This is a genomic window from Mangrovibacterium sp. (genome assembly GCF_041596335.1).
Classification (GTDB): Bacteria; Bacteroidota; Bacteroidia; order Bacteroidales; family Prolixibacteraceae; genus Mangrovibacterium.
This window is the reverse complement of sequence record NZ_JBFHIT010000044.1, coordinates 1-40,744: the sequence shown is the minus strand read 5'-3', so window position 1 is coordinate 40,744 and position 40,744 is coordinate 1. Positions and strand designations below refer to the sequence as shown.

The following is a 40,744-nucleotide window of genomic DNA, read 5'->3' as shown; positions in this document are numbered from 1 at the left end:
CAACTTACATCAACACCAATTTGTAGATATAGAACAATGGTAAAATTTCAAGGGTACAAAGGTATAAAATCAAATAAAATAAAGGAATATCTTTCCGGACTAAAATTTTTAACCCTCGAAATACCAGCAAAACATAACAAACAAGCACCATTCCAAGCCCCAGAGCGACCACAATTTGTGGATCTCTAATTCTTGAAAAAGCCAAAATAAGCGTCACCGGGATCAAACCAAGTCCTAAGATCCGGTTATAGAGATTCATATTAAAGAGAATTTCCCGGGTCTCAATATTAGACTCATTGAGCCTTCCTTGCACCGAATAAATGAATTGTTTTCCAAGAATAAACAGAACTGTCCCCCCAAACACCATTAAATACTTCAGGAAACTGCTGTCAACCTTAAAATCGATTCCTGTTCCAAATCCCTGAAATAAAAAAAGACTAAATGTGAGGACGAATATCACATCCAAACGGAAAGAAGCATGTGTTAAACTAACAGAGCGCTCCCGAAACAACCTTGAAGCAGTTGTGTAATTAACAGCTGAATGAAACAATTGCACCAGATATTTTCCAAAGAAAAGCCGTACCGTAGCGAATAGTGCAAGAACAATAATCAAGATTCCCAATGTCCAATCGGTCTGGCGGGTTTCCAGTTTTCGCTCTGGCAAAATAAGACCTTGTGCTGTTGTTGTCGTTCGCAAACTCACTTGTATTGAATTGACCGGCTGAACCGGTTCCAATAGCTGCAAGTTTTTTTCGGGGAGTTGGTACTTTTTGGTCGCTGGGGCAATCGCGGCTGACTGCCGAACAATAGTCTTTCCCTTATCTCGGGTTGTGTTCGAAATAACTGCTGGGGCTGAAAGTTGAACTTTCAAACTATCTTCCGGGATTGCTTTTATGACCATTATTCCTCGCGCAGTATAAAATTCTCTGCAAAAATAGTGATTTCCTTACTCAAAACAGATAAGTAACTACCTTTGTCGGCAAATAAATTATGAAAACGAAATGGCATCACCCGAACAGTTCTTTTTAGCTCCCCTCCAAGGATTCACCGACTTTGCTTACCGCAAAAGCTACCACAGTGTTTTTGGTGGTTTTGATGCCTATTTTATACCCTACCTGAGCCTCGGGCCGGGCAACAAGATTCGGAATAGTCAATACCGCGAGGTACTTCCGCAAAATAACCAAGGAATCCCGGTTGTTCCGCAAATTTTGTGTTCCAATGTAGCTGAACTCACGATGCTGGCCACAATTATTCGCGATTTTGGATACGAACAGCTAAACCTGAATTTGGGTTGCCCATACCCAATGGCTACGAACCGGGGGCGCGGCTCCGCTTTGCTTGAAAAACCGGATGAGTTGAAACGAATTTTAGATGCTTTATTTTCTGACTTCAATTTTAAGGTCTCGCTGAAATTTCGCGCCGGCATGACTGATGAGCGGAGCATATTTCAACTGATTGATTTATTGAAAAGCTACCCCACTGAGCAACTCATCTTTCATCCGCGAACCGCCAATCAATTATATAAGGGAACCGCCAACCGGGAGTTGTTTGCCGAATTCTCGAAAGAGTTGAATTGCCCTCTGACCTACAATGGAGATATCCAATCTCCTGACGATTTGGATTCGATTAAACAACTGCTTCCCGAACAAAACAGCTGGATGATTGGCCGGGGACTACTTTCCAATCCATTTTTATTGAACCAGCTAAACAACACGCTACCTTCAAAAACCGAACAAACCCGGTTGAAAACCGAGTTTCATGACTTGATACTGGAAGAATATCAACGTACGTTCCCGGACGAAGGACAAGTGCTGATGAAAATGAAAGCCTTTTGGTCGTATTTCTCTCAATCGTTCTCCAATCCGCAAAAAGCATTCAAACCAATCAAAAAAGCATCGTCGTTCACGAAATTTAAAGCAGCCTACCCTACCGTGTTCCAGCAATATGCCGACTAATATTTTACTTGGCCCTAAATTTATTTGAGTTTTTGTTCACAATCCCCCTTCTGATAACACTTCGTTATTACCTCAAATATTGTAACTTACACTCTAAATAGAGAAAATCTATTTACCGATCAACAAAAACGATCACATATACGTATCTAGATTCCTGTATATTTAGATATCTTTGCCTTATCGAAATTGAAAACAAAAAATCAGATATGCGAAAAAATTATCACCTCTGCTTGTTTTTAGTTAGTTTGGCGATTCCATTTATTGCGTCCAGCCAACCAACAATGCAGTTGAGCTTACAAGAAGCCTTAAAGCTCGCTGAAGAAAACAACCTTACTACCAAAAGTGCCGAAGCGCGTCAACTGGCAGCCCGCGGAAACTATCGAATGACTAATTCGGTGTTTTTGCCGGGACTAACTGTTAGTACAACCGGTGTTACCACCAACGACCCGCTCTCTTCGTTCGGTTTCAAATTGAAACAAGAAATTGTTACTCAAGCGGATTTTGATCCGGCAAGCCTGAATGATCCGGAACGGATTGACAATTTCAACGCCAAAATTGAGATTCAACAGCCGATCCTCAACATCGATGGAATTTACGCACGTAAAGCCGCGAAAAACCAATACGAAGCCATGAGCCTTCAAACCCAACGGGTGAAAGAGAACATCCGCTACGAGGTTAAGAAAGCCTATTACATGCTGGAGCTGGCCACCAATGCGGTGGCTGTTTTTCAGAAATCGGTTGATGTAGCGGAGGACGCCCTGAAACTAACCCGCGATTTTGAAGCCCAGGGGATGGTAAAACATTCCGACTTACTGGAAGCGATGGTGCGGGTGGACGAACGTCAAAATCAACTCAACGACGCCAAAAACAACCTGCAAACGGCGAACGAATTTTTGGCACATCTACTGGGGTTAGATCTAAACACCGCCATTGCGACCACCGACTCAATGTTACTTTCACCGGCCCAGGCGGCCTACAACGCTTCAAACCAGACTTTGGAAAACCGATCCGATATGCAAGCCATTCAAAAACAAATTCAGGGAGCTGAGAATCTATTGAAGTCGGAAAAAATGAAGTTCGTGCCGCGTTTAAATGCCTTCGGTAGTTACGAATGGAACGACAGCAAATTACTAGGCACTTCAGCAAACAACTACATGGTTGGCGCGAGCTTGAGTTGGAACCTTTTCGGTGGTTATAAGAACCTCGGAAGTGCTCAACATGCTAAAGCACAACTACAAGAAGCACAATACAACTACGAAGACTATCTCTCGCAAAGTCAAATTCAGGTAAACCGGGCCAAACGAAACCTGGAGCTGAAATACCAACAAGTACAATCCGGTCAACTGGCCAAGGAGCAAGCCGCCGAGTCGTTCCGTATTCGTACCGACCGCTTTAAACAAGGGCTGGAAAAAACAACCGATCTGCTGATGTCGGAAGCATTGACCTCGCAAAAAAACCTGGAATTCATTCAGGCCATCTACAACTATCAGCAAGCCATTTTCGAAATGGAACTATTACTCGAAAACGATATTAACGAATAAAAAGCCTCGATAAAAATGAAAACTCGCTTAAATAAAACAAAACTCCTGATGGTTGCCCTCACTGCAACCTCGATTGTACTGAGTTCTTGCGGCAGCAAAAACGACGATAAACAACAAACAAATCCGGTTATAAAAGCAACTGTTGCCACGGCACAGAAAACCGAACACCCGACTCAGTTCAGTTTTTCGGGGAAGCTACAGGCCGACAAACAAGCCAACCTGAGCACCCGAATGATGGGCCAAATTCAGAAAGTATATGTGAAGCCCGGCCAAAAAGTGCAGGCTGGCGCCTTGCTAATTCAGATTCGGAACCAGGATGTTCTGGCTAAGAAAGCACAGGTTGAAGCCAGTAAGGTTGAAGCCACCGAAGCCTACAACAGCGCCGAAAAAGACCTGAACCGCTTTGAAGCACTTTACAAAAGCAAAAGCGCCTCGGACAAAGAAGTTGAAGATATGCGAACCCGCTACCAAATGGCTAAAGCCCGCCTGGACGCCGTTAATCAAATGGGCAAAGAAGTGGAGGAATCTCTCCGCTACACAAGCATTAGTGCACCCTATAGCGGCGTTATTACCGGCAAATTTGTACAGGAAGGCGACATGGCCAACCCTGGAATGCCATTACTTAGTATTGAGAGTCCGAGCCAATGGAAAGTGTACGCCCGCATTCCCGAAGGAGATATCGCCCGTTTGAAATTGAACGATCCTGTTAAAGTTCAGCTTACAGCCCTGCCGGGAAGCGAAGTTGAAGGAACGATCGCTGAAATTAATCCATCGGCAACCAATACAGGAAGCCAGTTCGAAGCAAAAATTCTGTTGTCAGCGAATGCCGCTCTTGCAGACCAACTATACAGCGGCATGTATGCGACTGTCATATACGAGAAAGGAACACAGCCAATGATACTCGTTCCAAAAGATGCTCTGGTACACCGAGGCCAGCTGGTTGGTCTATATACCATCAGCCAGGCCGGCACCTCTCTGCTGCGGTGGGTTCGGACGGGTAAAACCTATGGCGATTCCATCGAGATTCTTTCAGGATTAAATGATGGCGAGAAATACATTCTTTCGAGCGAAGGTAAATTGTTCGACGGAGCACTGGTTGAAAACTTATAAGCGTACTGAATTATGAAAACAGGATTTGCAGGCGGAATCGCCAAACTATTCATAAACTCGAAGCTGACTCCCCTACTGATGATTGCCTTTCTGGCAATTGGGATGTATAGCTCGTATCTGACTCCGAGAGAGGAAGAACCGCAGATTGATGTACCAATTGCCGATATCTTTTTCCGCTATCCGGGTGCAAGCCCAAAGGAAATTGAATCGCGGGTGATGCAACCACTTGAAAAAGTAGTCGCTAATATTCCGGGGGTTGAATATGTGTATTCAACATCGATGCCCGGTCAGGCCATGCTGATTGTTCAGTTTTATGTGGGTGAAGATGTGGAACGCTCGTTGGTTAAAATGTACAACGAGATCATGAAACACATGGATCAAATGCCTAAAGGAACGTCGCTTCCGTTAGTAAAAACCCGCTCGATCGACGATGTACCCGTACTTGGCCTCACCCTCTGGAGCGAAAACTACGACGACTACCAACTAAAACGGATGGCTCAGGAGCTGAACAACGAAATTGAACAGGTAACTGATGTTTCAGAAACCAAAGTAATTGGAGGTCGCTCGCGCGAAATCCGTGTTGTTCTGAATAACGAACAGATGGCAGCGGCACATGTCGATGCGTTAATGATCGCACAACAGATCCAGCTGGCCAACAGCCAGTTTCAATCCGGAGCCTACAATAAAAATGATGTGGAATATCTGGTTGAAACCGGCGATTTTCTTAAGACAACTGAAGATGTTGAAAACTTGGTTGTTGGCGTATACAACGGTTCGCCGGTATACCTAAAACAGGTAGCTCAAATTCTTGATGGCCCTGAAGAACCGGCTCAATATGTCGAGTTTGGCTTTGCTAAAGTGGACAAATCGAAAGCTGATTTTCCGGGCGAATATCCTGCCGTGACAATCTCTGTTGCCAAACGTCGTGGCGCCGACGCCATGCGTGTATCCGACGAAATTCTAAAGAAATTAGACCTCCTAAAAAAAGATCTCATCCCTGAGGATGTGCAAGTTACAGTTACCCGCAACTATGGCGAAACGGCTTCACACAAGGTATCGGAATTGCTCATGCACTTAGCCGGGGCAATCATATCGGTTACCTTTGTCGTGATGTTGGCCATGGGGTGGCGTGGCGGGCTGGTAGTGTTCCTGTCGGTTCCGGTCACCTTTGCCTTAACCATGTTTAGCTATTATTTTCTCGATTACACCCTGAACCGGATTACCCTGTTTGCCCTGGTGTTTGTTACCGGTATTGTGGTCGACGACTCCATTATTATAGCCGAAAACATGCACCGTCACTTCAAAATGAAGAAACTGCCGTTCATTCAAGCCGCCTTACGATCGATCGACGAGGTTGGGAACCCGACTATTCTGGCCACATTCACCGTAATTGCAGCGGTGTTGCCAATGGTTTTCGTGAGCGGCTTAATGGGCCCCTATATGAGCCCAATGCCAATCGGAGCTTCTATCGCAATGATTTTTTCGCTGCTGGTCGCTTTAACCATCACTCCTTACCTGGCCTACCGACTACTGAAACACGACAAAAGTGGTGGCGAGAAAGAGTTCCGCATGGAAGATTCCATGATCTACAAAATGTACTCTAAAACCATCAGTCCCATGCTCGAATCGAGCTGGAAACGCTGGACATTCATCGGAAGTGTAACCGTTCTTTTGGTGGCCTCGATGACACTGGTTTATTTCAAACTGGTCGCAGTTAAAATGCTTCCGTTCGATAATAAAAATGAATTTCAGGTGATTGTCGACATGCCCGAAGGAACAACTCTTGAACGAACGGCAGCCGTTACAAAGGAGCTGGCAGCCTACATTGCCAATCAGGAAAATGTATTGAACTATCAAAGCTATGTTGGCACAGCATCACCAATGAACTTTAACGGACTGGTGCGCCATTACGACCTTCGTCAGGGTTCGAATGTCGCCGATATTCAGGTAAACCTGACAGACAAGGGCGACCGCAAACTGCAAAGTCATGACATTGCAAAGGCATTGCGCCCCGGATTACAAGCCATCGCAGTCAACTACAATGCGAATGTAAAAGTAGTTGAAGTGCCTCCCGGCCCTCCGGTTCTGTCGACCTTGGTGGCCGAAGTGTATGGCCCCGACTACAACACCCAGATGGATATTGCCGAACAAGTGAAAGGTGTATTTGCTGAAACAGCCGATGTGGTTGACATTGATTGGCATATGGAAGATGACCAGGTAGAATATAAATTCAATGTTCTGAAAGAAAAAGCCGCGTTGATGGGCATTTCAACCCAACAAATTACGCAAAGCTTGCAAATGGCGCTGGGCGGTAGCGAAGTAGCGCAACTTTACCAGGAAAAAGAATACCAGCAAATTGGCATTAAACTACGCATGGACGAAAAAGATCGCTCTGGATTGAATGAGCTGAAAAAGATTAACATCATGAGCCAAACCGGACAAATAGTTGCCCTGGGCGATGTGGTTGAAATTGATCAAACCTTTCAGGACAAGAGCATCTACCGGAAAAACCAGCGACAAGTAGTTTACGTAACCGCCGATGTGGCAGGCAAACTGGAAAGCCCGGTGTATGCCATCCTCAACATGTCGGAAAAACTGGGAGACATTAAATTACCCGAAGGTTATACCCTCACAGAAGAATACAACAAACAACCATTCTCGCAAGATAATTATAGTTTGAAATGGGATGGTGAATGGCAAATTACTTACGAAGTTTTCCGCGATTTGGGAACTGCTTTTGCCGTGGTTTTAATTGTCATCTACCTTTTGATTATCGGCTGGTTCCAAAACTTCAAAGTACCTTTTGTCATGATGATCTCGATCCCGCTGTCGTTGGTCGGTATCCTCATCGGACACTGGATGATGGGCGCCTTCTTTACGGCTACCTCAATGATTGGATTAATTGCACTGGCGGGAATTATGGTCCGAAATGCGATCCTGCTCATCGACTTTATCAACCTTCGGCTGGCCGATGGTATTCCGCTCAAGGAAGCAGTGATTGAAGCCGGAGCTGTGCGGACCACTCCAATCCTGCTGACTGCCGGAACAGTGGTCATCGGAGCCGTAGTTATTCTGTTCGACCCGATCTTTCAGGGACTGGCCATTTCACTCATGGGCGGAAGTATCGCGTCAACCTTCCTGACTCTGGTTATCGTACCACTCATCTACTACATGACAGAAAAGAAAAAGTATCCGACTAACGAAAATAAAACCGAAGAGCTATGATGAAGTTTGTAATTATTCAATGCGTAAAAGCCTATCGCGACGAGCTTGAACAGATCTTCAAGACAATTAAAGTTGATGCCTACAGCGAAATGGAGGTTGAAGGGTTCATGAAAAATGCCGACGGAACATCAGACTATTCTAATTGGTTTGGATCGTCGAAGAATCCGTATGACTATATGGTTTCCTTCAGCTTCTTAGCTGCCGACAAGGCAGAAGAATTGCTAAAACGAGTTGACGATTTTAACAAAGGCATTGAAGGAATGAGCCCCATAAATGCCTATATCGTCGGCGTAGAAAAATCAGTCTAATAACATCAAAAATAATACACTATGGTTGAAAGAATTATCCGTGCTGTTGCTGGAACACTTGTCCTGATCAGCCTCTTGCTGGCAATTTATGTGAACATCAACTGGTTGTTTTTTACCGCCTTTGTAGGCTTAAATTTACTCCAGTCGTCAATCACAAAATTTTGCCCTTTGGAATGGATTTTAAGAAAATCAGGGGTGAAGTAAATCACCGGTTTTTGTTTTAATTTCGAAAAGCAGAACTCAATATTGGGTTCTGCTTTTTTGTTGGGTCACGCTGTTTCAAACCTAGTTCCGGAAAACTTCGGGAAAATATCAGTGTATAAAACCCACGAGTGTTCGGAAATTGCTGCAACCGAACCAAACACCTACATACTCTAATCATAAATTAATTGATACTTAACGCCGCTGTATAAACAAATCACTTCTTTTCGGCACGCTTTAAATATCTACAAGATGTCGCTTAAGAGTCAACTACTCGGATTGTTTTTGGGATTCTGTTTGATTACCACGGTAACATTTATTCCTATGAATATTTATTACTTCAAAAAAAAAGAGGAAATCACTAGTACCGTTCACGGAATAAGCGCCTTCCGGGCCGACCTGCAGCACACCCTTTTATTGCAGTCCGACTTTTTGAACTACGACACCAGAAGTACTCATTTCTTCCAAACAAATAAAAGCGCCTACCTTGACAGTCTAAACGTCCACCAAAAACGTCTGCACGACGAGATTAACATTTTAACGGTCGCCTGCAAGGAAAACAAACTTACCGCCTTCGGTGTGTTCCAGCAGATCAATGACGAGCTGTACGCCAATAATGTGATTTTTGATAAAATGGTCACTGCCATTTACCGTCGGGGATTCAAAGACTGGGGAACCGAAGGGCAAATGCGTGATCAGGTCCATTTGCTGGAAAATTTCACAGAACTTGACCAACGAGACGTACTCAGTTTGCGACGCCACGAGAAAGACTACATTATCCGAAACGACTCAGCTTATGTTGATAAATTAAACACACTGGCTTCAACCATGCGGCTGAATGTCGTTAAAAATGGGAGTATTAAGCCATCGACTCAAGAGGCGATATTGCGAATTTTATCTAATTACATCAGGCTTTTCAATAAAATGGTTGCACTTGACAATGAGATTGGACTGCGTTCGAAAACAGGACTTAACCTGCAGTTACTTGAACGAAACCAAAATATTGAACAATTACTTAGCCAGATTCAACTGGAAATTGCAACTAAAAAAGAACATCTAATCCGCGAAATCGAAGTCGCATACATAGTCAGTTCAATCTTTTTATTACTCATCAGCATCACCCTCGGGTGGCTTATCTCGCTAAAATTCACCCGCCCGATAAACGCGTTAACCAGTGCCATTAAACAATTGGTCAAGGATGATTTCAGTCACAAAATTCGGTTAAAAATAAAAACCAACCAACGCGAAATTATCATCCTTAAAAACGAGTTCAACAGAATGATTGAGGAATTGCACCTGCATGAAGAGCAACGGAGAAAAGCGCAGATTGAACTTTCAATCAGCGAGAAGAAATACCGCGATTTAACGGATTGGCTGCCACAAGGAGTTTTTGAAGTTAGCTCTGAAAACCAATTAACCTACGCCAACCACGCCTTGAAAGATCAATTTGGATTGAACGACCAGGATTTAAACTCCGGTATTCGTCTTGCAGAGATTATCGCCAAGCAAGACACCGTACATGGCGATAACCAACCAGCCAGCAAACACCACATACTTGCCTCCCGCAAAAATGGATCGACCTTCCACGCCCTGCTCTATATGAATCCAATTAACGACAAAAAGAATTCGGGACAACGAGGACTGATTATCGATATTTCGGAACGCCAGACCTATCTGGAGGAATTAAAGAAGGAGAAGGCAAAAGCTGAAGAGTCAGACAAACTAAAATCGGCATTTCTTGCCAATATGTTGCACGAAATCAGGACTCCCATGAATGCGATTATCGGTTTTTCAGAAATCTTAAAAGACCCAAATTTAAGCCGGGAAGAGCGAGATGAATTCATCTCTCATATCAATACCAATGGCGAATCACTTCTCAATCTGATTGAAGATATTATCGATATCGCCAAAATTGAATCAGGTCATGTGCGGATTGAACGCGCCACAACGAACCTCCATGAGATGTTTCACGAATTGGAATTATCAATGAATGAAGTTCGAAAAATTCATGCCAGTGATCAGGTTCAACTGATCAATGATGTCAAAACCAACAGAAAAAATGAATGCATCCTGACCGATCCGCTGCGCCTTCGCCAGATCTTAATTAACCTTCTTACAAATGCGTTAAAATTTACAGATAAAGGAACTGTTCGCTTTGGCTACCAGGTAAAACACGAACAAAAAACCATTTTGTTTTATGTTGAAGATACTGGCATCGGCATTCCGGAGGATAAGACAGAAATTATTTTTGAGCGCTTTCGAAAAATACATAGCAACGATACCAAGCACTATCGGGGTACCGGTCTGGGACTTTACATCTCCAAAACCATCATCAACCATTTAGACGGAACTATTTGGGTCGATTCAACGATAGGAGAAGGATCAACGTTCTACTTCGAGATCCCATATGATCCACACGAAAATTTGCCGTTCAACAAAAAGTCACCACCTCAAACCGTATAATAACTCAATCGAAAATGTCAATATCTTAGTCGCAGAAGATCAAGAATTTAATCTCCTGCTGTTGAAAACCATCCTGGAAAAAGCCAAGGCCAAAGTTTCTTCGGCAAAAAACGGTGTTGAAGTTCTGGATTTCTTTTTTGATAAAAAGGAGGTTGACATTGTACTGATGGACCTAAATATGCCCAAAATGGATGGATACGAAACCATTCAACAATTGAAAAAACTCGCCCCTGAAATGCCAATTATTGTACAAACAGCGAACGCCATGACCGGAGAAATGGAAAAGTGTCTGGATTTGGGGGCCGACGATTACATTGCCAAACCTATCGATCAAACAGAATTAATTCTTAAAATCGCAAAGTTGGTTAATAAAGAAGTTCTCATCAATTGAACCTGATTTTAACTCCCGTAGTTGCAAATTTTTGACATAGAAAAACAGTTCGCAATCCGTAACCAAACACCTCGGTTTACGCGGTCGGAAACCGCGTCGAAAAGCCAACGAACCACCAGCTAAAACCATTATTAGATCCAATATCTGCAAAAATCAGCGTCAACAAACCGCTGCACCGCAAAATTATTAGTGAGCTTCCAGCCAGTTTTGGGCGGCGTTCATTTCAACCAACAACGGAAGACCAATTTCCACCGCTGCTTCCATTTGTTCTTTCACTATTTTCTGCACCTGTTCCAATTCATTTTTAGGCACATCGAAGTTCAATTCATCATGCACCTGAAGCAGCATTTTCGCCTTCAGCTTGTGCTTGCTCAGTTCCCTCCAGATATTAATCATGGCTAACTTTATGACATCGGCTGCCGAGCCCTGAATGGGCGCGTTGATGGCATTTCGTTCGGCCACACCACGCACAACCGCATTGGCCGAGTTTATGTCGTTCAGATACCGGCGACGGCCGCGAATGGTTTCCACATACCCTTTGTCGCGAGCCACAGCAATACATTCGTCCATGTATTCTTTCACCCGCGAGAAATTCTCGAAATAGCCGTCGATCAACTGCTTTGCTTCGGAGCGGGAGATGTTCAACCGTTCGGATAAGCCGAAGGCTGAAATGCCGTAGATGATGCCAAAGTTGGCTGTTTTCGCTTTTCGCCGCATATCTGAAGTAACCTCGTCCAGTGGCACTTTATAGATTTTCGACGCGGTTATAGCGTGAATGTCCTGATTGTTTCGGAAAGCTTCAATCATGTGTTCATCCTTACTTAGGGCAGCCATAATGCGCAGTTCAATTTGCGAGTAGTCGGCCGAAAGAAACAGGTGATTGTCATCTGAAGCAGTGAATGCCCGGCGAATTTCACGGCCATTCTCATCACGAATCGGGATATTCTGCAGGTTCGGATTGGTTGAGCTCAAACGTCCGGTTGCAGCAATGGTTTGGTTGTAAGTTGTGTGAATTTTTCCGGTTTTAGCGTCCACCAATTGTGGTAAGGCTTCAACATAAGTTGAAAGCAATTTTTTCAACCCTCTAAATTCCAAAATCTTACTTACTATCGGATGCTTATCTACCAGCTTAATCAGTGTTTCCTCGGCAGTTGAATATTGCTTCGTTTTTGTCTTTTTAGCTTTCGAGTCAATCTGCAGTTTTTCAAACAAAATTGGCCCCAACTGCTTGGGCGACGACAGGTTGAAATCTTCTCCGGCCAGTTCCTTGACTTCAGCCTCTAACGCGATCAGCTGTTCGCGAAGCACTTCGGCATACTCATCAAGCGCTTTGGTATTCAGTGTTACTCCGGTCGCTTCCATATCGGCGAGCACCGGAATCAGCGGCATTTCAATTTCCTCGAAAACCGGCCGAACCCCTGTTTTATCCAAATCGGCATCAATAGCCAGCTTCAGCTGAAGCGTCAGATCGGCATCCTCGCAGGCATAGTCGCGCAGCTGCTCAACCGGAACATCGCGCATGGTCTTCTGGTTCTTTCCTTTTTTGCCGATCAACTCTTCCGTTTCAACCTTTTTGTAGCCGAGGTAAGTTTCACACAAATAATCGAGGTTGTGCCTTAATTCGGGTTGAATGAGGTAATGAGCAATCATGGTGTCGTACAGCGAGCCTTTCACTTTCAGGCCATACTGTTTCAGCATGAGGATATCGTATTTTATATTTTGACCGATTTTTCGAATGTTTTCATCCTCAAAAATCAGGCGGAATTCTTCCAGCACTTTCAACGCTTCCTCCCGCTTTTCGGGCAAAGTTACACAATAGGCCTCCCCTTTTCGGAACGCAAACGACAGGCAAACAAGCTCGGCCGTGTTGGTGTCTAATCCGGTGGTCTCGGTATCGAAACAAAACTCGGCCTGAACCGACAGCTCCGCCTTTAGGCTAGCTCGCTGCATGGCGTTCTCAACCAGATAGTAATCGTGTGGCGTATTTTCAATATTTGCCAGATTCGACGGCACTTCCGGACTTGCAGCCCCAACCTGCTCCGGCCCGCCAAACAAGGTACCCTGTGCAAAACCAGCCTCTGCCTGAGCTTTAGAAGTGACCTGATCGGGCGCCATCTTTTTCACCATCGACCGGAATTCGAGCTCGGTAAATATCTCATTCAATTTCCCCCAATCCGGGTCGTCCATGGTCAGTTTTACTTCGTCAAACTCCACCGGAACATCCTGGATAATTACCACCAATTGCCGCGACAACCGAACCTGCTCTTCGTGCGTTTGCAGATTTTCCTTTTGCTTGCCTTTCAACTCACCGATATGCGCGTAAAGGTTGTCAATAGAGCCATACTGTCCGATCAGCTTCATGGCTGTTTTGGGGCCAACTCCCGGGCATCCGGGTATGTTGTCGGCTGTGTCGCCCATCAAGCCAAGAATATCGATGACCTGTTCGGGTGTTTCAACCTCAAAATTTTCTTTTACTTCTTTCGGGCCCCAAATTTCCACCTCGTTGCCACCTCGCCCCGGTTTGTACATAAAAATATTGTCGGAAACCAACTGCGCATAGTCCTTGTCGGGCGTCATCATATAGGTTGTGTAGCCCTCGCGCTCCGCTTTTTTGGCTAAAGTACCAATCACATCGTCGGCTTCGAAACCTTCTTTTTCCAAAATCGGAATGTTGTAGGCTTCAATAATTTTCCGAACCCAGGGAATTGCCTTTCGTAAGTCTTCGGGCATTTCGTCACGGGTTGCCTTGTATGGTTCATACATTTCGTGCCGGAATGTAGGCGCGTGAACATCGAAAACGACTGCCAGGTGCGTTGGCTTTTCTTTACTCAACAGCTGTTCGAGTGTGTTGGTGAAACCCAGCATCGCTGACGTATTCAAGCCTTTCGAATTAAACCGCGGGTTTTTAATGAACGCGAAATACGAGCGGTAGATCAGGGCGTAGGCATCGAGAAGGAATAAACGTTTATCTTGTGGTACAGTGTCTGACATGATTGATTATTTTAAGTTTACCAGGGGTTGCTATTTCGAACAGCAAACAAGCTCTCTTGTTTGATAGAAACAGCCACTTGTTGGTTCGCGCACCGAAATTAGAAACTTCCATCCAGAAACAAAAAAAGCCGTCGAAATTGACGGCTCTTATATCGTATAAAATTTTAAGTTCTCACTATTCACCGCAAGTACAACGGTGCAGACAATCAACAATCTGGCTCAGAATATCGTGTTTCAGGTAGTAGAATGTATTTTTCCCTTCGCGGCGTGAGCACAGCACACCTTTGTCCTTCAAAATCCCCAAGTGATGTGACGTGGTCGATTGCTCGATTCCCAACAACTCATGAATTTCGGTGACGGTTAACTTCTTTCCCCCTTCCAAATGCTTTAAAATAGCAATTCGCATTGGGTGAGCAATCGCCTTCAACATATTGGCTGCCATATCTAAACGGTCTGCATCTAATTCCTGGATTTTCATTTTTAACATCGGTTCTGATACAAATGCAAATATATAAATATATTATTTCTTCTAAAAGAAACAGTTAGCCTAAAAATTTGATTTTAGGAAAATTTAAAATGCCACACCCAAATCTTACTGTGAAGAGTCGGTCGTGCCAACTTATATTCATTTCGCCAGTTTGAAGACTAGCAGCAAGGAGTGGGCAACGATTAAAAAGATGCATTGCATTTATCCTTATCTTTGGATGTGGGCCAAACTTCTATAGGCTCTTGATGTCATATTAAAAACAAAAATGATGATGAATTTTCTATTTAAGAGGGTTTTAGTCCTGGGATGTCTTTTGATTTCAATTTTCGGATTCTCGCAAGACCTGAAACTGGATCAATACCGATGGACAACCATTAACACGTCGGGAGAGGTGACCGGAAGGCATGAAAATGCTTTTGTTGAGTACAAAGGACAATTATATTTATTGGGCGGCAGGGGAATTAACCCGGTAAATGTGTTCGACCCCGAGACAAATTCATGGACAACGAAATCAAAATCGCCCATGGAAATACACCATTTTCAGGCTGTTGTGTACGGCGATGCCATTTTTTTGGTGGGAGCCATGACGGGCAAATACCCGAAAGAAACACCGCTGGAAAACATTTGGATGTATTATCCGGAAACCAATCGGTGGGTGAAAGGACCGGAGATTCCGGCCGACCGGCGAAGGGGTGGCGCGGGTGCAGTTGTTTACAACGATAAAATTTACCTGGTGGGCGGTATTGATTATGGGCACACCAGCGGAACAAACAACTACTTTGATAGCTACGACCTGAAAACGGGCGAATGGAACGTATTGACGAAATCCCCGCATATCCGCGATCATTTCCCGGCTATTGTGGTCGACAACAAGCTGTATTGTGTGGGAGGAAGAAACACAAGTGTGCACTACCCGGATAATTTTGGCGCTTTCTTTAATGCAACCATCCCTTATGTTGACGTGTACGATTTTGCCAAAAACGAATGGCGTACACTCGAAAACGAGCTTCCTGTTCCAACTGCGGCAGGCAGCCTTGTACAGGCTGACAACAAACTGATTTACATAGGAGGAGAAGGCAGGCAGGCTCAAGCATACAACCAGGCTCAATGTTTGGATCTGGCAACGGGCGAATGGTTGCAGTTGGCTCCGCTAAATACCGGACGACACGGAACTGGTGCTGTAATTTACAAAGGAAACGTTTTTATAGCGGCGGGTAGCCCCGTAAAAGGCGGCGGGGCGCTTACGTCAATCGAAGTATTTGCTCCCGCTGCCGAAGGTCACTAAACGCACCCCGCTTCAACAATGCTCTGATGGTTGCTGGCGCCAATCTGAAATCGGCGCCAGTGCCCACTAGAACATCGTTTGTACAAAAAAGACCAATGCTCCGGCCAGATAACCGGCCACTCCGATCAGGCTGACCTTCTTTAGGTACCACATAAAGTCAATCTTTTCCAATCCCATAGCTGCCACTCCTGCCGCCGATCCAATAATCAGGATACTACCTCCGGTTCCTGCGCAATATGCTAGAAACGACCAAAAATTACCATCCTGAACAAAATTTGCCATGTAGCCTGTGGCCTTTGCTCCGGCAATACTATACATCCCCATTGAAGCAGCGACCAGCGGAACGTTATCCACAACCGATGAAATGGTTCCGATAAGAAGATTGATGATGTAGATGTTTTTTACATGTTTGTCAAGGTAGGTAGCCATAATATCGAGATGTCCTGCAGACTGTAACGCTGCAACTGCACTCAGTATCCCAAGAAAAAACAAGACGGTTGGCATATCAATTTCTTCCAGAACAGCATTGACCGTCAATTTTCGCTTGTCTTCCACTGATCTGTTTTTCAGGTATCGATCCGTCATGATCCACAGCACAGCCAAACCCAATAACATCCCCAGAAAAGGAGGCAGATGGGTGACGGTTTTAAAAACGGGAACCGAAATCAACGCAAATACACCCACCACCAACATAAAAACCCTTTCGCGATAGGTCGTAAACTCACGGGTTTCATCATCATGAAGAATAGGCCGAACAACCTGCCCCTTAAGCATTAAGGAAAATAAAAATGTTGAGACAATCATATTAACCAAGGAAGGGAGAAAAACGGAAGAAATAATACTTCCTGCTGTGATCTGATTTCCGATCCACAACATGATGGTGGTTACATCACCAATAGGCGACCAGGCTCCCCCGGCATTAGCCGAAACCACGACCATACTGGCAAAAATCCATCGGTTACTTTTATCGGTTAACAGTTTTCGTAAAACGGTGATGATTACAATGGTGGTCGTCAGGTTATCGAGTACGGCCGACATAAAGAAGGTCAACGTACTCAAAACCCATAGTAATCGTATAATATTCGTACTTTTTATTTTGCTGGTGACAATCCGAAATCCTTGGTATTTATCAACCAGTTCAACAATGGTCATCGCACCGATTAAAAAGAAAAGGATGGACGAAATCTCCGACAAGTGGTGATACAATTGATGATGTCCAATAAACTGGTGGATATCTTCCACACCATGTCCAAGATCCTTAAATGACTGCCAGGCTGAACTGTATCCCAAACCTAATATACCCTCTCCTCCTATGGCGTAAACCGCCCAAATTAACGACCCCATAAAAAGAGCCATTCCTGCTTTGTTAATATGATTAATGTGCTCGAAAACAATAAACCCATAGCCCAGCACAAAGATGATTAGCATTAATAAAAACATCGTCGGTAAAATTTAGATAATATAAACCCATTAGAGCTGCATGCTCTCTTTAATTTGGTGTCTGATTTTTAGATGAAATAGTGAAGGCAATAGTTGGGAAGTATTCCCAAACGACAATTTACAAAGCGCCCCATGGCGACTCAAATTAACACTCCTATTTCCTCTTATTGAATTAGAATTTAGAGATCTCGACTAAGAAGAAGATCGCTAAATAACGGATACGGCTATAACTTTACCACCGCTTTCCATCGGTTCTTCCAACAAAAAACGGAGGCGACTTATCAGTTTCGAAACTGTTACGGCAGCTGACAAATTGGGGGCAAAAGCGAGGTTTTTCGTGAGATTGACTACAGTGCTTTAAATAAATACTACTCCTGTAACGAGCAGCGCCAGACTCGTCATCATCATCCGTCTCACCATTGAAATCGGGCGAATCAGTAGCTGAACACACTATTTGCGCTCGCATAAGTTGTTCATCCTCCATCTTACTGCAGTGACGGCTATCGTCAACAATTGAAGAACAAAATAGTACGAGACAGAAGAAAATATTTAGAATGATTCCCACGCTTATAAAAAATATCGGGCAAATGTAACTTTTTAAAAATGCCGCAGCCCCAGGGAAGGTAGAAATGTAGAATATGGTAAAAAATCGTTAATTATCATCGAAACGGAACAGATTCTACGCTGTACGGCATGGCTCGTTCATGCGAGAATTCAAAAACAAAAACAGGAAAAACCCAGCCCTTTCATTAAACCTGAATTTCCGCGAAAGACCTTAAGAAGAAAAGCCGAAAAAACTAAAAACTCGTTTAATTTACTATTTTTGACCGAAGGAAATCAATTGAGCATGGGATCACTGGATATTATTCGAAAACCGATAGACAAAGAACTGGATGAGTTTGAAGATTACTTTAAATCGACCATCCAGAGTGACGTTCCCCTACTCTCTCTGATCATCCAATACATTCTGCGCAAAAAAGGCAAGCAGATGCGTCCCATGTTTGTTTTTCTGGCGGCCAAAATGAATGGCGGATTCAATGAAACAACTCACATGGCTGCTTCATCGATCGAACTTTTGCACACGGCCACACTCGTCCACGACGATGTGGTTGACGAATCATACGAGCGCCGTGGAAGTTTCTCGATTAACGCGTTGTGGAAAAACAAACTGGCAGTTTTGGTTGGCGACTATATTCTGGCCAAGGGAATGTTGCTCAATATCGACAACGAAAATTACCAATTTCTGCAATTGATAAGCCGGTCGGTGAAAGACATGAGCGAAGGCGAAATTCTACAGATGCGCAAAAGCCGGAAGCTCGACATCGATTACGACACCTATTTTGAGATCATCAGAAAAAAAACCGCTTCGTTAATTGCTACGAGTTTGGCCATTGGTGCTGCTTCGGTAACCAACGACAAAGAAATCGTGGAACGGATGTTCGAAATTGGGATCGATGTTGGAATCGCCTTCCAGATTAAAGACGATATTTTTGATTATCAGGCAAAAGGCATCCTTGGGAAACCTACCGGAAACGACATTAAAGAAAAGAAAATTACCATGCCGTTGCTTTACGTGCTCAACCAATCGGACGATAAAGAACGACGAAGGATTTTGCGCGAGGTGAAACGTAAAAACAAAAACACTGCAAAGGTACAGGAGTTGGTGAAATTGGTAGTCGACCGTGGCGGGCTGAATTATGCGACTGAGCAAATGAACATCTACCGTGACCGCGCACTTACAAAAATCGGCGAATTCCCTGATACAGAAGCCCGGCAATCGCTCATTGAACTGGTAAACTACGTGACTACCCGTGTAAAATAACTTGCATTGTCCGGCTTACAGGACTCATGAACAAGAAAAACCTGATCGGAAGAAAAAATTCAGATCAGGTTTTTTTGCCCGCGGCAACGGTAAATTGCCTTTTACGTGCCGGTTAAATTGAATTACTAATCAGGAAGGTCACAGCAAACGCCACGATCGCATATAATTCAGGGAATACCGCCAGGATCATGGTTTTACCAAACACATCGTATCCCGAGCTAATGCCGGCAATACCATTGGCTGTGATGTTACCTTGCTGGATAGCCGAATACAGGGCCACCAATCCTAATGACAAACCTGCCCCAAGAAAGGCCGCTCCATGCAACATAGTTACTGTTCCCAGGGTCGCTAACTTCAGGTTCATTACGAAAAATCCGGCAAAGCCGTACAACCCCTGTGTTCCGGGAAGCGCACTTAGCAACATGTAACTACCAAAGGCATCTTCACGTTTTTTGAGCGCACCAATTGTGGCATTACCTCCTTTTGACACTCCAATGGCACTCCCAATTCCAGAAAGTAAGACCATTAGCGCCAGTCCGACATAGACCAATACATAAGCCAAATCCATAATTTTCGTTTATTAAGTTGATTACTAATTATTCCTATTTTTTTGAAAACGGTTTATAGGGCTTTCCACCACCCTGAAAACCAGCATTCTTATAAAATTCGACAAAGGTTAAACGCATGGGGTGTACAAAAGCTCCAAGTGATGAGATCAACAAATTAGCGGTATGCCCCACAACAACAATCAGCAGAAAAATGACCGGGCCAATGTATTTACCACTTCCAAATGAAGCTGCCATCTGGTTGATTACCAACCCCAAAATGGAGCTGGCAATTCCAAGGGCAAACAAGCGAATGTACGAGAGCAAGTCGCCAAAAATTCCGGTAACAGTATTGTACATCTCCCACAATCCGCCAATGAGGCGCAAGTGAATAGGGCCTGTACCCGAGAACAAAAGAATAAGCAAAACTGAGGCTGCATAAAGCAGGTTTTTAACCACATTTAGCATTGCAGAAAGCTCCAGATCTTTCAGGAAGAAACTGAATAGTCCAGCGGTGAAAAACAGCAGCAGCCAGCCCACCGAGCTGAGAGCCCGAAGCGGGTTTTCCTGGCGAAGTTGATTTTTCACCCGGATAATAATGCCAAAAATGATTTGTATACCACCTACAATCAGCGAAAGGTTGAAAACCTGCGCGCTGTCGAGAAACATATCTTTAACGCCTTCCAAGGCCGGCTGTTTGGCCAGTTCTATACCGAAGAAGGTTCCAAAAATCGCCCCCATAACCAAGGTTGAAGCACCAAAAAGCTGTCCTAAGGTCAAATAGGTCCTCATCGATTTTTCTGCTTTTCGTTTGTAAAAGGTCGATCCCAGAAGAATGACCAGACCGTAGCCGGCATCTCCCAGGCAAAAGCCAAAAAACAACATGAAAAAGGGCGCGAAGTAGATCGTCAGATCCAGCTCGGCGTAGGCCGGCAGCGAAAACAACTTCGCGATAGGCTCGAAAAGCTTTCCAAACTTATTATTGACAAGTTGCACAGGCGGTGCTTCGCCGGGTTCTGGTTTCGACTCCAGGTAAAAAATATGATTCTTTTCGAGGTATTCCTGCAACGACAACTGTTTAACTTCGGGCACCCATCCTTCGAGCAAATGCAGCGCTCCATCACCGATATCGGTCGTTTGGTTATTCCAAACATCAAGCCACTCCAGCCGGCTTTCAACATTTGCCAGATGATTTTTCAAAATGGGGATTCCGTTGGCTCCCATATGGTGCAGCTTGTCGTTAACTGCGGCAATTTCTTTTTGCAGTCCGGCCGCCTGCTTATGCAGCTCAACTGCTGTTGATTTTGATACGTTCTCCAGACGTACTCCTTCGAAAGGTTCCCCTTCATATCCGATCGTAATGAATTTCACTTCCTTGTCACAACGTTTCACCACCTCAATCGGATACTCATCCAGCCACTCAGCCTTCCACTTTTTAACCGGAACTGAGTAGAAGTTGATTTTCAGACCGGCATCATTCAGCTTTTGCAGAATTTCAGAGGAGTAGTTCCCCCACACTTCCCGCTCGGATGCCTGCTTTTGGGCAAGTTCCAATTCTGCCTCCGCTTCCTCCAGCCGTTTGAGTTGTATACGGGCTTGCTCAATAACCTCTGTTGCTGTATGCTCACACCGACCGGGTTGTTTTCCTTCCGGGTGATAATGTTTTAACGAATCAATGGTCTGCTCGATTTGTGCCGCTTCAGCCCGAAGGTTGGCCATCTCCTCGGTCGTATTGTTTCCGCTGCCTTTGTTAATATGTACCACTCCGAGCTCACTCAAATCATCTAAAAACTGTTTGTAGGCACTGTGCTGAACGGCAAAACCATATTTTTTCATGGGTACAATCATAGCTGTTCGGTTTTTTGCTTTTTAGTCTTCAGAAGTTTCTGGGCAGCTTTCGAGAGGTTATCCTCGTCTTCGAGGTATCGCTTAATTTGCCGGATGGCTCCCTCTAGCGAAGGGATTTGTACTTTTTCGTACAAGTTCACCTTTTGGGTAGCCTTCTTTCGGGCATCTTCAAGCAGGCTCAGTCGTTCTTTCTGCACCCTGCATTTGGCCATTGCTTCCAACAAGGTCTGCATCTCTGGCATCCCATCGCTAAACCAGTCGGGAACAGCGGTAAGAGCAAAGTCCATGCGCCGTGTCTCCACCCCTTCAAAGCGGGGAATCATAATTCCGGCCACTTTTGATCTGCTCACTTTAATTTGCAACACCTTTAGCAGCGAGAAATCAAATTCGTTCCACAATACCTTCCATGGATCTGTTTTTTCAAGCACCAACTGATAGTCGGCTGTAGCCATTTCCAGTTCACGTCGGGTTTCAAAAACCATAGCACGCAATGCTGCTTCCTTATTTTTCAAGGTAGGCAAGGCTTTTTGACGTATCGTAAGTTTTTTCTGAAACTCGCGTAAGACCGTTTTGTTGTATTTAATCTGTAGTTTCATCCGATTCTATTTTCAAACCTGTTTCGCTAAATGCCGACAATAACTTCCTCATATTAAACGTCTTTAATGAAATACTCAGCTACTGTCCTATCTTCGCTGCCGGCCGGTGTTTTTCCGATTATCGAATTGTACCGGCACCCCGTTCATCAATCCAACCTTTTCAAGAACTGGCAGATCACACTGACTGCAGTTCTCTCCAATACTGATCCACAAATTCCTGCTTGATACCCACCTCATCCTTGGTCAGGTATTTGCTGAACAGACTCCAGGTTTCATCAAGCATTTCATTCATTTCCAGATTGACATCGATTGCCAGTATATTTCGCGAATAATCTTCAGCAAACTGCAACACACGACGGTCATAATCCGACAATTCGAACCCGTTTTCCAGCTTGGTCTTCGAGTTTGCAGCATCGGCGTATAATCGGATCGCGGCATTCATCACCTGCGGGTGATCGCTGCGAGTCACTTTCCCGATAACCAACTGCTTAAGTCGCGACAAACTCCGGAATGGGTCAATAATGACCTTATTCACATCAGGAGAGCGACGTAGAAACAGCTGCCCTTCGGTAATGTAACCCGTATTGTCGGGGATGGCATGAGTGATATCCCCTCCTGACAGTGTTGTTACTGCAAGAATGGTGATGTTTCCACCATCGGGGAACTGTACCGCCTTTTCGTAAATTTTGGAAAGGTCGCTATAGAGCGAACCCGGCATACTATCTTTCGACGGGATTTGGTCCATCCGGTTAGAAACAATACTCAACGCGCTGGCATACTGGGTCATATCGGTTAACAACACCAGCACCTTTTCATTTTTTTCTACCGCAAAGTACTCTGCTGTGGCCAGAGCCATGTCCGGAATTAAAAGGCGTTCAACCGGCGATTTATCAGTTGTATTAATAAATCCAATGATCTTCGACAAGCCATATCCTTGCTCAAAGGAATGCTTGAAGAATAAATAGTCATCGCGGGTAAGTCCCATCCCTCCAAGAATAATCTTGTCAACCTTAGCACGAAGAGCAATGAGTGCAAGCACCTGATTATAGGGCTGATCGGGATCGGTGAAGAACGGGATCTTTTGTCCGGAAACCAGCGTATTGTTCAGGTCGATCCCGGCAATGCCTGTAGCGATTAGCTCGCTGGGTTGTTTACGCCGAACCGGGTTTACCGATGGGCCCCCAATCGGGAACTCGCGCCCTTCAACAGCCGGAAGACCGTCGATAGGCTGACCAAATGCATCGAAAAAGCGACCGCTCATGTGGTCGCTAAGCGGCAGCCACGGAGCCCTGCCGGTAAAAATGATCTCGGCGTCGTTACGTAAACCCTCCGTGCCTTCAAATACCTGCAAGGTAACTTTGTTCCCGGCAATTTTTACGACCTGAGCGGCACGACCTTGTACATAAGCCATTTCCTCGTAACCCACATTGGTGGCCTCCAGAGAACAAGTGGCTTTTGTGATGTTGGTTAGCCGGCAATATATTTTTTGAAATGCCCTTGCTTTCATACGTTTATGTCTTTTTCGTCTAACCTTCAAAAGCTCCCGGTTTAAAAAAGTATTTCGGGGTTTCGATAGGCTTATCCGGATTAAAAATTTGTGTTTCTTTTATATTGATCTAACTCGGGTTGCACTTTCGTCGCCCTATCCGGCGACGGTCGTTTTTTCCTGAATAAGAACCTCTAACTGGCGCTCGTAATCATCAAACTTACTCGACTTGAACTCACTATAATTCAACTGCTTAAACAGGTTGATTATTTTCTTAAAGAAATCGCGAACTTCGTTAAACTCTTCAAATTCGAAGTTCGTTTCAACCACTTCAATCACTTTCTCGAGCATGTACTTTTGGCGTTTCAGCGGTGTATTGCTGTCGATGGCATCAAAGGCATCCTGCTGAAGTATGGCAAAGTCGATCAATTCAGACTTCCAGAATATTTCGTGGTAAGCTACCGGGACACCGTCATCGCCCAAAATATTGATTTGTTCATTCACCTCCTGACCGCGAATCAGGTAGTTTTTAGTGAAATCGATTTTGTCAATCCAGTTTTCACCAATTTCGCGCATGGCATAGGTGATGTATTCGTCGTATTCCAGGTATTTCGAGTAGCTGTCGATCGGATCGATTGCCGGGTATCGCTTACTGTCGGCGCGGTTTTGTGAAAGCGCGAAGAAACAGCGGGCTACCTTCTTTGTAGACTCGGTCACCGGTTCGAGCAAGTTACCACCGGCAGGCGATACTGTTCCGATAAAGGTAATCGAGCCGTTTTTGCCATTGTTCAGTGTTGTAAAACCCGCTCGCGAATAATAGCTGGCAATAATGGCCGAGAGGTCCATCGGAAAAGCATCAGGACCGGGCAACTCTTCCATCCGGTTCGACATTTCACGGAGTGCCTGCGCCCACCGCGAGGTTGAGTCGGCAAGAAGCAAGGTTCGCAGTCCCATCGCCCGATAATACTCGGCAATTGTCATTGCAGTATAAACCGATGCTTCACGGGCTGCCACCGGCATATTAGATGTATTGGCGATAATCACTGTACGTTCAACCAGTTTACGACCTGTACGTGGGTCGTCAAGATGTGGGAATTCGGTAAAGATTTCGACCACCTCATTGGCCCGTTCGCCGCAGGCGGCAATAATCACCACATCGGCGGCAGCCTGTTTGGCCAGGGCATGCTGAAGTACGGTCTTGCCGCTACCGAAAGGCCCGGGAATAAAGCCGGTTCCCCCTTCCAGAATCGGGTTCATGGTGTCGATAACCCGCACACCGGTTTCGAAAAGCATACCAGGGCGCAATTTCTCACGGTAACCCAGAATCGGCATTTTAACGGGCCATGTTTGCACCATATTAATTGCCTTTTCGTCACCGTTTGCATCTTTGATTCGTGCAATGGTATCGGTGAGTTTATACTTTCCTTTAGGGGCAATCCAGCTCACCTGGTAAGTGCCTTTCAATTTAAATGGAACCATAATTTTATGGCTGATGTGGTATTCGGGAACTTCTCCCAACCAGTCTCCCGCATCTACGGTATCGTCTTTCTGAACCACAGGGGTAAAATCCCAAACCGATTCATTGTCGAGCGGGTAGGTTCGTGCTCCCGGTTCAAGGAAAACGCCGTTCATTTTATCCAGATCATTTTGAAGGCCATCGTAGTTTCGGGTAAGCATTCCAGGCCCCAGGTACACCTCAAGCATGTTGCTTAAGAACTGAACGTCCATGCCTGTGCGAAATCCACGCGTGCTTTCAAAAACCTGGGCAAAAGCTTTACTTCCTTCCGTTTTAATAACTTCGCCCATGATCTGTTTGTCGTTATGTTGAAAAAAACAAATCCCGTTCTGGATCAGCGGTCCGTCTGAAACAGCTTCAACCAGGTTGCCCACGATAGCTGTTACTTTTCCTTTACTGATGATCGAATTATTTTCCATATTCTTTCGCAATTATTTCAAGCCGAAAACAGGTGACGTTGCCGGCAATTTCCTGAATTTTTTTAACGTTGTTTTTCCTGCATCATTTTCTCAGCTATCACTACAGGGTCAACCGGGTTTTCGGGCGCAAAAACCTTCTTCCAACGGTCAAGGATCAGCAATTTCTGATAATAACCCAGAATGATGTTTATCGTGAAATATTCGAATCGGTTAATCTCGTCAATGGCATTCCATCGCAGCCGGTCAAAGTCTTGTTCCCGCTCCAAATAATTTGGTTTGGCAAGTAGTTGCTCCAGTCTTTCCGCGTCCCTGAATTCAGTGCGAATAATCTTTTGGTTCAAGGGATATTCCAGCAAAAGGTCGTGATATTCATTCCCCTTAATGAGCTGCTGTTTATTCTCTTCGCCTAGTTTATCGATTCGGTGTGCAGCCAGAAAGTTGAGACGGTTCAACTCCATATCGGCCCATTCATTAAGGAAATAGTTTCCGGTTGCATGAAGTGCTGCAAAATAATACTGCTGGATTTTATGGGTGACCATCACATTGGATATTTCTCCCCGGCGGTTTTCTTTCCAAACAACCAAGTGTTGCAGATAGGCCGGAAGTGCCTCAAAATGCTCGTTCGATGATTGAAAAGCCTCTCCTTTAAACCCAGGCAACAACTCGTTTTCGTGTGTATGTCCGCTCAGGTACATACAGATAGAGTAGTGAAATTCCGGATACCGAAGCAGATGCAAAAGCGTTATTTCTTCAGCATCAAGAATTTCGCCCAAGCTTAGTTCGAACTTGTTGGGCGAAGTAAACGCGGTTTCAGGATTAAACTCCAGATCAGGCAACCCGGAAATAAAACTGTAATAGAGGTTCATCATGCCTTTGTATTAAACAGAAAATCGCGAACTTTAACTTTCATCAATGAGGTGAAGAAGGTTGTAAATTCTTCGTCGGTGAATGAAATCTTAAAGCTATCGCTGTCTTTTACAATTTGAAAGCCTTGTTTAAGCCCGGCTACCGGTTTGATGGTCAGCTTGGCTCCCATCACTTCCGAAGCGGCAGCTTTAAACAAAGGTTCTAGCTTGGGGTACATGGTTTGGGGTACAAGAATATCCAGATCGTGTTCCTGTCCGTCTTCCTGGCTCCAGGTGCGGGCTACCTCCAATACAAGGTCTTTAATCAACTTTGGATCACCGGTAATTTCCTTCGCAATTTTGAGGGACGATTGAGCAGTAACCAAATTGGTGACGTTTTGTTTCGTAATCTCGATCACCTGTTCCGATATGGCCTGTAATTCGGTCTTAATCGAACTATACATACTTTCAGACTCGCTTTTGGCTTCGGAAAGCATAGCTTCAGCTTTTTGATTGGCTTCGGTAATGGTTTTTTCGGCTTCAGCACGAGCATCTGCCAGAATCTTATCTGCTTCGGTCCGGGCTTTTGCAACACCCTCGTTGTAGATATTCTCTGTTAATTCTTTAATCTTTGTGTTCATATTCGAAGAATTATATTAGTTGTCAGAACGGTTGTGCTTCAACTTTCCGATGAAGCTATTTTTATCATTTGTTCTATTCACGCTAAATAATAAACGAAGAACGACACTGAAAGCCTGATAACGACACGAAATCCGCTTAGTGCTTTAGATCAGCCTTTTAGTAGGTTTTCCCTTACGGAGTCGGCGGACAGAAACAGAGAAGGCTCCTGCCGGCTATTACCAAATGTACCACTTTTCGACCGTAAAGCAGGCTTCCAAACGCTTTTTTTTCAACCTCTTCCAGAACGCTGTCCTTTAGTGAAATAAGTGTAACAACCGATGGGATCGCGATTCGAAATCAAGAGCCATAAAGAAATGACAGCCGGGAAAACTGCACAGTTTAAATATCAAATTACGGGATGCTGAACTTTAAACCGCCTAACATGAGTTAGAACTAAAAAAATTATCTTTGACAGGGTCGAATAACCCAGGATTCCGATTGATCTCCATTCGGTGAGTATTCAACACAGAAAAAAAGAAAGCTTATGGCTGACGAGAGCATTACAGAATCAGAATCGAGTTACAACAATCTCGAGAATATGTCGGTGCGCCAACTGCTCGACAGCATCCACGAGGAAGACCGGAAAGTACTGCCGGCTGTACAGAAAGCGATCCCCCAGATTGAAAAGCTGGTCATTCAAATTGCTGAGCGGGTGATGCAGGGCGGACGCTTGTTTTATGTTGGTGCAGGAACCAGCGGGCGTCTGGGAATACTGGATGCATCGGAAATTCCCCCGACTTTTGGTGTCGATTACGGTGTGGTTGTTGGCCTGATTGCCGGAGGAGATCGTGCGATTCGAAAAGCAGTGGAAGCAGCTGAAGATAATGCTGAATTGGGCTGGCAGGACCTGCTCGAGCATCAAATCAACAAACTGGACACGGTGATTGGCATTGCGGCCTCGGGCCGGACGCCCTATGTGATTGGCGCGGTTCGGAAATCGCGTGAGATGGGAATTTTAACTGCCTGCATCACGAACAATCCCGCAAGTGAATTAGCCCGACAAGTTGAATTTCCGATTGAAGTGATTGTTGGTCCCGAGTTTGTTTCGGGCAGCACACGGATGAAATCGGGCACTTCACAAAAGTTGATTCTGAATATGATTACAACCACCCTAATGATCAAACTTGGACGGGTGAAAGGCAACCGGATGGTGAACATGCAGCTGACCAACCAAAAACTGATTGAGCGTGGAACCCGGATGATTATGCACGAATTGGGACTCGACGAAGCCAAATCGCGGGAATTATTATTAGTCCACGGGTCGGTAAAAAAAGTGCTTGAAACCTACAAACCCGAGTAAAAAAAAGGGCGTCAATTTCATGTTATCGACACCCTTTCAATTTTCTATTCCAGAATTAGAAGTATTTTATTTCTTCGCCCAAAAAGTCACTTAATAAATTATTAGCCAAGCGACTTGCACCTATGCGGAACAAGCCGGGATTTAGCCATTCGTTGCCTAAAATTTCTTTTACAATGGTGAGATACAAAATCGCATCTTCGGTAGTTACAATACCACCTGCGGGTTTAAAACCAACCTGCCGACCTGTTTTCATCCAGAAGTCCTTAATCGCGTGACACATGATAATAGCAGCTTCGGGAGTTGCGGCAGGACTCATTTTCCCGGTTGATGTTTTGATAAAATCTGCTCCGGCTTCCATTGACAACATGGCTGCATGGTGAATTTTCTCGGGCTCGGCCAATGCTCCGGTTTCTATAATCACTTTCAGATGGGCTTCTCCAATCGCTTCTTTTATCGTCGCAATCTCTTCCTGACAAACCAATTTATTCCCTTCCAGGAAAGCCCAGATCGGCAGTACAATGTCAATCTCGTCGGCTCCTAATTCAACAGCCATAACTGCCTCTTTCACTTTCATCTCAATAAATGTCATACTTGCCGGAAATCCACCGGCCACAGAGGCAATCTTCACTTCTTCAACTTTCAGCACTTCCTTTACCGAACGCACCATATTGGGATGAACACAAATAGCCGCGACATTCTGCAACGTTGGGTAGTCATTCGCAAAATCGTTAACCCGCTTGGTAAACGATCGTACATGACTAACAGTATCGGTACAGTTTAGGGTTGTAAGATCGATACAGGAGAATGCCAGTTGTTGCATCTCAGTGTTGTTATTATTTTCGGCTTTTGCTTTCAAAGCAGCCAGTTCAGCCTGAATTGTCATCGCTTTATGATTTAAGTTTCGAATTATTTTGATGGCGGGTTTTATCCCGTTCTGTTTTCTTTTCCATATTTTTTAAGAAAGCCTCATTCAGATCAATCCCGGTTTGATTCGCTAAACAAATCAGCACCCAAAGCACATCGGCCATTTCATCGCCTAAATCCTTTCCCAAGTCTTCCTTTTTAAACGACTGATCGCCATAGGTTCGCGCCATAATCCGGGCCAACTCCCCTACTTCTTCAGTTAAAATCGCCAAATTGGTCAACTCGCTAAAATAACGTACACCAATGGTTTTAATCCATTGATCAACTAACTGTTGTGCTTCCGGAATACTTACCGGTCTATTCTCATTCTGTTTTTCTGCCATTGAGTCGCTTATTTATACGCAGTGAAGGAGTCCTAGTTTATATTAACCACTCTGAAAGTCCTAAAAATCTTTATTTTGCGAATCGATGATGATTGTCACCGGCCCATCATTGTTTAAACTCACCTGCATGTCGGCACCAAACTCACCGCTGCCAACCGGTTTGCCCAACTTGAATTCCATTTCGGCCAAAAACTTTTCGTACATCGGAATGGCAAACCCGGGTTTCGAGGCTCGGATATACGATGGCCGATTTCCTTTTTTGGTGCTGGCATGCAAGGTAAACTGACTCACAACCAACGCATCGCCGCCAACGTCCTCAATCGATTTATTCATCACACCCTGCTCATCGGCAAAAATACGTAGCTGGCAAATTTTCTTCACAAGCCAATCAATATCCTCATCCGTATCCACATCCTCAATGCCCAGCAAAATCAATAATCCCCGATCGATAGCCGATTTAACCTTACCGCCAATACTAACTGACGCCGATGAAACGCGCTGAATAACTACTCGCATATGTATTTAACAAATTTTGATAAATGGAAATGCGTACCCTTTTTCGCATCAACTGATTCGACCAGCGGATTAAGCTTTTCATTTTCAGCAATCGACACAGATACACACAAAATAAAGTCCAGGCATCCGAACAAGCTCCGGTTGGTTTTGTTTAAGAATCCAACTGCCATTCTGAACAAAATCGTAAATTCGAATGCAGAAACAAAGATAGCGATCCATTGCAAAGTGGCTCGGCTTTCGGAAAGATGACACCGTTAAAAAAGCTAAATTGAAGAGATGAAAAGTCGTTTTATATTGAAAATCAAGGTTCTTTTCGGACTTTTAGTTGCACCAATTTTACTCATGGCACAACAGGGCAGCATCCAGGGACGGGTTTACGACCGAACCAATAATCAGAATTTGCCGTTTGCCAATGTTTTAGTTTCGGGGACTACGATAGGTACAGTAGCTTCAGAGGAAGGCTCTTTCCGCATTTCGGGTTTAAAGCCGGGCTTTGTCCGGATCGAAGTTTCACTGATTGGGTTCAACAATGCCATTTCTTCGGAAATTGAAATTAGCAAAGCCAAAACAGCTTTTGTTGAAATTGGCATGGAGCGCAGTAATACCGAATTGGACGAAATTACGGTGTCAGCATCGCCTTTTCGCAAAACCGAAGAAAGTCCGCTGTCGCTGAAAACCATTAGTCTGTCGGAAATAGAAAGCAGTCCGGGAGCCAACCGCGACATCTCGAAGGTGATTCAGTCATTCGCGGGGGTACAATCAACGCCCTCATTCCGGAACGATATCATAGTTCGGGGAGGAGGCCCTTCTGAAAGTCGTTTCTACCTCGACGATGTTGAAGTGCCCAACATCAACCATTTTGCCACACAGGGAGCATCGGGCGGTCCGGTAGGCATCATCAATGCCGACTTGCTGCGCGAGGTGAATTATTACTCCGGAGCTTTTCCGGCCAACCACAGCAATGCACTAAGCGGCGTGTTCGAGTTTTCACTGGTTGATGGCAATCGCGAAAAATTTCGAGGCCAGGCATCGCTCGGCGCATCGGAAATCAGCGCCACGATTGATGGCCCGATTGGTGACAAAACAAGCTACATTTTCTCCGTTCGCCGATCATACTTGCAGTTTCTTTTCGGATTGCTGGAGATCCCCTTTTTGCCCACTTTTAACGATGTTCAGTTTAAGGTGAAAACCCGAATCGACCGCCAAAACGAAATCTCTTTCATCGGTCTGGGAGCCTACGATATTTCGGAACTCAACACCGACATTGAAGATCCGGATGATCAGCAAAAATATATTCTGGCTTCGCTGCCCACCAATAAACAATGGAGCTACACGCTGGGAGCCGTTTACAAACATTATAATGAGAATGGCTATCAAACAATCGTGCTGAGCCGAAATCACCTAACTAATGAGGCAGAAAAATACCTCGATAATGACGAAAGTTCGGAGGACAACAAAACATTGGATTACCGTTCGCAGGAAGTCGAAAACAAAATCCGTTACGAAAATTCAATGCGGGCAGGACGTGCAAAAATTAACTTTGGTGGCAACGTTGATTTTGTACACTACACCAACCAGACAGCGCAAACCCGCTATTACAACAACACGCCAATTCAGGTCGATTTTGACAGCTCGCTGGATTTTGTGAAATGGGGTCTTTTCGGACAAGCCAGCCATACGTTTATCGACGATCGACTTAGCCTGAGCTTCGGCCTGCGATTAGATGCCAACAACTATTCCAGCGACATGCGATCGCCCTTCGAGCAGGTTTCGCCGCGTTTTTCGGCTTCGTGGAAACTCAACCCCTCCTGGAGCATCAACTTTAACACCGGCCGCTATTTTCAGCTCCCTCCATACACTGCTTTGGGATACCAGGAAAACGGGGAATATATCAACAAACAAAATGGACTGAAATACATTCAGGCCGACCATTTCATTGCCGGAATCTCTTATCAACCCAAAGGCAACCTGTTTTTTAGTGTCGAAGGATTTTTGAAGAATTACGAAGACTACCCCTTCTCGATCAACGATTCGATTAGCCTTGCAAACCTGGGCGCCGACTTTGGCGTGGTAGGCAACGAAGCAGTGAGCTCAATATCGGAAGGGCAAGCCTATGGCGCTGAATTGCAAAGCCGCATTGCTGTTCCGGGAGACTTCAACTTCAACTTATCGTACACCTTTGTTCGAAGTGAATTTGAAGACCGATACGGAAAACTCGTTCCTTCGAGCTGGGACAGCCGCCACGTATTGGTTGTTACTTCAACTAAAAAGCTGAAACGGAACTGGCAAATTGGCGGTCGATGGCGCTTTGTGGGTGGCCTGCCCTACACACCCTACGACATGGATCGGTCGACACTGATTGAAGCATGGAACGCGAACAACGGCCCGTATTACGACACCGACAACTGGAATACAAAGCGATTTAAAGCGTTTCACCAACTCGACCTTCGGATCGACAAAGCATATTATCTGAACAAAATGACGGCAAAGTTCTACATCGACATTCAGAATTTCTACAATTTCAAAAACCAGGATCAGGACATTTTAGTTCGTGAGGAAGATGCCAACGGGCAGTTTATCACCACCGACGGCGGAACCCGTTACCAATTGAAAAGTGTAAAAAACGATTCGGGAACGGTTTTACCGACCATCGGAATCATCCTTCAGTTTTAAATTGAAACGATTTTATGCGCAAAGATTATCTTTGTACGCTAATTTCATTCTTCGGCACACGAAGAACCCATATTTAGATTTTTTTGAATGACTGTACGTTGCTACCATCTGAACAATCCGGACCCCTATTTCAATCTGGCTACGGAAGAATATTTGCTAAAGAATTTTGAGGACGACATTTTCATGCTGTGGAGCAGCGAAAGCTCCATTGTTGTGGGGAAACACCAAAATGCGCTGGCCGAAATAAACCATCAATATGTGCGCGAAAACGGCATCAAAGTTGCCCGACGGCTATCGGGGGGTGGAACCGTTTTTCACGATCCGGGCAACCTCAACTTTACCTTTATGCGTACAGTGGAACGTATTGATGAGGTGAACTACAAGATCTTTCTGCAACCAGTAAAAGAAGCGCTCGAAAAACTCGGATTGGAAATTACCAGCAGCAAACGTGACGACTTGGTGCTCGACGGGAAAAAGATATCGGGCAACGCCCAGCATGTCTTCCGGAAGCGCGTACTGCATCATGGCACCCTCCTATTCAACAGCCAGTTAGCGCGCCTGAAAAATGCTTTAAAAGTCGATTTGTCGCGCTTCGAAGACAAAGCAGTGCAATCGAACCGGAGCGTTGTCACCAACATTGCCGACTACCTGAAACGACAGATGACGGTTGATGAATTCAGCCTTTTCATGTTTGAAACAATCGCCCAAAGCTTTCCCAATTTTCAGTATGCCCAATTAAGCGATGCAGACAATGCTGTGATCCAACTGCTGCGGGACGAAAAATATTGTCAGTGGGATTGGATTTACGGCTACTCACCCAAGTACACCTATCGCAACCGGGTTCGGTTTTCGGATGGCGAATTGCAGGTGATGCTACAAATTGAAAAAGGCAAGATCAAGCATTCGGAATGGATTGGCAATATTTCGAACGAGCTGATGTTCAAGCTTACTGAAATTCTGAGAGATAAAAACCATGCGCTTGAGAGCCTGCAACCTGCCTTCGAATTGCTAAAAGCAGATTTGGAAAAAGAAGGACTTGATAGGGAAAGCCTGCTGACACAGCTACTATAAATCAGCTCTTTAGCCTTTTCTGATGTTGCAGAGGAGCATTCAACAACCACTCCCTGAAACCCCGGACAGACCAGCAAAAACGGTGGGGAGGATTGCTGAAAAAATACCCGAACGAGTACTAATAGAGCGAATCATCCGATTCATTCACTTCAGACATTGGGTTTTCGAAAGGTTCAACACCAAGCGATTTTATGGCTTTCCGCAGCTCGTCGGTTGGTTGAATGATATTAAAGTTTCCCCAAAACGAAGGGTCGTAGCTGGTAATTTTTTCCGCGAAAATATCGGAAGCCAGCAACTGTCCGTCTTTGGGAAACCGTCGCAAACGGGTGGATTCATGGCTGGTAACCAGCAAGTCCGACACACTGTGAAAGACTGAATTCACCTGATCGTGACGGCTCCTCACCCGAAAGCTAACCGATGACTGCGCCGTGCTCAAATACCAGACTCCATTGTTTTGCCGGTAGCTCACCTGGTAATCCAGATTCAGTGCCCGAACGCTGAAGCCCTTTGGCTTCTTTCGAATCAGTTGATCTCGTGCCATCCGAATTCCGTTTTTCGACAAGCTGAACGCCGCATGCACCAACGCAAAGGTTTCCTGATCGATAAACAAACTCCCCTCGTAGGTCAGAAAATCAGGCCGCCCAATGGGCTCAAAATGGATAACATAGGCTGGCCGTCCTAGATAGTCGATCATATTGCCGGCTTCATATTTATAACTCCCCCGGTAGCTTTCATCTAAAAACGTATCCATGGTTTTCACCACATCCAACTGCATCGTATAAAATGGTCCGCCCTGCATTTTGAAGTCGACCCATTGAAATTTCTCTACATCGGGGCTTTTTCGTCCTTTCAGATATCGGATTTTGTCGCTGCGTAAAGGCAGATTGTAGGGAGCCTTGAGCATTTGAATCACAGCTTCAGAAACATTTATGTAGTCGCCATCCTGACTAAGAACTTCGCGGTAAAAAGCTGTGGCAAGGCGCGATTCGTTTGGATAATTGATTTCAGTATGATCCAGAAATTGGTCGAGTACCCAAAGTGGCTTGATAGCCCGAACTTTAATTTCAGCCAACCGAATATTAATTGGTTGCAGCCAAATGGCGAGATCGTCAGAATTAAGCGAATCGGGCTGCAACAACAGCCGGCTGTAACCCATGCACGAAACAACCAATTGTTCGGATTTGTATTTGGGCGGAATCTTCAACTCAAAATAGCCTTGCGCATTGGTAATTGTGCCGTACGATTGATTGTGGATTGAAATACTTGCAAACGGAACAGGCTCCTGAAAATCGCGATCCCAAACCGTTCCGCGAACAAGTTTGAAAGGCTCTTTCTCTGTCAATTCTTCACCATTCGTTGTTTTTAGAAGAAGGACGACTTGATTGCCCATTTCCTGAAAAACAAACTCCCGCCCAAGTAAATCATTTAATACAGATTGCAACTCCTGATTTTCGCAGACGAGACTGACAGGCTGCCCGGTGTCCAACAAACTCGGATCGTATGAAAAATTGACACCCGCTTTTTCAGCAATCGCTTCAAGCACAAGCTCGAATTCGATTCCTTCAACATTGAGACTTATCGTTTTCGACAAAAAAGAAGCTTCTTCATCCTGTGCCACCACCGCAAGGGCAACAAAGAAAAGGACTAAGAAGCTAACTATTTGCCGGTATTTCCGCATTAAAATACTTTCTCCAGATAAAAGGTCGTTTCAATTTCCTGCCCGTCGCGAAGAACGGTCATGTCAATTTTCCGATCTTCTTTGCTCATCAGGATCAAATTTATATCATTTAAAGATAAACTCTGGTGATGTGTCTTATTTAATGACAAGATTTGGTCATTCGCCATCAGTCCGGCTCGTTTTCCCGGCGAATCGTCGCGCACGATATCGATGGTGAATACCGACATTCCAGGAAACGGATTCGATATTTCGAGTCCACTCATGTTGTAATTGAACTCATCTTTTACTTTAGATGTAGGCCGAAGTTTGATCTGATTGTTTGGATAGTCGATTGTGACATAAAACCGACGAAGGATCTCGGCTCCCAGAGTACCATTTCGGTCGTCGCGAATAATTTGTTCAACCAGTTCAGCATCGGGAAACGACACAATTGGTTCGTACAAAATGAGCGGGCCAACCCATATTCCGCCAATACGCGCTTTTTTCCCGAACAAATCGCCATTCAAGCCCCTCCCGAGGAACGTTTCAATATGATTGACGGGCAAACCAATCCGGCTGTCAGAGCTGGTCGAAAGCCAGATCGCGTCGCTGGCTCCGGTATCGAACAAAAGCTTCACCGGCACGTGTTCATTTTTATCGGTTACTATCGTGGTCCTTACGTACGGCTTATTGCTTTCAAAGTGAATAGGCATCACAATGTCCCGATTGTAAACCCGATCGCGATAGTATTCGGGCTTTATCACTGTGAGTTTAAGGTTATCGTAGTCGACTTCAACCACAAAATCCTTAAACAGGTTGAAGCCAATCAAACCATGGACAGGTAGTCCAAGGATTTGCGAAATCTGAAAGTGTTCGCTGATGACCATCTGAACTTCCTGATTATACGAAATAAGCCCTTCACCAATTTTCATTGTGTTGTTACCCGAGCGATAAGCTGTCATTCCTTCACCCTCACCTAAACCGGAAATTTTAACCGGCTGCATATAATTCAGGTTCAACTTATTAACATAGGGCAACTCCGTAATAATCGGGAACCGCACTCCGGTGTCGAGAATAAAATTCAGGGTGTCGGAATCGTTAATAATTACCGGGATGATAATCAGGTTGCTTGCTGTTTTAAAATCAACGGTCAGACTTCTGGCACGCTTGTTTAAAAACTCGAAACGGTTTTTTCCGGGCACCAGCTTCTCCCGTCGCTCATAATCGAGCGATTCTTTTAACGGAACATAATCGCGAACCACCAGGATATTGTCTTCAATTTCAAAAATAAGGTAATAGTCCTTCATCAACTTATCGAGCACATAACGTACTGGTTTATTCGAAATATTCAGGTTTACCTGCTTTCCTTCAACCAGTTTGGCATTGTAAGAATAGTCGAGATTGAAATATTCGCAAATACGCTGAATGACATTGGAGAGCGATTCCTCCTCGGCAACAATACTGATATTCTGGTCGAGCAGCGACTTCCGAACCTTGTTTTCCTGAGCAAAAGCTGTAACCGAAGCAAGCACCAGCAAAACCGCGACCAGCATTCCAATCCATTTTCCAACTCTATTTTTCGTTTTCATCGGTTTTTGTTTTTCATGTTTTCCAAGTGCAACTTTTCGTATCGATAGCATTTCTCAGCTAAAAGCATCAACGGATGAGCCCCTCCGTGTGTTCGTTTTAAAACCATCGGGAATCGCGTTCAAGGCTCGTTTTCATCACCCTTCGGTTTTCTGTTTCTACTTTTTCTTCAGCAAATAATTTGTTTCATCGGTTTTATCAATTTCCAGGCTGTGGGTCATGGCAATCACCTGAAGAATAAAGCCAACCGGGCGTTCGTCGAACCGGGCGGTCAGCAACAGCTGTTCCATCTCCGAATCAACTGTCGCGATCTGTACCCGATACACCGTGTTCAATTGTTGTATGACGTCTTTAAGGCTTGTTTTATTAAAAATGAAGGAGTGGGTTTTCCAGGCCAGAAAATTCGGCTCGTCATTTTGGCTTCGCTGAAATTGCAACGCCCCATCGCTCAACACCCCTTTTTCGCCCGGAGACAGGATCACCTCCAGTTCATTGGCAAACGATTCATTGGAACTTACCTGAACCCGACCGGTTTCCACCACCACTGACACCTCTTTGTTCGCCGAATAAGCATTGACGTTGAAAGAGGTTCCCAGAACCTGAATATCGGCTTTACCGGCATGGATCAGAAAGGGTTGATCAGGATTGGGCTGCACCTCGAAAAAGCCTTCACCATCGAGCGTTACCTCCCTGAGGCTGTGGTCAAATTCATCCGGATACGATAGCTGACTTCCATGATTCAGGGTCACCACCGACCCATCGGCCAACACTATTTTGGTCAATCCAAAATCATCAACCAAAGCACTGTCCACCGGAGCATGCATCCAGCCGCGGCTTTCGGCTATCCAATAAACCGATGAGCCCAGCAACAGGGCCAATACCAAAACGGCAGCAATTCGGCTCCAAAAAGTATTCAGCTTGATTTTTGAGTTGCTTGATTTTTGGTGGATCACCTTTTTCAGCGCAGGATAGTCCTGTGTAGACGAATATTTTTGTTGAGCCAAATACAGATCGACTTTCCGAACTGTATCCTGAATGTCATTCAACTCATCATTGTCCCACTCCGGGTCAAAAGCAGTTGAGTTGTTGGCCGGATCGCTGTCAAATAATCTTTTGGCTAATGCGCTCCAGCTCTCGTCGGTATGTTTTTTATTTGTTCCCATTTGCCCTCATGACAAGGAACTACCGGAAACACCCTGAAGGTTAGGGAAAATATTTTTGAAAAAAACCCACTCCAATTAGCAAATGGCGATAATCTTTTAGCTGTTCCCGCAAGTGTTTTAACGCCAGTCCCATTTGTGTTTCCACTGTTTTTACCGATATTCCGAGCTGCCCTGCAATTTCCCGATAGCTCAATCCTTCTTGCCGGCTCAACTTATAAATTTCTTTTCGTTTGGGAGGAAGAGCCTCAATGCCCGCCTCAATTTTTCGGAGTAAATCAACCTCTAAAACGAACTGATCGGCCTGAGTTGATCGTTCATCCGGCACCAGCTGATCGATATATTTTTGGGCTACTTTTTGATGCTTGATCCAGTTAATTGATTCGTTCTTCACAGCCCGAAACAAATAACTTTTTACCGACGAATGAATTTGAACCTGCTGCCGCTTCTCCCAAAGTCTCACAAAAACCTCTTGCACGAGCTCTCTGGTTTTTTGCTCGTCGTGCAACATTTGGTCGGCAAAAACACACAAGGCAGCATAGTAGCGATGAAACAACTCGCCAAAAGCCAGCTCGTCGTCCGACATCACTTTCGAAAACAATTCACGGTCGGTCAATGCATTCATTTTATCGGGAGAAAGGTGGTACAACCCAAAGATGGCTCAAAAGCATGAAATAGAAGCTGATGTTACCATATTTTTCAACATCATCAAAATGCTATCTTTGCGCCAATCCTGAAAAATTTAATTTGATGAACACACAAATTCCTGACACAAAATTTAGCCGCGCCTTTTGGGTAGCCAACTCGGTTGAGCTGCTGGAGCGACTGGCTTACTACGCAATTTTCATTGTAATTACCATTTACTTGTCCAATGTTTGGGGCTTTTCCGATATCGAAGCCGGAGCTATTTCGGGTGTTTTCTCGGGAACACTTTACCTGCTGCCAACCTTTCTGGGCGCATATGCTGATAAAATTGGATTCCGGACGGCCATTCTGATCGCCTTCTCGTTGCTAACGATTGGTTATGCCGGGCTGGGCTTGCTGCCAACCATGCTAGAAAGCGCCGGGCTGGTGAGCTATGGCATGGACACGGTATTCAACGGCCTAAACACAAGCCCGCTTCGTTGGACAATTGTTCCGGTGATGGTGCTGATTGTGATCGGCGGATCATTTATCAAGTCGGTAATATCGGGCACTGTAGCCCGCGAAACCACCTCCGAAACAAGAGCCCGTGGCTATGCCATCTTCTACATGATGGTAAACATTGGCGCTTTTATTGGTAAAACTGTTGTTGATCCGCTTCGCAAAAGCATGGGAGACCTGGGGCTGGTTTACCTCAACTTTTTCGCGGCCACGATGACCGGCATCGCACTGATTGCTGTGTTCTTCCTTTATAAATCGACCCAAACTGAGGGTGAAGGAAAAACGATTCGCGAACTGGCACAAGCGCTGGTAAAAGTATTGTCCAACGTTCGGCTGGTGGTTCTAATCCTAATTATTAGTGGCTTCTGGATGATTCAAAGCCAGATGTATGCCACCATGCCCAAATACGTGATCCGAATGATTGGCGAGAGCGCCTCTCCCGGTTGGTACGCCAACGTAAATCCGCTGGTGGTGTTTGTTCTGGTGAATTTCATTACAACGCTGATGAAAAAGCAAACTGCTCTGCGCTCGATGACGATTGGCATGCTCATCATTCCCTTGTCGGCTCTGGTCATGTCGCTCGGAAGTATTATTGGCAAGGAAACAATTCTGGGATTGCATCCGGTTGCTTTTATGATGATTGTTGGAATTGCGATGCAGGCAATTGCCGAGTGTTTTATCTCTCCCCGATACCTGGAATATTTTTCACTGCAATCGCCTAAAGGTGAAGAGGGCCTTTATTTGGGATTCAGCCATCTGCACTCGTTTATATCGTACATTTTAGCTTTTGGCCTTGGTGGTTACCTTTTGGACAAATATTGCCCCGACCCCAGATTATTCGATTCTGCTGAAGCCTACGCCGAAGCAACATCGCATGCTCATTACATCTGGTTCGTGTTTGTTGGGATTGGTCTGGTTTCGGCCATCGCCCTGCTTATATACGGTAGGATTGTGAAAAAATCGGACGCTCAAACGACCTAAAACCGAGCAATCAAATACGAATGACTAAAAAAAGACGGGGTAAAACGGAGAATCGACAAACATTCAATTTATTGATTTTCATTTAAGTAAATCAACTGTCGTTTCACCAACCGATAAAAACACAAAAGTTTTTTACTGAATTGCTTTGAGCGAAAGATTTTTCCACTATTTTTGCATCGCTAATTCAGGCCCGGGTGGCGGAATTGGTAGACGCGCTGGATTCAAAATCCAGTTTTGGTAACAAAGTGCGGGTT

At 44.9% G+C, this 40,744-nt stretch carries 32 protein-coding genes; 14 read left to right on the top strand and 18 right to left on the bottom strand.

Going from position 1 to position 40,744, the window contains the following annotated elements; translation table 11 throughout:
- Nucleotides 1-4 precede the first annotated feature (4 nt).
- Nucleotides 5-901, bottom strand: a complete 897-nt coding sequence (locus tag ABZD21_RS14570; RefSeq protein ID WP_372775793.1) for a DUF4271 domain-containing protein — start codon at nucleotides 899-901, stop codon at nucleotides 5-7.
- A 100-nt stretch (nucleotides 902-1,001) separates the two neighbouring features.
- Between ABZD21_RS14570 and ABZD21_RS14565 the strand changes: the two genes are divergently transcribed.
- The 8 genes from ABZD21_RS14565 (at nucleotide 1,002) to ABZD21_RS14530 (ending at nucleotide 11,194) form a co-directional block, all read left to right on the top strand.
- Complete coding sequence (locus ABZD21_RS14565) at nucleotides 1,002-1,955, top strand: tRNA dihydrouridine synthase (RefSeq protein ID WP_372775792.1); 954 nt, start codon at nucleotides 1,002-1,004, stop codon at nucleotides 1,953-1,955.
- Between the two features lie 206 nt (nucleotides 1,956-2,161).
- Nucleotides 2,162-3,496, top strand: coding sequence for a TolC family protein (locus ABZD21_RS14560; RefSeq protein WP_372775791.1), 1,335 nt, complete (start codon nucleotides 2,162-2,164; stop codon nucleotides 3,494-3,496).
- Nucleotides 3,497-3,511: 15 nt separating this feature from the next.
- Nucleotides 3,512-4,606 (top strand): efflux RND transporter periplasmic adaptor subunit, encoded by a 1,095-nt coding sequence (locus ABZD21_RS14555; RefSeq protein WP_372775790.1) that lies wholly within the window; start codon nucleotides 3,512-3,514, stop codon nucleotides 4,604-4,606.
- A 12-nt stretch (nucleotides 4,607-4,618) separates the two neighbouring features.
- Nucleotides 4,619-7,831, top strand: a complete 3,213-nt coding sequence (locus ABZD21_RS14550; protein ID WP_372775789.1) for an efflux RND transporter permease subunit — start codon at nucleotides 4,619-4,621, stop codon at nucleotides 7,829-7,831.
- A complete protein-coding gene (locus ABZD21_RS14545; protein WP_372775788.1) occupies nucleotides 7,828-8,139 on the top strand; it encodes a hypothetical protein in 312 nt (103 codons plus the stop codon). Before ABZD21_RS14550 ends, ABZD21_RS14545 begins: the two co-directional genes overlap by 4 nt.
- Before the next feature lie 21 nt (nucleotides 8,140-8,160).
- Nucleotides 8,161-8,343, top strand: a complete 183-nt coding sequence (locus ABZD21_RS14540) for a DUF2892 domain-containing protein (RefSeq protein WP_372775787.1) — start codon at nucleotides 8,161-8,163, stop codon at nucleotides 8,341-8,343.
- A 249-nt stretch (nucleotides 8,344-8,592) separates the two neighbouring features.
- On the top strand, nucleotides 8,593-10,803 hold the full coding sequence (locus ABZD21_RS14535) for an ATP-binding protein (protein WP_372775786.1): 2,211 nt from the start codon (nucleotides 8,593-8,595) through the stop codon (nucleotides 10,801-10,803).
- Entirely contained in the window at nucleotides 10,748-11,194 is a 447-nt protein-coding gene (locus tag ABZD21_RS14530) for a response regulator (protein WP_372775785.1), read from the top strand. Before ABZD21_RS14535 ends, ABZD21_RS14530 begins: the two co-directional genes overlap by 56 nt.
- 186 nt (nucleotides 11,195-11,380) lie before the next feature.
- Here ABZD21_RS14530 and polA read toward each other — a convergent pair whose 3' ends face one another.
- Together polA and ABZD21_RS14520 are read right to left on the bottom strand one after the other, a co-directional pair.
- Nucleotides 11,381-14,185: a DNA polymerase I gene (polA, locus tag ABZD21_RS14525; RefSeq protein WP_372775784.1), complete on the bottom strand. Its 2,805-nt coding sequence runs from the start codon at nucleotides 14,183-14,185 to the stop codon at nucleotides 11,381-11,383.
- Between the two features lie 175 nt (nucleotides 14,186-14,360).
- A complete protein-coding gene (locus ABZD21_RS14520) occupies nucleotides 14,361-14,663 on the bottom strand; it encodes an ArsR/SmtB family transcription factor (RefSeq protein ID WP_372775783.1) in 303 nt (100 codons plus the stop codon).
- Between the two features lie 277 nt (nucleotides 14,664-14,940).
- Here ABZD21_RS14520 and ABZD21_RS14515 point away from each other — a divergent pair, with 277 nt between their 5' ends.
- Nucleotides 14,941-15,957: a Kelch repeat-containing protein gene (locus ABZD21_RS14515; RefSeq protein ID WP_372775782.1), complete on the top strand. Its 1,017-nt coding sequence runs from the start codon at nucleotides 14,941-14,943 to the stop codon at nucleotides 15,955-15,957.
- A 66-nt stretch (nucleotides 15,958-16,023) separates the two neighbouring features.
- Here the strand turns inward: ABZD21_RS14515 and nhaD are convergent, their stop codons facing one another.
- Nucleotides 16,024-17,397: a sodium:proton antiporter NhaD gene (gene nhaD / locus ABZD21_RS14510; protein WP_372775781.1), complete on the bottom strand. Its 1,374-nt coding sequence runs from the start codon at nucleotides 17,395-17,397 to the stop codon at nucleotides 16,024-16,026.
- 823 nt (nucleotides 17,398-18,220) lie between these two features.
- Here nhaD and ABZD21_RS14505 point away from each other — a divergent pair.
- On the top strand, nucleotides 18,221-19,219 hold the full coding sequence (locus tag ABZD21_RS14505; protein ID WP_372775780.1) for a polyprenyl synthetase family protein: 999 nt from the start codon (nucleotides 18,221-18,223) through the stop codon (nucleotides 19,217-19,219).
- Between the two features lie 112 nt (nucleotides 19,220-19,331).
- Here the strand turns inward: ABZD21_RS14505 and ABZD21_RS14500 are convergent, their stop codons facing one another.
- The 7 genes from ABZD21_RS14500 to ABZD21_RS14470 form a co-directional block, all read right to left on the bottom strand.
- Nucleotides 19,332-19,787: a V-type ATP synthase subunit K gene (locus ABZD21_RS14500; RefSeq protein ID WP_372775779.1), complete on the bottom strand. Its 456-nt coding sequence runs from the start codon at nucleotides 19,785-19,787 to the stop codon at nucleotides 19,332-19,334.
- Nucleotides 19,788-19,821: 34 nt separating this feature from the next.
- A complete protein-coding gene (locus ABZD21_RS14495; RefSeq protein ID WP_372775778.1) occupies nucleotides 19,822-21,612 on the bottom strand; it encodes a V-type ATP synthase subunit I in 1,791 nt (596 codons plus the stop codon).
- A complete protein-coding gene (locus ABZD21_RS14490) occupies nucleotides 21,609-22,208 on the bottom strand; it encodes a V-type ATP synthase subunit D (protein WP_372775777.1) in 600 nt (199 codons plus the stop codon). The genes ABZD21_RS14495 and ABZD21_RS14490 overlap by 4 nt, the downstream gene beginning before the upstream one ends.
- Before the next feature lie 175 nt (nucleotides 22,209-22,383).
- Nucleotides 22,384-23,715, bottom strand: coding sequence for a V-type ATP synthase subunit B (locus ABZD21_RS14485; protein ID WP_372775776.1), 1,332 nt, complete (start codon nucleotides 23,713-23,715; stop codon nucleotides 22,384-22,386).
- 135 nt (nucleotides 23,716-23,850) lie between these two features.
- Nucleotides 23,851-25,629: a V-type ATP synthase subunit A gene (locus ABZD21_RS14480; protein ID WP_372775775.1), complete on the bottom strand. Its 1,779-nt coding sequence runs from the start codon at nucleotides 25,627-25,629 to the stop codon at nucleotides 23,851-23,853.
- Nucleotides 25,630-25,691: 62 nt separating this feature from the next.
- Nucleotides 25,692-26,498 carry a DUF2764 family protein gene (locus tag ABZD21_RS14475; RefSeq protein ID WP_372775774.1) on the bottom strand — a complete coding sequence of 269 codons (807 nt, stop codon included), beginning with the start codon at nucleotides 26,496-26,498 and terminating at the stop codon, nucleotides 25,692-25,694.
- Complete coding sequence (locus tag ABZD21_RS14470) at nucleotides 26,495-27,115, bottom strand: hypothetical protein (protein WP_372775772.1); 621 nt, start codon at nucleotides 27,113-27,115, stop codon at nucleotides 26,495-26,497. Before ABZD21_RS14470 ends, ABZD21_RS14475 begins: the two co-directional genes overlap by 4 nt.
- A gap of 524 nt (nucleotides 27,116-27,639) precedes the next feature.
- Here ABZD21_RS14470 and murQ point away from each other — a divergent pair.
- Entirely contained in the window at nucleotides 27,640-28,455 is an 816-nt protein-coding gene (murQ, locus tag ABZD21_RS14465; RefSeq protein ID WP_372775771.1) for an N-acetylmuramic acid 6-phosphate etherase, read from the top strand.
- A 55-nt stretch (nucleotides 28,456-28,510) separates the two neighbouring features.
- On the opposite strand, the gene deoC is transcribed toward murQ, so the two are convergent.
- Genes deoC through dtd form a run of 3 tightly spaced genes read right to left on the bottom strand, consistent with a single transcriptional unit; the run spans nucleotide 28,511 to nucleotide 30,218 of the window.
- Nucleotides 28,511-29,338, bottom strand: coding sequence for a deoxyribose-phosphate aldolase (deoC, locus tag ABZD21_RS14460; protein ID WP_372775770.1), 828 nt, complete (start codon nucleotides 29,336-29,338; stop codon nucleotides 28,511-28,513).
- Nucleotides 29,339-29,342: 4 nt separating this feature from the next.
- A complete protein-coding gene (locus ABZD21_RS14455) occupies nucleotides 29,343-29,702 on the bottom strand; it encodes a nucleotide pyrophosphohydrolase (protein WP_372775769.1) in 360 nt (119 codons plus the stop codon).
- Nucleotides 29,703-29,762: 60 nt separating this feature from the next.
- Nucleotides 29,763-30,218: a D-aminoacyl-tRNA deacylase gene (gene dtd, locus ABZD21_RS14450; RefSeq protein ID WP_372775768.1), complete on the bottom strand. Its 456-nt coding sequence runs from the start codon at nucleotides 30,216-30,218 to the stop codon at nucleotides 29,763-29,765.
- A gap of 276 nt (nucleotides 30,219-30,494) precedes the next feature.
- On the opposite strand from dtd, the gene ABZD21_RS14445 reads away from it, so the two are divergent.
- Complete coding sequence (locus ABZD21_RS14445; protein ID WP_372775767.1) at nucleotides 30,495-32,891, top strand: TonB-dependent receptor domain-containing protein; 2,397 nt, start codon at nucleotides 30,495-30,497, stop codon at nucleotides 32,889-32,891.
- Between the two features lie 87 nt (nucleotides 32,892-32,978).
- Complete coding sequence (locus ABZD21_RS14440; RefSeq protein ID WP_372775766.1) at nucleotides 32,979-33,962, top strand: lipoate--protein ligase; 984 nt, start codon at nucleotides 32,979-32,981, stop codon at nucleotides 33,960-33,962.
- A 118-nt stretch (nucleotides 33,963-34,080) separates the two neighbouring features.
- On the opposite strand, the gene ABZD21_RS14435 is transcribed toward ABZD21_RS14440, so the two are convergent.
- The 4 genes from ABZD21_RS14435 to ABZD21_RS14420 form a co-directional block, all read right to left on the bottom strand.
- Nucleotides 34,081-35,640, bottom strand: a complete 1,560-nt coding sequence (locus ABZD21_RS14435) for a carboxypeptidase-like regulatory domain-containing protein (protein WP_372775765.1) — start codon at nucleotides 35,638-35,640, stop codon at nucleotides 34,081-34,083.
- Nucleotides 35,640-37,208, bottom strand: a complete 1,569-nt coding sequence (locus ABZD21_RS14430; RefSeq protein WP_372775764.1) for an aspartyl protease family protein — start codon at nucleotides 37,206-37,208, stop codon at nucleotides 35,640-35,642. The genes ABZD21_RS14435 and ABZD21_RS14430 overlap by 1 nt, the downstream gene beginning before the upstream one ends.
- Nucleotides 37,209-37,364: 156 nt before the next feature.
- Entirely contained in the window at nucleotides 37,365-38,369 is a 1,005-nt protein-coding gene (locus tag ABZD21_RS14425) for a FecR family protein (RefSeq protein WP_372775763.1), read from the bottom strand.
- 40 nt (nucleotides 38,370-38,409) lie between these two features.
- Nucleotides 38,410-38,991, bottom strand: coding sequence for an RNA polymerase sigma-70 factor (locus tag ABZD21_RS14420; protein ID WP_372775762.1), 582 nt, complete (start codon nucleotides 38,989-38,991; stop codon nucleotides 38,410-38,412).
- Nucleotides 38,992-39,116: 125 nt separating this feature from the next.
- Here ABZD21_RS14420 and ABZD21_RS14415 point away from each other — a divergent pair, with 125 nt between their 5' ends.
- A complete protein-coding gene (locus ABZD21_RS14415) occupies nucleotides 39,117-40,490 on the top strand; it encodes an MFS transporter (protein WP_372775761.1) in 1,374 nt (457 codons plus the stop codon).
- The last annotated feature ends 254 nt before the right edge of the window (nucleotides 40,491-40,744 follow it).

What these genes read in the sequence shown, in the direction of transcription:
- ABZD21_RS14570 (WP_372775793.1), bottom strand. Translation starts at nt 901, where the DNA reads ATGGTCATAAAAGCAATCCCGGAAGATAGTTTGAAAGTTCAACTTTCA.
- ABZD21_RS14565 (WP_372775792.1), top strand. Translation starts at nt 1,002, where the DNA reads ATGGCATCACCCGAACAGTTCTTTTTAGCTCCCCTCCAAGGATTCACC.
- ABZD21_RS14560 (WP_372775791.1), top strand. Translation starts at nt 2,162, where the DNA reads ATGCGAAAAAATTATCACCTCTGCTTGTTTTTAGTTAGTTTGGCGATT.
- ABZD21_RS14555 (WP_372775790.1), top strand. Translation starts at nt 3,512, where the DNA reads ATGAAAACTCGCTTAAATAAAACAAAACTCCTGATGGTTGCCCTCACT.
- ABZD21_RS14550 (WP_372775789.1), top strand. Translation starts at nt 4,619, where the DNA reads ATGAAAACAGGATTTGCAGGCGGAATCGCCAAACTATTCATAAACTCG.
- ABZD21_RS14545 (WP_372775788.1), top strand. Translation starts at nt 7,828, where the DNA reads ATGATGAAGTTTGTAATTATTCAATGCGTAAAAGCCTATCGCGACGAG.
- ABZD21_RS14540 (WP_372775787.1), top strand. Translation starts at nt 8,161, where the DNA reads ATGGTTGAAAGAATTATCCGTGCTGTTGCTGGAACACTTGTCCTGATC.
- ABZD21_RS14535 (WP_372775786.1), top strand. Translation starts at nt 8,593, where the DNA reads ATGTCGCTTAAGAGTCAACTACTCGGATTGTTTTTGGGATTCTGTTTG.
- ABZD21_RS14530 (WP_372775785.1), top strand. Translation starts at nt 10,748, where the DNA reads ATGATCCACACGAAAATTTGCCGTTCAACAAAAAGTCACCACCTCAAA.
- polA (WP_372775784.1), bottom strand. Translation starts at nt 14,185, where the DNA reads ATGTCAGACACTGTACCACAAGATAAACGTTTATTCCTTCTCGATGCC.
- ABZD21_RS14520 (WP_372775783.1), bottom strand. Translation starts at nt 14,663, where the DNA reads ATGAAAATCCAGGAATTAGATGCAGACCGTTTAGATATGGCAGCCAAT.
- ABZD21_RS14515 (WP_372775782.1), top strand. Translation starts at nt 14,941, where the DNA reads ATGATGAATTTTCTATTTAAGAGGGTTTTAGTCCTGGGATGTCTTTTG.
- nhaD (WP_372775781.1), bottom strand. Translation starts at nt 17,397, where the DNA reads ATGTTTTTATTAATGCTAATCATCTTTGTGCTGGGCTATGGGTTTATT.
- ABZD21_RS14500 (WP_372775779.1), bottom strand. Translation starts at nt 19,787, where the DNA reads ATGGATTTGGCTTATGTATTGGTCTATGTCGGACTGGCGCTAATGGTC.
- ABZD21_RS14495 (WP_372775778.1), bottom strand. Translation starts at nt 21,612, where the DNA reads ATGATTGTACCCATGAAAAAATATGGTTTTGCCGTTCAGCACAGTGCC.
- ABZD21_RS14490 (WP_372775777.1), bottom strand. Translation starts at nt 22,208, where the DNA reads ATGAAACTACAGATTAAATACAACAAAACGGTCTTACGCGAGTTTCAG.
- ABZD21_RS14485 (WP_372775776.1), bottom strand. Translation starts at nt 23,715, where the DNA reads ATGAAAGCAAGGGCATTTCAAAAAATATATTGCCGGCTAACCAACATC.
- ABZD21_RS14480 (WP_372775775.1), bottom strand. Translation starts at nt 25,629, where the DNA reads ATGGAAAATAATTCGATCATCAGTAAAGGAAAAGTAACAGCTATCGTG.
- ABZD21_RS14475 (WP_372775774.1), bottom strand. Translation starts at nt 26,498, where the DNA reads ATGATGAACCTCTATTACAGTTTTATTTCCGGGTTGCCTGATCTGGAG.
- ABZD21_RS14470 (WP_372775772.1), bottom strand. Translation starts at nt 27,115, where the DNA reads ATGAACACAAAGATTAAAGAATTAACAGAGAATATCTACAACGAGGGT.
- murQ (WP_372775771.1), top strand. Translation starts at nt 27,640, where the DNA reads ATGGCTGACGAGAGCATTACAGAATCAGAATCGAGTTACAACAATCTC.
- deoC (WP_372775770.1), bottom strand. Translation starts at nt 29,338, where the DNA reads ATGACAATTCAGGCTGAACTGGCTGCTTTGAAAGCAAAAGCCGAAAAT.
- ABZD21_RS14455 (WP_372775769.1), bottom strand. Translation starts at nt 29,702, where the DNA reads ATGGCAGAAAAACAGAATGAGAATAGACCGGTAAGTATTCCGGAAGCA.
- dtd (WP_372775768.1), bottom strand. Translation starts at nt 30,218, where the DNA reads ATGCGAGTAGTTATTCAGCGCGTTTCATCGGCGTCAGTTAGTATTGGC.
- ABZD21_RS14445 (WP_372775767.1), top strand. Translation starts at nt 30,495, where the DNA reads ATGAAAAGTCGTTTTATATTGAAAATCAAGGTTCTTTTCGGACTTTTA.
- ABZD21_RS14440 (WP_372775766.1), top strand. Translation starts at nt 32,979, where the DNA reads ATGACTGTACGTTGCTACCATCTGAACAATCCGGACCCCTATTTCAAT.
- ABZD21_RS14435 (WP_372775765.1), bottom strand. Translation starts at nt 35,640, where the DNA reads ATGCGGAAATACCGGCAAATAGTTAGCTTCTTAGTCCTTTTCTTTGTT.
- ABZD21_RS14430 (WP_372775764.1), bottom strand. Translation starts at nt 37,208, where the DNA reads ATGAAAACGAAAAATAGAGTTGGAAAATGGATTGGAATGCTGGTCGCG.
- ABZD21_RS14425 (WP_372775763.1), bottom strand. Translation starts at nt 38,369, where the DNA reads ATGGGAACAAATAAAAAACATACCGACGAGAGCTGGAGCGCATTAGCC.
- ABZD21_RS14420 (WP_372775762.1), bottom strand. Translation starts at nt 38,991, where the DNA reads ATGAATGCATTGACCGACCGTGAATTGTTTTCGAAAGTGATGTCGGAC.
- ABZD21_RS14415 (WP_372775761.1), top strand. Translation starts at nt 39,117, where the DNA reads ATGAACACACAAATTCCTGACACAAAATTTAGCCGCGCCTTTTGGGTA.